At 73.6% G+C, this 57,671-nt stretch carries 45 protein-coding genes and 1 pseudogene (1 of these 46 running past the window's edge); 31 read left to right on the top strand and 15 right to left on the bottom strand.

The features are described 5' to 3' along the window. A protein-coding gene (locus IH54_RS0121845; protein WP_234343692.1) for a heparinase II/III domain-containing protein crosses the window boundary here: on the top strand, positions 1-14 show its 3' portion. Its footprint begins 1,963 nt before the window's first position; 14 of the gene's 1,977 nt are visible here — the last part of the coding sequence; its start codon lies off the left edge, out of view; it ends in the stop codon at positions 12-14. Between the two features lie 43 nt (positions 15-57). Here IH54_RS0121845 and IH54_RS0121840 read toward each other — a convergent pair whose 3' ends face one another. The 4 genes from IH54_RS0121840 to IH54_RS0121820 form a co-directional block, all read right to left on the bottom strand. Beyond that, a complete protein-coding gene (locus IH54_RS0121840; RefSeq protein WP_031519353.1) occupies positions 58-1,515 on the bottom strand; it encodes an RICIN domain-containing protein in 1,458 nt (485 codons plus the stop codon). 437 nt (positions 1,516-1,952) lie between these two features. Next, a complete protein-coding gene (locus IH54_RS0121830) occupies positions 1,953-2,477 on the bottom strand; it encodes an AAA family ATPase (RefSeq protein WP_031519351.1) in 525 nt (174 codons plus the stop codon). Between the two features lie 53 nt (positions 2,478-2,530). Then, positions 2,531-3,412: an IS5 family transposase gene (locus IH54_RS43490; protein WP_078862425.1), complete on the bottom strand. Its 882-nt coding sequence runs from the start codon at positions 3,410-3,412 to the stop codon at positions 2,531-2,533. A 346-nt stretch (positions 3,413-3,758) separates the two neighbouring features. Next, entirely contained in the window at positions 3,759-4,589 is an 831-nt protein-coding gene (locus IH54_RS0121820) for a DUF1963 domain-containing protein (protein ID WP_031519346.1), read from the bottom strand. A gap of 371 nt (positions 4,590-4,960) precedes the next feature. Between IH54_RS0121820 and IH54_RS0121815 the strand changes: the two genes are divergently transcribed. Both IH54_RS0121815 and IH54_RS0121805 read left to right on the top strand, forming a co-directional pair. Next, a complete protein-coding gene (locus tag IH54_RS0121815) occupies positions 4,961-7,378 on the top strand; it encodes a glycosyl hydrolase family 95 catalytic domain-containing protein (RefSeq protein WP_043181807.1) in 2,418 nt (805 codons plus the stop codon). A gap of 535 nt (positions 7,379-7,913) precedes the next feature. Beyond that, on the top strand, positions 7,914-9,407 hold the full coding sequence (locus tag IH54_RS0121805) for a S53 family peptidase (protein ID WP_159011989.1): 1,494 nt from the start codon (positions 7,914-7,916) through the stop codon (positions 9,405-9,407). Positions 9,408-9,562: 155 nt separating this feature from the next. Here IH54_RS0121805 and IH54_RS0121800 read toward each other — a convergent pair whose 3' ends face one another. Both IH54_RS0121800 and IH54_RS0121795 read right to left on the bottom strand, forming a co-directional pair. After that, positions 9,563-10,684, bottom strand: a complete 1,122-nt coding sequence (locus IH54_RS0121800) for an LLM class flavin-dependent oxidoreductase (protein ID WP_031519338.1) — start codon at positions 10,682-10,684, stop codon at positions 9,563-9,565. Positions 10,685-10,799: 115 nt separating this feature from the next. Further along, positions 10,800-12,098 carry an NtaA/DmoA family FMN-dependent monooxygenase gene (locus tag IH54_RS0121795; RefSeq protein ID WP_031519335.1) on the bottom strand — a complete coding sequence of 433 codons (1,299 nt, stop codon included), beginning with the start codon at positions 12,096-12,098 and terminating at the stop codon, positions 10,800-10,802. A gap of 1,031 nt (positions 12,099-13,129) precedes the next feature. Here IH54_RS0121795 and IH54_RS0121790 point away from each other — a divergent pair. The 5 genes from IH54_RS0121790 to IH54_RS0121770 all read left to right on the top strand — a co-directional run bounded on the left by IH54_RS0121790 (position 13,130) and on the right by IH54_RS0121770 (position 17,755). Continuing rightward, entirely contained in the window at positions 13,130-14,131 is a 1,002-nt protein-coding gene (locus IH54_RS0121790; protein ID WP_031519332.1) for an amino acid ABC transporter permease, read from the top strand. Beyond that, on the top strand, positions 14,128-14,922 hold the full coding sequence (locus tag IH54_RS0121785) for an amino acid ABC transporter ATP-binding protein (RefSeq protein WP_031519329.1): 795 nt from the start codon (positions 14,128-14,130) through the stop codon (positions 14,920-14,922). Before IH54_RS0121790 ends, IH54_RS0121785 begins: the two co-directional genes overlap by 4 nt. 32 nt (positions 14,923-14,954) lie before the next feature. After that, entirely contained in the window at positions 14,955-15,971 is a 1,017-nt protein-coding gene (locus tag IH54_RS0121780; RefSeq protein WP_031519327.1) for a transporter substrate-binding domain-containing protein, read from the top strand. A 103-nt stretch (positions 15,972-16,074) separates the two neighbouring features. Next, entirely contained in the window at positions 16,075-16,881 is an 807-nt protein-coding gene (locus IH54_RS0121775) for a GNAT family N-acetyltransferase (protein ID WP_107060228.1), read from the top strand. A gap of 262 nt (positions 16,882-17,143) precedes the next feature. Beyond that, positions 17,144-17,755: a hypothetical protein gene (locus tag IH54_RS0121770; RefSeq protein ID WP_234343690.1), complete on the top strand. Its 612-nt coding sequence runs from the start codon at positions 17,144-17,146 to the stop codon at positions 17,753-17,755. On the opposite strand, the pseudogene IH54_RS47020 reads toward IH54_RS0121770, so the two are convergent. Next, a pseudogene (locus IH54_RS47020) lies at positions 17,744-18,040 on the bottom strand (hypothetical protein); the annotation flags it as partial. The gene IH54_RS0121770 and the pseudogene IH54_RS47020 overlap by 12 nt on opposite strands. Before the next feature lie 76 nt (positions 18,041-18,116). Here IH54_RS47020 and IH54_RS0121765 point away from each other — a divergent pair. Both IH54_RS0121765 and IH54_RS0121760 read left to right on the top strand, forming a co-directional pair. Beyond that, positions 18,117-19,544: a serine/threonine-protein kinase gene (locus tag IH54_RS0121765; RefSeq protein WP_078862420.1), complete on the top strand. Its 1,428-nt coding sequence runs from the start codon at positions 18,117-18,119 to the stop codon at positions 19,542-19,544. A gap of 294 nt (positions 19,545-19,838) precedes the next feature. Next, entirely contained in the window at positions 19,839-20,600 is a 762-nt protein-coding gene (locus tag IH54_RS0121760; RefSeq protein WP_031519316.1) for a DUF72 domain-containing protein, read from the top strand. 72 nt (positions 20,601-20,672) lie between these two features. Here IH54_RS0121760 and IH54_RS0121755 read toward each other — a convergent pair whose 3' ends face one another. Then, positions 20,673-21,122 (bottom strand): SRPBCC family protein, encoded by a 450-nt coding sequence (locus IH54_RS0121755; RefSeq protein ID WP_031519313.1) that lies wholly within the window; start codon positions 21,120-21,122, stop codon positions 20,673-20,675. A 363-nt stretch (positions 21,123-21,485) separates the two neighbouring features. Here IH54_RS0121755 and IH54_RS0121750 point away from each other — a divergent pair, with 363 nt between their 5' ends. Then, a complete protein-coding gene (locus IH54_RS0121750) occupies positions 21,486-23,081 on the top strand; it encodes a CYTH and CHAD domain-containing protein (protein WP_031519310.1) in 1,596 nt (531 codons plus the stop codon). A 233-nt stretch (positions 23,082-23,314) separates the two neighbouring features. Here the strand turns inward: IH54_RS0121750 and IH54_RS0121745 are convergent, their stop codons facing one another. Beyond that, a complete protein-coding gene (locus IH54_RS0121745; RefSeq protein ID WP_031519308.1) occupies positions 23,315-24,208 on the bottom strand; it encodes an NADP-dependent oxidoreductase in 894 nt (297 codons plus the stop codon). A gap of 70 nt (positions 24,209-24,278) precedes the next feature. Between IH54_RS0121745 and IH54_RS0121740 the strand changes: the two genes are divergently transcribed. Then, positions 24,279-24,878, top strand: a complete 600-nt coding sequence (locus IH54_RS0121740) for a TetR/AcrR family transcriptional regulator (protein WP_031519305.1) — start codon at positions 24,279-24,281, stop codon at positions 24,876-24,878. A gap of 50 nt (positions 24,879-24,928) precedes the next feature. On the opposite strand, the gene IH54_RS0121735 is transcribed toward IH54_RS0121740, so the two are convergent. Next, a complete protein-coding gene (locus IH54_RS0121735; RefSeq protein ID WP_078862419.1) occupies positions 24,929-26,146 on the bottom strand; it encodes an ROK family transcriptional regulator in 1,218 nt (405 codons plus the stop codon). 337 nt (positions 26,147-26,483) lie between these two features. Between IH54_RS0121735 and IH54_RS0121730 the strand changes: the two genes are divergently transcribed. The 3 genes from IH54_RS0121730 to IH54_RS45625 all read left to right on the top strand — a co-directional run bounded on the left by IH54_RS0121730 (position 26,484) and on the right by IH54_RS45625 (position 32,136). Then, positions 26,484-27,617, top strand: coding sequence for a hypothetical protein (locus IH54_RS0121730; protein ID WP_199923437.1), 1,134 nt, complete (start codon positions 26,484-26,486; stop codon positions 27,615-27,617). Positions 27,618-28,100: 483 nt separating this feature from the next. After that, positions 28,101-31,439: a tetratricopeptide repeat protein gene (locus tag IH54_RS47745; RefSeq protein ID WP_063762346.1), complete on the top strand. Its 3,339-nt coding sequence runs from the start codon at positions 28,101-28,103 to the stop codon at positions 31,437-31,439. 313 nt (positions 31,440-31,752) lie between these two features. After that, complete coding sequence (locus tag IH54_RS45625; protein ID WP_159011987.1) at positions 31,753-32,136, top strand: hypothetical protein; 384 nt, start codon at positions 31,753-31,755, stop codon at positions 32,134-32,136. Between the two features lie 54 nt (positions 32,137-32,190). Here the strand turns inward: IH54_RS45625 and IH54_RS0121715 are convergent, their stop codons facing one another. Further along, complete coding sequence (locus tag IH54_RS0121715) at positions 32,191-33,117, bottom strand: NADP-dependent oxidoreductase (RefSeq protein ID WP_031519293.1); 927 nt, start codon at positions 33,115-33,117, stop codon at positions 32,191-32,193. A gap of 691 nt (positions 33,118-33,808) precedes the next feature. Here IH54_RS0121715 and IH54_RS0121705 point away from each other — a divergent pair. The 4 genes from IH54_RS0121705 (at position 33,809) to IH54_RS41860 (ending at position 37,170) form a co-directional block, all read left to right on the top strand. Continuing rightward, positions 33,809-34,513, top strand: a complete 705-nt coding sequence (locus IH54_RS0121705) for a TetR/AcrR family transcriptional regulator (protein WP_078862417.1) — start codon at positions 33,809-33,811, stop codon at positions 34,511-34,513. A gap of 199 nt (positions 34,514-34,712) precedes the next feature. After that, the gene (locus tag IH54_RS0121700) at positions 34,713-35,291 is read left to right on the top strand and encodes a helix-turn-helix domain-containing protein (protein ID WP_234343688.1); all 579 of its coding nucleotides are present in this window, start codon (positions 34,713-34,715) and stop codon (positions 35,289-35,291) included. Positions 35,292-35,398: 107 nt separating this feature from the next. Beyond that, positions 35,399-35,959, top strand: coding sequence for a hypothetical protein (locus IH54_RS40080; RefSeq protein ID WP_063762345.1), 561 nt, complete (start codon positions 35,399-35,401; stop codon positions 35,957-35,959). Next, positions 35,956-37,170, top strand: a complete 1,215-nt coding sequence (locus IH54_RS41860) for an MAB_1171c family putative transporter (protein ID WP_052397724.1) — start codon at positions 35,956-35,958, stop codon at positions 37,168-37,170. Before IH54_RS40080 ends, IH54_RS41860 begins: the two co-directional genes overlap by 4 nt. A 512-nt stretch (positions 37,171-37,682) precedes the next feature. Here IH54_RS41860 and IH54_RS0121685 read toward each other — a convergent pair. Beyond that, on the bottom strand, positions 37,683-40,748 hold the full coding sequence (locus IH54_RS0121685; protein ID WP_159011984.1) for a helix-turn-helix transcriptional regulator: 3,066 nt from the start codon (positions 40,746-40,748) through the stop codon (positions 37,683-37,685). Between the two features lie 585 nt (positions 40,749-41,333). Here IH54_RS0121685 and IH54_RS46270 point away from each other — a divergent pair. From IH54_RS46270 to IH54_RS0121650, 7 genes are all read left to right on the top strand, one after another. Continuing rightward, the gene (locus IH54_RS46270) at positions 41,334-41,444 is read left to right on the top strand and encodes a class III lanthipeptide (protein WP_199923436.1); all 111 of its coding nucleotides are present in this window, start codon (positions 41,334-41,336) and stop codon (positions 41,442-41,444) included. 93 nt (positions 41,445-41,537) lie between these two features. Beyond that, a complete protein-coding gene (locus tag IH54_RS46265; protein ID WP_199923435.1) occupies positions 41,538-41,660 on the top strand; it encodes a class III lanthipeptide in 123 nt (40 codons plus the stop codon). 34 nt (positions 41,661-41,694) lie between these two features. Further along, a complete protein-coding gene (locus IH54_RS46260) occupies positions 41,695-41,814 on the top strand; it encodes a class III lanthipeptide (protein WP_199923434.1) in 120 nt (39 codons plus the stop codon). Positions 41,815-41,904: 90 nt separating this feature from the next. Then, positions 41,905-42,024 carry a class III lanthipeptide gene (locus IH54_RS46255; RefSeq protein ID WP_199923433.1) on the top strand — a complete coding sequence of 40 codons (120 nt, stop codon included), beginning with the start codon at positions 41,905-41,907 and terminating at the stop codon, positions 42,022-42,024. Between the two features lie 65 nt (positions 42,025-42,089). Further along, positions 42,090-42,212 carry a class III lanthipeptide gene (locus IH54_RS46250; RefSeq protein WP_199923432.1) on the top strand — a complete coding sequence of 41 codons (123 nt, stop codon included), beginning with the start codon at positions 42,090-42,092 and terminating at the stop codon, positions 42,210-42,212. 151 nt (positions 42,213-42,363) lie between these two features. Next, positions 42,364-45,102, top strand: coding sequence for a class III lanthionine synthetase LanKC (lanKC, locus tag IH54_RS0121655; RefSeq protein ID WP_031519271.1), 2,739 nt, complete (start codon positions 42,364-42,366; stop codon positions 45,100-45,102). Beyond that, positions 45,099-46,646, top strand: coding sequence for an ATP-binding cassette domain-containing protein (locus IH54_RS0121650; protein ID WP_031519269.1), 1,548 nt, complete (start codon positions 45,099-45,101; stop codon positions 46,644-46,646). Before lanKC ends, IH54_RS0121650 begins: the two co-directional genes overlap by 4 nt. Positions 46,647-46,680: 34 nt before the next feature. Here IH54_RS0121650 and IH54_RS0121645 read toward each other — a convergent pair whose 3' ends face one another. Then, the gene (locus tag IH54_RS0121645) at positions 46,681-50,619 is read right to left on the bottom strand and encodes a hypothetical protein (protein WP_043181803.1); all 3,939 of its coding nucleotides are present in this window, start codon (positions 50,617-50,619) and stop codon (positions 46,681-46,683) included. Between the two features lie 328 nt (positions 50,620-50,947). Next, complete coding sequence (locus IH54_RS0121635; RefSeq protein WP_031519260.1) at positions 50,948-51,850, bottom strand: LysR family transcriptional regulator; 903 nt, start codon at positions 51,848-51,850, stop codon at positions 50,948-50,950. Between the two features lie 100 nt (positions 51,851-51,950). On the opposite strand from IH54_RS0121635, the gene IH54_RS0121630 reads away from it, so the two are divergent. Beyond that, on the top strand, positions 51,951-52,778 hold the full coding sequence (locus IH54_RS0121630; RefSeq protein WP_031519258.1) for an oxidoreductase: 828 nt from the start codon (positions 51,951-51,953) through the stop codon (positions 52,776-52,778). An 86-nt stretch (positions 52,779-52,864) separates the two neighbouring features. On the opposite strand, the gene IH54_RS0121625 is transcribed toward IH54_RS0121630, so the two are convergent. Then, a complete protein-coding gene (locus IH54_RS0121625) occupies positions 52,865-54,223 on the bottom strand; it encodes a glycoside hydrolase family 18 protein (RefSeq protein ID WP_031519255.1) in 1,359 nt (452 codons plus the stop codon). Positions 54,224-54,464: 241 nt separating this feature from the next. Here IH54_RS0121625 and IH54_RS0121620 point away from each other — a divergent pair, with 241 nt between their 5' ends. From IH54_RS0121620 to IH54_RS0121605, 4 genes are all read left to right on the top strand, one after another. Further along, on the top strand, positions 54,465-55,571 hold the full coding sequence (locus IH54_RS0121620) for a DUF4190 domain-containing protein (RefSeq protein WP_031519253.1): 1,107 nt from the start codon (positions 54,465-54,467) through the stop codon (positions 55,569-55,571). A gap of 171 nt (positions 55,572-55,742) precedes the next feature. Next, positions 55,743-56,495 carry a GntR family transcriptional regulator gene (locus tag IH54_RS0121615; protein WP_031519250.1) on the top strand — a complete coding sequence of 251 codons (753 nt, stop codon included), beginning with the start codon at positions 55,743-55,745 and terminating at the stop codon, positions 56,493-56,495. A 162-nt stretch (positions 56,496-56,657) separates the two neighbouring features. Next, positions 56,658-57,146, top strand: a complete 489-nt coding sequence (locus IH54_RS0121610) for an RpiB/LacA/LacB family sugar-phosphate isomerase (protein WP_052397722.1) — start codon at positions 56,658-56,660, stop codon at positions 57,144-57,146. A 5-nt stretch (positions 57,147-57,151) separates the two neighbouring features. Further along, positions 57,152-57,349, top strand: coding sequence for a hypothetical protein (locus tag IH54_RS0121605; protein ID WP_078862415.1), 198 nt, complete (start codon positions 57,152-57,154; stop codon positions 57,347-57,349). The last annotated feature ends 322 nt before the right edge of the window (positions 57,350-57,671 follow it).

Raw genomic sequence — 57,671 nt, 5'->3', positions numbered from 1 at the left:
AGCCGCCGCACTGACCCGGGACCGGGGCCCGCAGAACGGGTCCCGGCCCCCGGGGGGTCAGCTCGCCGCGGTGATCCGCCACTGCTGGCTCGTCGAGTTGCTGTCGCTGTACTGCCCGAGGTCCGCTCCCGAGGCGGTGCGCCCCATGCCGTCCACGAACAGCCCGGTGGCCCGGTTCTTGATGCGCACGTTGTTGCCGTCCGTCAGCACGCTCCACTGCTGGTTGGTGCTGTTGGAGTCGCCGTACTGGCCCACGGCCGCCCCGCTGGTACGGCCCATGCCGTCGAGGTAGAGCCCGGTGGCGCGGTTCCTGATCCGCACGTAGGTGCCGTCGTTCTCGACCGTCCACTGCTCCTCGGCGCGGGTGGTGCTGCTGCTCCACTGGTCGGCGGCCGAACCGTCGGACGTCCGGCCCGCGCCGTCGAGGTAGAGCCCGGTGGCCGCGTTGACGATCCTGACGTACGTGCCGCCGCCGCTGCCGACGCCCCACGCGTACTGGAGGCGGGCCAGCCCCGACGCGTTGACCAGGGACAGCCGGATTCCCGAACCGCTCCCGCTCCGGGTGGTGAGGCTGTACCAGTCGCCGTCCCGCAGGCCGGGCCAGTACACGCTGCCCACGCCGAGGGCGCGCAGCTCGCTGCTCACCCCGCGGACGTAGTCGGCGAAGAACGACCCGCTCGGGATGCTGTAGTCGATGGCGTCGTACTGCACCCCGTTCTTGCTGCCCGGCCCCATCGGCCCGCCCCACTCGGTGGCGACCGTCCGGCTCGCGTAGCTGCCGATGTAGCCGGCCAGGTGGTTCGCCCAGCTCGTCTCGTCCTCGTAGCCCGCGAAGAACGAGTAGTCGTGCACGGCCAGCAGCGTGCTGTTCAGGCGGCTGTCGCCGCCGACCGCGGCGACGTTCTGCGCGTCGCCGGCGCCGTCGAGGATCACCCGGCCGCGCGGCACGCCCGGATACCTGGTCAGCCAGGCGTTGTAGAAGTTGTCGAGGTCGGACGTGCTGTACGCGTAGGGCTCGTTGATCACCTCGAAGTAGGCGTTCGGGTTGCTGCCGTACTTCGCGACGATCGTGTCCCACATCCGGTAGAAGGCGGCGGTGTCCGTCGGCTTGCCGCCGGTGTACGCCCAGTAGGCGAGGATCACCTTGCCCTTGCCGAGCGCGGAGTCGATCGCGCCGGTGTACGTCCCCCAGTAGTTCGACACCGTCGGCTCGTTGACCGGCATCCGCACGGTGTTGGCGCCGGTGGCGGAGTACAGCTGCCCGACCACCTGGTCGGCCACCGCGCCCGCGGACGCGTACGTGTCCGACGCGCCGAGACCGGAGACGTAGAGGACACCGTTGACGAAGTTGTCGCGCTGGTCGGCCCAGTTCACGCCCTTGAACTGGGTGGTGGACGCGTGCGCCGGCGCGGACCCGACGCTCAGGGTCCCCGCTGCGGCGAGAGCGAGTACGGCGAAGACCTTGCACAAGGTCGACAGCACCCTGCGGTGCAGCGGTTGGTGCGAAAGCCCCATTGACGTCATCCCTTCGGCGGCTCGTCCGCGGGGGACCGGCCCACGCGGTCAAGCACTGGGATAGTGGGCGCGCCGCCGGCTCCGCTACGCCCCGATCCGACTAGCTCAGGAACGTTGCCATGCGTACAACCCCCGATGCCCGCTGCGGAGTTGTCGCCGGATGCCCCCGCCCGCCGTACGCCTCACGGCTCACAGGACCGTGAGGGGCTCCGTGCGGCGAACGGTGGAACTCGGTCGGATTGGAGTGACCCCCGAGATTCCGACACTCGTCTCGGCGACAGTCGCCTTGAGTGCGTTGTGGCAGAGCGAGTCCCTGTTCGACGGGCAGGGGCTTCTTCGTGTGCGGGCGTGAACGTGGAGGGTTAGGTCCTGTCCGGCGGATCATTTCGGGCGTGCAGGCGGGCCTCATACGGCTGAGTTGTCGTGGGCCGCAGCAGTCACGCGAACGACGGCCACCGGTCGGCGGCCCACTCCCGCCAGTCGACCCAGCCGGGCGGGGGGCCAGCGACCCTGCGGCCCTCCAGCTCCGCCGCGTCGGGCTCCTCAAAATGCGCCCGCCCGTGCAGGATGTCGGCCTCGGACATCGGCAACGTCTCCTGGGGGGTGGTAGCCCAGCGGTGGGCGATACGAGCGCGTTGGGTCTCGTCGTCCACCGGCAGGTAGACCATGTGGAAGCACGCCTCCTCGGCCTCCGCCAGCCAGCGGATCGCAGACCGTTCGTCCCGTGACCAGCAGCCGTAGTCCACGACGACATTGGTGCCCAGTCTGAGCGCCTCCAAGGCGAGCCAGAGCATGCGCCCCTCCAGCACGTCGCGCTTCCCGTCCGCCTCCCCCTCGCCGAACAGGGGAATCATCCAGTCGTCGGGCGTCAAACGCAGCGCGCCGTGCTCCGCGGCGAGCTGCCGAGCCCGCGTGGTCTTTCCGGCCCCTGGCAGGCCGACCATCAGGAACAACCTGGTCACACCCAGATCGTGGCAGGGAAGCCAATCAGGCGACCACCGTTTTATCTGCCCGGTCACAGGCTGAGCCACAGGCGGATGGAGGCCACGGTGACAGTGCCGTGGAAGACGTAGGCGCGCTTGTCGTAGCGCGTAGCCACGGCGCGGAAGTGCTTGAGCCGGTTGATCGTGCGCTCGACCTCGTTCCGGCGCTTGTATCTCTCCTTGTCGAAGCCCGCAGGCCGGCCTCCTCGACTTCCTCGGTGCCTGCGGTTGGCCCGCCGGTCCTTCGGTTCCGGGATGGTGTGTTTGATCTGGCGTCTGCGCAGGTAGCGGCGATTGCGGCGGGAACTGTATGCCTTATCGCCGCCCAAATGGTCGGGACGGGTCCGTGGATGCCCACCGCCGAGGCGCTTTACCCGGATGCGTTCGAGGACCGGGATCAGCTGCGGGCTGTCGCCCCACTGACCAGGAGTGATCAGCAGCGCCAGGGGGCGGAGGCCGCCTTCCCCGGCAAGGCGGATCTTGGAGATCAGACCGCCGCGCGAACGGCCGAGTCCTTCGTCGGAGCGGTGCTGCCGAGGTGTCGATCTCCGCTTCGGAACTAGCGGCGTCCTGCGCGGAGCTCCGGCAGCGTGCTGATGGGCTCGGCACGAGCTGGAGTCCACGCTCACCATGCTCCAGTCGATCCGGCCCCGGGCGTCGGCATCGGCCTGGATGGCTTGCAGGATCCGATCCCAGGTGCCGTCCGCCGACCACCGGCGATGACACTCATAGACCGTCTTCCAGCTCCCGAACCGGTTCGGCAGATCCCGCCACGGGACTCCCGTGCGGATCCGGAACAAGATCCCATTGATCACTGTTCGGCGTTCGTTCCAACGCCCGCCCCGGTCCCCGGACTTCGGCAGATGGGGCGTAAGTCGCGTCCACTCATCATTCGTCAGACCGCCCCGCCCCACGTACCGAACAATGGTCCCCACGCGAGGCGATCGTCACATGATCCGCCAGGACCTAGGGGCGGGCAGCGGACGGCTTGTTGTGGATCGAGGTGGAACCCGGGGGAGACGGCACAAGGACCTTGGGAGAGGAGTGGGTCGGAGGGGGAAGCGGGTGGGCAGCGCGCTCGGTGCGGAGCCACGAGTAGCCGTCGGCAACGGCCGGTGACCGAGTGATCGGCTGACCCTCTGCTCCCGCAAGGGGCGCCCGGCGACATGCCGTCGGGCGCCCGCCCTCGTCATGGAGCCGCCGAACCCCTCGGCGGCCCGTTCCGGAGGATCGGGGCGGTGGCGGTCGGGTGGCTCGCGGCTACTCGGTGAACGCCGTGAACGAGAGGGCCTTGTCAAAACGACGGGCGGCGAGGTCTTCGTCGCGGATCAGGAAACGCCCCTCGTAGATGTCGCGTTGCCTGCTGAACTGCGCGAGCGGCGTCCACTCGCGCCTGTTCACCCCCATCCTTTCCTCCGGGGTGCCGTACGGATGGCCGACGTCCTTGGTGTATCCGCCGATGGCCACGAAAGGGCCGCCCTTGGGCTTCGGCCAGAGCTCTTCGACCAGGGCGCAGAGCTCCTCCTCGTGCGGCAGGACGCAGTCCACGTACTCCTGGCTGTCCGACACGTGAGGCCAGTATGCGAACCAGGGCAGGACCGGTGTCACGGTGGCGAAGAACGTGGTCTCCTCCCCGACGAAGGGGTCCCCGGCGTCCTCGTAATCGCCGTACTCGGGTTCCTCCGCCGTCACGGTCCCGGTTCCGGCCGGCACGTACACGACCCGCGCGTACTGCTGCTCGCGGACGACGTTCTCGGCGTCTTCGGCGCACTCGTCGAGGTGCACCTCGTATGCGGCCGCGTGGTGCAGGAAGAAGAGCAGTGAACCGTCCGCGGGCAGGGCGAGGCCGTCAACCCGGGGCAGCGCCGCACAGTCGTACGAGGCGACGAACGGCAGCGGCCCCGACTCGGAGGACGGCCACTGCATGCCCACCGGCAGCCGGGGCAACCCGCCGCGCTGCCCGACCGGAACGCCGCCGTAGACCGGGTTCGTCCAGATCCCGAACCGCAACAGCCCGGCGAACTCGCCGACCTCGTCCTCCGGAACGCCCCGCTCGATCGCCGTGCGCCCGAACCGCTGTTGATAATCCATGGCGGGATACTGCCAGACCCCCGTGGCTGCTCCCCGCTCGTCGCCCAGGCTGCGGCACGTAGCAGTACATCCCATCATTGCGGAAGAGATCGGATAGCTCCACATGTCCGCGCATGCACCCCCTCCGCAAATGCGGAGTTGAGACGGGGTGATCCATGAACTTCCTCCCGGGGGATGGACAGTTGGGTCAGCCGGCTCTATAAATTCATCCTATGTCTAGCGTTTGCCATGGCAGCGAGGACATCTCCTTGACACACGACGACGGGTGGTCGCCATGGCGCGCCGAGACAGCCCTCCGGGGCGTCCTCACCCTCGTGAGGTGTCTCGCGTAGTGGATCGGCGCCCTCGACGATCGAAAGGCAGGCATTCCCATGGAACGAAGAGACTTTCTCGTTGCCTCCGCAGGCGCGTCCGCCGCACTCACCGTCGGCCTCCCGCCCGCCGTGGCGGCCGCGGCACCGCAGAGCGCCTCAGGAACGGAGGATGCCGTCACTCCTGAGGCATCCCGCCTCGCCCTCTGGTACGACAAGCCCGCCGGTGAGTGGCTGGAGGCGTTGCCGCTCGGCAACGGCCGCCTCGGCGCCATGGTGTTCGGCGGAGTGGACACCGAGCAGTTCCAGCTGAACGAAGACACCCTGTGGGCGGGAGGCCCCTACGAACCCGCCAACCCTCAGGGTCTGGCGAACCTCCCCGAGATCCGGCGCCGAGTCTTCGCCGGCGAGTGGGGATCCGCTCAGGACCTGATCAACTCCACCTTCCTGGGCAGCCCGGTCGCAGAGTTGATGTACCAGACGGTCGGCAACCTGCGCCTGACGATCCCGGGCACAGGTGCGGTCAGCTCCTACCGTCGTGAACTGGACCTGGACACCGCCGTAGCCACCACGGCGTACGTCCGCGACGGAGTGGCGTACCGTCGCGAGGCGTTCGCCAGCCATGTCGACCAGGTGATGGTGGTCCGGCTGACCGCGGACACCCCCGGTGCCCTGTCGTTCACCGCGACCTTCGACAGTCCGCAGCAGGCCCAGACGTCCTCCCCGGACCGGATCACCGCCGCTCTGGAGGGGACCGGGCAGACGCGTGAGGGGGTCACGGGCGGGGTCCGCTTCCGCGCCCTGGTCCGTGCCCGTTCCGAAGGGGGCGTCGTGCGCAGCGAGAACGGCACGCTTGCCGTGGACGGGGCCGACGCGGTGACCCTGCTGGTGTCCGTCGGCACCAGCTACAACGACTACCGGGACGTCTCGGGCGACCACCGTGCCCGCGCCGAGCGCCCGCTGAACGCCGCAGCCGACACCCCGTACGGGCAGTTGCGCTCCCGGCACGTGCGCGACCACCGCGCGCTCTTCCGCCGCGTCACGCTCGACCTCGGTACCACGGAGGCGGCGGCGGCGCCGACCGATCGGCGGGTGGCCGCGTTCTCCCAGACCGAGGACCCGCAACTGGTGGCCCTGCACCACCAGTTCGGCCGCTACCTGCTCATCTCTTCGTCCCGGCCCGGTACACAGCCCGCCAACCTGCAGGGCATCTGGAACGACCAGCTGTCCCCGCCCTGGAGCTCCAAGTACACGATCAACATCAACACGGAGATGAACTACTGGCCCGCGCCCACCACCAACCTCCTGGAGTGCTGGGAGCCGATCTTCGCCCTCCTCGACGACCTCGCCCAGGCCGGACAGAAGACCGCCAGGGTCCAGTACGGAGCCGACGGCTGGGTCGCCCACCACAACACCGACGTCTGGCGCGGCACCGCGCCCGTGGACGGAGCCTTCTGGGGGATGTGGCCCACCGGCGGCGCATGGCTGGCCACCTCCGTGTGGGAGCACTACCGCTTCACCGGCGACACCGCGGCCCTGCGCCGCCGGCTGCCCGTCGTGGAGGGAGCGGTCCGCTTCTTCCTCGACGCGCTGGTCCCGGACCCCACCACCGGGTACCTGGTGACCTGTCCGTCCGTCTCGCCCGAGAACGCCCACCACCCCGACGTGTCCGCATGTGCGGGCCCGACGATGGACAACCAGATCCTGCGCGACCTCTTCGACGGCTACCTCGCCGCCTGCGACGCGCTCGGCACCACCAGCCCGTACGCCGACCGGGTGCGCCAAGCCCGCGCCCAGCTGCCCCCCATGAAGATCGGCGCCCTGGGACAGCTGCAGGAGTGGCAGCAGGACTGGGACGCGGGTGCGCCCGAGCAGCAGCACCGCCACATCTCCCACCTGTACGGCCTGCACCCCAGCAACCAGATCACCAAGCGCGACACCCCGGAACTCTTCCAGGCCGCACTGAAGACTCTCGAGATGCGTGGCGACGACGGCACCGGCTGGTCCCTCGCCTGGAAGATCAATTTCTGGGCACGCGCGGAAGACGGCGCCCGCTCCTACAAGCTCCTCACCGACCTCCTCACCACCGACCACACGGCCCCGAACCTGTTCGACCTGCACCCGCCGTTCCAGATCGACGGCAACTTCGGCGCCGCCGCGGGCGTGGCCGAATGGCTGCTCCAGTCCCACACCGGTGACGTCCATCTGCTGCCCGCCCTGCCGCCGCAGCTCCCCGAGGGCCGGGTCACAGGCCTCCTCGCCCGCGGCGGCCTCACCGTCAGCCTCGACTGGCTCGACGGAGCGCTGACCCACGCCCACCTGGCGGCGCGCCAGGGCGGCACCGTCCGACTGCGCACCGCCGCCCCGGTCGCCGTGCACTCCACAGGCGGCGCCGGCCCAGAAGTGACGCGCCCCGAAAGCACTGTTGCCGTGTTCGAGACCGAGGCAGGCGGGGAGTATGTGATCACGCCTCTCTGACGTCTCTCTGACACCTCGCGGGGCCGTCTGCGCCGAGCGTCGCTGATCGGCTGACCTCGCGATTCGTCCGGGGTTGCGCCCGGACCGCCACCGGGAAGCGAAAGTGCCTTCTGAGCTGGAACGATGAGGCTTGTCCAAGGTCCAGTCGTACCAGCAGGAAGGCACTTTCCGCGGGCACAGGCGGGACCGTCCGCTTCCACGTGCAGGTGAGGCGGTGGTAGGCCGCCTGGCCTGCGGCGGAGGGGCGTGGGGCCTCAAGGCCCGCACCCGGTCCGCAACCGTGCTGACGCGTGGTCAGCGCGGGGTGCCGACCGGCGGGCACTGACGCCGGTACGCCCCGCTCCGTTTCCCCGCGCACCCGGGAAGGATCGCCACCACGCGGAGTGGTGCCAACTCTTGTCCGCGAGGTACGCGGACACTACGCTCTGCCCGTCCGCACCACCGGTTGTGTCACGCAATCCCCCCACCTCCCGACACGGCGGACACATGTTCTTCTCCGAAGCATTCCGGCTGTTCCCCGGGAGGACCGACAAGAATGGCACGAACTGTCAGACGTTGGCTCACGACAGGGGCGGGGATTTTCGCCCTTGCCGCGGCGGGCACCCTCGCGGTGCCGGCCACGGCCCAGGCCGCCTATCCACAAGTCAGGCCGACCGTCGCGGACTTCACCCAGCTCACGACCAGTGACACCCCGCCGACCCAGGCTCAGTGCGCATCGGTCAACCGCAGTTGCTTCTCGCCCCAGGCGATACGCGCGTCGTACAACGTGGGGCCGCTGCACGCGCAGGGGCTCGACGGCCGCGGTCAGACGATCGCGATCCTCGACGCGTACGGCAGCGACACGATGGCCCACGACCTGCACGTCTTCGACCAGGCGTTCGGTGTGGCACCCATGTGCGGCGAGGAAGGCGTGACGTGCGCGCCGGGCATGCCGACCTTCAGCGAACTGCACCTCCAGGGCAGCCCCGCCACCAAGGCGCCGCCGCCCACCAGCAAGGGCACCGGGCAGGAGGACAAGAGCGCCTGGGCCCTGGAGGTGGCGCTCGACGTCGAGACGGCCCACGCCATGGCACCCGGTGCGAACATCCTGCTGGTCGCCACGTCGACCGCTGAGACCCTCGGCGTGCAGGGCTTCCCGCAGCTGATGGCGGCCGAGGACTACGTGGTGAAGAACCACCTGGCCACGGTCATCTCGCAGTCCTTCGCCTCGACCGAGGAAGCCTTCCACAACGCGAACTCCCTGCAGTCCCTGCGGTACGCCTTCCAGGACGCGGCCGCGAACGGCGTCACCGTCCTCGGCTCTTCCGGTGACGGCGGCACCGCCAACTCCATGAAGACACCGGTCGGCAAGGGCGGAAGCGACATCCCGTATCCGACCGTCGACTGGCCGGCCTCCGATCCGCTGGTGACCGGCGTGGGCGGCACGAACCTGTGCACCGCCCCCCAGAACACCACCTCGCGCGTCGTCGACAGCACGTCCGCGGCCGCCTGCCGCACCACGCCCGGCCAGGCGGAGACCGCGTGGGTCGGCTCCGGCGGCGGCTACAGCCACGTCTTCGCCAAGCCGGACTTCCAGAGCGGCGCCCTCCCGGCCGGCAGCGCGGCCATCGGCACGATGCGCGGTGTCCCCGACATCGGCCTGCAGGCCGCTCCCGGCACGGGCGCCCTGGTGTTCCTCAGCCTGCCGCCGGACGGCCAAGGCGGCCTGAAGTGCGGTACCACCGCGTGCAGTACCGGCTGGTACGACATCGGTGGCACCTCGCTGGCCTGCCCGGAGTGGGCCGGCCTTGTCGCGATCGCCGACCAGATCCACGGCGGCGGCCTCGGCCCGATCAACGCCGCCCTGTACCAGCTCGGCGCCAACCCCACGACGTACGCGGCGGACTTCAACGACGTGACGGTGGGCAACAACCAGGCCGACCCGACCGTCCCCGGCTACTCCGCCGGTCCCGGCTGGGATCCGGTCACGGGCCTCGGCACCCCCGACGCGGCGAAGCTGCTGCCCGACCTGGCGGCCGCGATCGGCTGACCGCCCCCGGCCCCGCCGTCCCTCCTGTCTCCGCACGGGGTGGCGGCGGGGCCCTTTTGCGCTCCCGGCCTGTGTGCAGCACACGGGGAGGGAGGAGGGTGGACCGGCGTCCTGGAGCTCCCCGTGCCCGTATGCAGGTGGCGGGGCAGGCGCCCTCAGCGGCTTGCCGTCTCCGCCACCGGCTGTGCGGCCCGGCCCGCGTCGCGTCGGGCGACCTCGGCCCGCACCAGGGGAATGACGTACCGCCCGAAGTCGACGGCGTCACCCAGCAGGTCGTAGCCACGGGCCGAGATGATGTCGACGCCGAGGTCGATGTAGTCCAGCAGGGCCTGCGCGACGGTCTCCGGCGTGCCGACCAGGGCGTTGGAGTTGCCCGCGCCGCCGGTGACCGCCGCTGTGCGGGTCCACAGCGCGCGGTCGTAGCGCTCGCCCTGCTCGGCGATGCCGATCAGCCGCTGCGATCCGGTGTTCTGCGGGGCGTCGCCGCCGCGCCGCCGCCAGGTGCCCGCCGCCCGGCGCTGCTCGATGGCGGAAACCGTGCGGTGCGCCTTCTCCCAGGCCAGCTCCTCGGTCGGCGCGATGATCGGCCGGAAGGCGACCTGGATGCGCGGCGGAGTGCTGCGCCCCGCCGCCAGCGCGGCGGCCTTGACCGCTTCGATCTGCTGGGCGGTCTCGGCCAGCGGCTCGCCCCACAGCGCGTAGATGTCGGCGACGGCGCCGCCGGCCGCGTAGGCGGCCGGCGACGAGCCGCCGAACGAGACGTCCGGGTGCGGTTGCCGCACCGGGAAGACGTCGGAGACGTAGTCGTGGAAGCGGTAGTGCGCGCCCTCGTGGTCGAACGCCTCGTGCTCGGTCCACACGCGCTTGACGATCTCGATGTATTCCCGGGTGCGTGCGTAGCGCTCGTCCTTGCCCAGAACGTCGCCCTCGCGCTGCTGCTCGTGGTCGCTGCCGCCGGTGATGAAGTGCACGGCGAGCCGGCCGTCGCTGATCTGGTCGAGGGTCGCGAACTCCCGGGCGGCGAAGGTCGGGTAGGACACGTTGGGGCGGTGCGCGAGCAGGATCTGCAGGCGTTCGGTGCGCGCGGCGATGTACGCCGCGGCGGTACCCGGCTCCGGCGAGGCGGAGCTGTACGCGAACAGCACCCGGTCCCAGCCGTGGTCCTCGTGGGCGCGGGCGAGCCGCAGCGTGTAGTCCCTGTCGAAGGACGCGCCGCTGCGCGGGGTGGTTTCCGAGCCGTCGTTGGTGGCGGCGATACCGAGGAACTCGACGGGCATGGCAGGGGCCTTTCGTCGTGGAAGCGGTGGGTGCGGGAAGGGGGGCGTCGGAACGGGTGGCGGCGTCGGGGCCGGGGCCGGGCGCGTGGCACGCGGCCGGGACCTCCGCCGGCTGTCAGCCGCCCTGCGGGCGCAGTTCGAGGCCGAGGTTCTCGCGCAGCGTCGTCCCGGCGTAGTCGTCGGCGACGATCTTCCGCTTGCGCAGCTCGTGCAGCAGACCGTTGACGACGAAGTCGTGCTCGCGCGGGTCGGCGAGGCCGCCGAGGGTGATGACATCCAGCACCCCGGCCCGGAAGCGCTCCTCCACCGCGTCGGCCAGCTGCTCCGGGGTGCCCGCGGCCGCCCAGTGACCGGTGTCCTGCGCGGCGACGACGAGCTCCCGCAGGGTGTAGCCCTGCCGCGCGTACCCGGCGAAGATGTCCACGCGGCCCCGCCGCCGGTTCACCGACGTGACGTCAGGCAGCAGGCTCTCCGGGAGCTTCGCGTCCAGCGGCAGGTCCGACAGGTCGACGCCGCCGCCGAGCATGTCGGCCACCTGCGCCCGGCCGCGCTCGAAGTCGATCGCCTCGCGGCGCTCGCGCACCAGCCGCCGCGCCTCCTCCTCCGTCGCGCCGTAGGTGGCGTGGAAGGAGCTGAAGATCAGCGGCAGTCCGCCGGGCCGGCCGAACTCCGCGGCCTGGGCCCGGATCTTGCGGGTGAAGTCCAGCGCGACGTCCAGCGTGGGCAGCGAGGTGAACACCACTTCGGCGTACCGTGCGCCCAGCGTCCGGCCCGCGTCGGACTGCCCGGCCTGGAACTGCACCGGGCGGCGCTGCGGCAGCGGCGGGATGTTGAGCGGGCCCGCCACCGAGAAGTACCGGCCACGGTGGTCGATGGGCCGGACCCTGGCGGGGTCGAGCACCGCGGTGCCGTCCGGCCCGCGGGTCAGCGCACCCGGCTGCCAGCTGTCCCACAGCGCGTTGACGACCTCCATCGTCTCGGCGGCCCGCGCATAGCGCTCCTCAGGGTCCGGCAGCCCGCCCGGACCGAAGTTCTCCTCCCCGAGCGAGGAGGTCACCAGATTCCACGCGGCCCGCCCGTTGCTGACGTGGTCGAGCGTGCCGAACAGCCGCGCCAGGTTGTACGGGTGGTGGAAGGTGCTCGACACGGTCGCGATCAGGCCGATCCGCGAGGTCACGGCACTCAGCGCGGACACGAAGACGAGCGGCTCCTGCGAGCCGATCGCTCCTTGCGCTCCGAAGCTCAGCAGGTCGGCGGTGAACAGCGCGTCGATCCGCGCCGCCTCGGCGAGCGCCGCGACCCGCAGCGCGGTGTCCAGCGTGGACCGCTCCGGATCGACGGCCAGGTCGTAGGTCTCCGACACACCGCCGGCTCCGGTCACGGTCTTCAGCGTCCTGGGAGGTGTCGCGCTCACGGGGGCGTCCCTTCTCAACCGGCGGCGCCGTTGGCGTCATGGGGCCGGGGATCGTCGTCTTCTACGGCACTGACCGGCAGCGGGGAGCGCGCACACCGATGCGCGGGGATGCTGCTGCCGGGGGCGTGTGCGCGCGGCGGTGCACACGCGGAAGAGGGGAGAAAGGCGCCGCCGTGGGCGGCGGATCGTCAGCGACAGAGCGTGGTGTGGGTCCGGCACAGGTCGACGTGCCGACGCTTCGTCCAGCCGGGCCGCGTAACCGCGACTGCGACCGACACGACGCGCGATCCCTTCACGACGGCTCCGATCGGCCCGGGCCGCGAGGGCCGGGCACTGCTCCGCGGTCCCGGGTGCGCCCCGGCCGCGTGATGCGGGTGGATGGTGCGGAACGAACGTACGTGCAGGACGGCGGGCCTTGTCAAGGTCCCCTGGCCGCCGCGCCGGTGCGGTGCCGCCCCCGGATCGCCCCGGGGACGGGCCTTCCGCGACGGCGCCACCGCACGACGTGGCCGCCTGCCGCCAACGGCCGGGCCGCGGTTTTTGAACGGCGTGTGAAACCACGGCCCATGGCCGCGGGACATTGGGTACGGGGGCGGACATTCCCGGCGGTCCGTCGTTGACACTGCCTGCCACCGCTGCGAACGTTACGGCCCGAGCCGGAACACCGCCGGCCGCGGCAACGACGCGGCACCCGCACACGGACGATGGTGGCGATATGCGCGCAGGGAACGGGACGGCAGCGTGGCGACGACGTCGCCGTACGTCGGCTTTCCTGGCCTGGCACGTCGATGTGCTCCGCGTCAGCGCCGCTCTCTGTTGCCGCTGATCCGCGCCCCGTACCGCCGCTGATCACCGACCGCGGCTGACGCCCCGTCCGACCCGCGGCCGCCGCGCGATTCCCGCAGCGCCTCCGTCCCCTCCCGCCTGCCGGCGCACCTTCCGTGCACAGCCCTGGCCGTCACCGCACCGCCTCCCCGGCCGGCTCGCCGCCTCAGCCGTGCGGCGCCCCTGCTTCGCGCTGGAGTCACCCGATGAACGATTCGTCCCCGCCTGCCACGGCAGGACCGCCCCCACTCGACACCCCGAGACCGGAACCCCCGTCCGGCAAGCCGTCCGAGGTGCTGTCCGCCCAGCGGGTGATCCCGCTGCGGCACCCGGGGCGCTGGCTGCTGACCGCCGTGGTCCTGGTCCTGGTCGCCCAGGTCGCGCACGGACTGGCCACCAACCCCTTCTTCCAGTGGGACAGGTACCGCTACTGGTTCCTGCGCCCCGTGATCGTCGACGGACTGCTGATCACCCTCAAGGTCGCGGCGTGGAGCGCGCTGTTCGGGCTGCTCGGCGGGATCGTGCTCGCGACGGCGCGGCTGTCGCGCAGCCCGGTGCTGCGCACCGTCAGCTGGGTGTACGTCTGGCTGCTGCGCTCGATACCGCTGATCGTGCTGCTGCTCTTCCTCTACAACTTCGGTGCGCTGTACCGCACGTTGACGCTGGGTGTGCCCTTCGGCCCGGGCTTCGTGCACTTCGACGAGTCGAAGCTCGCCTCCGAGCAGGTGGTCGCGATCGTCGGCCTCAGCCTCAACGAGGCGGCCTTCGCCGCGGAGGTGGTCAGGGGCGGAGTGCTCTCGGTGGACCAGGGGCAGCACGAGGCGGCAGCCGCCCTCGGCATGCCGCGCGGCTACCAGTTCACCCGGATCGTCTTCCCGCAGGCCCTGCGGACCATCGTGCCCGGCTACGTCAACCAGCTGATCGGCCTGGTCAAGAGCACCTCCCTGGTGTTCTACGTCTCGCTGCTCGACCTGTTCGGCCAGGTCGAGTCGCTGGGCAGCACCTACCCGAGCGACGTCGTCCCGCTGCTGCTGGTCGCCACGACCTGGTACGTCGTCCTCACCAGCGTGGTGTCGCTGATCCAGTTCTACGTCGAGCGGTACTTCTCCCGTGGCGCGCTGCGCACCCTGCCACCCACACCGCTGCAGCAGCTCCGTACCCGGTTGCGGGACCTGCGGGCGCGGATCGCGATCGGAGCGGCCGGATGAGCGTCGTCGTCGAGGACAGCGCCGTACCGCGGCCTGCCGCGGTGACCGTCCACAACGCGCACAAGTGGTACGGCACCCACCAGGTGCTCTCCGGCGTCGACCTGAGCGTGCAGCCGGGACAGGTCACGGTGATCCTCGGGCCGTCGGGCTCGGGGAAGTCCACGCTGCTGCGGGCGGTCAACCACCTGGAGAAGCTGGACATCGGCCACGTCAGCGTGGACGGCGAGCTGATCGGGGTCCGGCAGCACGGGGATCGGCTCAAGGAACTCAGCGAGCGGGCCATCCTCGCCCAGCGGGGCCGCATCGGCTTCGTCTTCCAGAGCTTCAACCTCTTCCCGCACCTGACCGTGCTGGACAACGTGGCCGCCGCGCCGGTCGCCTCCCGCCGCAGGAACCGGGCGCAGGCGCAGGAACTGGCCCGCACCCTGCTGGCCAGGGTGGGGCTCGCGGACAAGGCCGACGCCTACCCGCGGCAACTGTCCGGCGGCCAGCAGCAGCGCGTCGCCATCGCCCGCGCGCTGGCCCTGGAGCCCGGCGTGATCCTCTTCGACGAGCCGACGTCCGCACTGGACCCCGAACTGGTCCGCGAGGTCCTCGACGTCATCAAGGACCTGGCCGACAGCGGCACCACGCTGATCGTCGTCACCCACGAGATCGGCTTCGCCCGCGAGGTCGCCGACACCGTGGTCTTCCTCGACGGCGGCCGGATCGTCGAGCAGGGACCGCCCGCCCAGGTGCTGGACCGTCCCGCGCATCAGCGCACCCGCGAATTCCTCAGCCGGGTCCTGTGACCCCGCTGCCCTCCCCACTCCCAAGGAACCCCATGTCCCGCATGCGTCACCGCGCCAGACCCGTCCCGACCGCCGCCGCCGTGGCCTCGCTGGCCCTGACCCTGGTGGCCTGCGGCAGCTCCGCCGGCTCCGGGGCGCCTGCCGCCGATGCGGGCAAGGGCACGGTGGTCGTCGGCGCCCTCTCCAACGGCGCCGCCAAGCAGACGTCCATCGCCGTGTCCGAGGTGGCGGCGATCCGCGCCGAACTGCCCAAGTCCGTCATCGACGGGGGCGAACTGTCCATCGGGCTGGGCTTCCTGCCCTCGGGCTCCCCGCCCATCGGCTACGTGGGCACCGACCAGAAGACCCTCACCGGCTCCGAGCCCGACCTGGGCAGGCTGGTCGCCGCGGTCCTCGGCCTCAAGCCGGTCTTCGGCAACGCGACCTGGGACAACCTCTTCGTCGGCCTGGACAGCGGGAAGTCGCAGGTCGGCTTCTCCAACATCACCGACACCGAGCAGCGCAAGGAGCACTACGACTTCGCCTGCTACCGCAAGGACAACCTCGGCTTCGCGGTCCGCAAGGACGACACCTGGAACTTCGACGGCGACTACCGCAACCTGGCGGGCAAGACCGTCGCGGTGGGCTCGGGCACCAACCAGGAGAAGATCCTGCTGAAGTGGCAGAGCCAGCTGAAGGCGGCGGGCAAGAAGCTCACCGTCAAGTACTTCCAGGACGGCAACAGCACCTACCTGGCGCTGTCCTCCGGCAAGATCGACGCCTACTTCGCGCCCAACCCGAGCGTGGCCTACCACGTCACCACGACCGCGGGCACACCGAACGCGACCCGCAGTGCGGGCACCTTCTCCGGAGCGGGGGCGAGCCTGCAGGGGCTGATCTGCGCGACGACGAAGAAGGACAGCGGGCTGGTCAAGCCGCTCGCCGACGCGATCAACTACCTGATCAAGGGCGGGCAGTACAGCGCCTGGCTGGCCGCCTGGAACCTCAGCGACGAGGGACTGCCCAGCTCGCAGATCAACCCGCCGGGACTGCCGGTGAGCAACTCCTGAACCCCTGCCCTGTCCGTGCGGGCCGGGACCGCCCCGGCTCCCCGACCAGGTCACCTTCCACGAGTGCCGACGAGCAGGCGCAGAACGGAGCACCGTCCCGGCCATGTCCACCAGTCTCCCGCCCCGGCCCCAGCCTTCCCGACCGCACACCGAGGACCCGCCCGCGTACACGGAGGGCACGACTGCGCCGACCGGCTCGCCCGCTCAAGCCGGCCCGCCCGCGCCGACGGGCCCGCACGTGCTGGACAACGCGGTCTGGGCCGCACTGAGCGGCCCGCACCGCCACCTTGCCGAGACCGTGGGCCAGGCTGCCCGCTACCGCACCGACGTGTCGCCCTTCGTGGCGGTGGCCGACTCCGCGGACCCCCGGTCCTGGGCGGATCTGGCCGCGCTGGTCGGGCCGGGGAATTCCTTCGCGATGGCCGGGGTGCCGGCGCCGCCCGACGGCTGGGCGACCGGACAGTCGGGGCAGGGCGTGCAACTGGTGGCCACCGCGCTGGAGACCCGCAGCGACCCCGAGGCGGAAGCGCTCGGCCCCGCCGACGTGCCGGAGATGCTGGAGCTGGTCGGGCGCGCCAAGCCGGGGCCTTTCCTGCCGCGTACCGTCGAGATGGGCGCGTACTACGGCATCCGCCGCGAGGGCAGGCTGGTGGCGATGGCGGGGGAGCGGCTGCGGCTGTCCGGCTGGACCGAGATCAGCGCGGTGTGCACCGACGAGCGGCACCGCGGCCAGGGCCTGGCCACCCGGCTGGTCCGCCACGTGGCGGACGGCATCACCGCACGCGGCGACACGCCGTTCCTGCACGCGGCCGCGGTGAACACCCGTGCCGTACGTCTCTACGAGTCGATCGGCTTCACCTTGCGCCGCACCACCGTCTTCCACCTCCTGAAGGTCCCCGGCGGCCGCTGACCCGCCCCCGGCCCGCCGCCGGCGCCGCAGCGGGCGGTGGGTTGCGGGAAGTCGGGCAGCGCCTCGACGCACGCGACTCTCCGCCGCACCAGGCGTTCGGAACGTGTGGGATCGTTGCCGATGCGCAGGGAGGAGTCGCTCGCCACGGCTTGACGTGGGGTGAGGGTGCGGGGAGGACGGCTGACGTGGCGGGGGCAGGGGACTTATGAGGAATTTCGCGGCCGAGCGGAAGCGGATACGGAAGTCGCCTCCGCCTGAACTCGTGGCCGAGGCCGCGGCCAATCCCGGCGGGGCGGTCGCCGCCATCGATCCCGATTACATCGGTCACCCCGACGGTTTCGTCCCCGGCGAGGCGGTTCATGGCTACTGGCTCGTAGGGGAGGACGGGAAGCTGACGGGGGAGTTCAGGGAGAACCCGGACTACGGGCCGCCCAAGGACGACTTCGCCAAGCTCACCGGCACGGACCACTGGCTCGGCTGGCTCGGTGACGACCCTGCCGGGGCGGTCCGCGGGGGGATCCTCGACTGCCTGCTGCCGCAGGTGCCGACGGCGGTCCTGGAGTGGGTCAAAATCCTCGACGAGCCCCGGTTCCTCACTTTCGCCCGGCGTCGCCCCGACGACGAGGAGAGCATCGTCGTCACGCGGGCCGGACTGACCGTGTCCTTCGCGCTGTCGGTGGTCGGAGGCGCGAAGCGGGAGGTCCTGACCGGCGCCTTCTCCTGGGCCGCGGTACGGCTGGACCGGCCCGGAGGGAGGAAGGACCGGTTCTGGCTGGACCTGTGGACCGATCTGGACCCGGCGGCGGAGCAGCTCCGCGAGCGGATCTACGCAGTCGGCTCGGGCGGCGGCACCGCGGGGCCGGGGGCCGGCTGAGGACGGTGGCACGTACAGCCCCGGGATGCCGAGCACGCCGGTGGCGCGGACCGTCCGGACCAGGGCGTTGAGCACGACGGCCGGCTCCTTGAGGTCCGGAAGCGCACCGTTGTGCGCGTGGGCCCGGCAGCCGACCGCGTCCACACCCTTGTCGGTGCCCTCGCCACCGGTCCGTCCGCGGATCCGCTCGGCCGGGTCGTAGGGCACGCGCGGCCGGACGGCCTGGCCGCCCCTTTACGGGCCCATGGCCACGCAGCCGTATGCGCCTCCGGTGGAGCCCGGGTTCGCCAGTCCTGCGGCTGGGGGCCGGGTGCTCCGCTGTTTGCCTGCGGCTTTCGGGGCAAGCCGACCCTGGGGGTCGGTGGTGAAGGAGGTGGTCCTGGTGATGCTGGGGAATCGGTATCGACTTGATCGGGTGGTGGGGCGGGGTGGTACGGGCGAGGTCTGGGCGGCCTGGGACCTGCGGCTGGCGCGTCCCGTGGCCGTGAAGCTGGTCTCGGCCCGGGCGTCGCAGGAGGCGGTGGCGCGTTTCCGGCACGAGGCCAGGACGGAGGCCCACCTTCACCACCGGCACATTGTCGAGATCTACGACTTCGGTACGCAGGACGGCCGTTCGTACCTGGTGATGGAGCTGGTCGAAGGCCCCACCCTCGCCGACGTGGTGAAGGGGCGCGAGCCGCGGCCGGCGTCGTGGGTGGCGGGTATCGGCGCGCAGATCGCCGACGGGCTGGCGGAGGCGCACCGGCGGGGGGTGGTGCACCGGGACATCAAGCCGTCGAACATCCTGCTGGACGGTGGCGCGAACGTGAAGATCGCGGACTTCGGGATCGCCCAGAGCGCCGGCCAGGAGACGACCACCCGGATCACCTGTGCGGGGACGGTCACCGGTACCAGCGCGTACATGTCGCCCGAGGCGGCGCGCGGGCAACCGCTCACCGCGGCGGCGGACGTCTACTCCCTGGGCTGCACCCTGTACCAGGTCCTGGCCGGTCGGCCTCCGTTCGTCGGTGAGCACCCGCTCGCGGTGCTCTGCCAGCAGGTGGAGTGCGATGCACCGCCGCTGCGGGAGTTCCGGCCAGGCCTGCCGCAGGAGGTGGAGGCGTTCGTCCTGCGCATGCTCGCCAAGGACCCGCGGGCCAGGCCGACAGCGCTGGAGGTACGGGACTGGTGCGCGGCCGCGGCCCGGCAGAGCGCCGCACCTGCCGTTCCCGCCTCCCCCGTGACCGTGCACGCCCCTGGCGTGCGGCCCGGACCGGGCCCCGGCGACCGCGGCGCCGCGCCGGTGACGGTCCCGGCGCCGGTCCGTGCCCACCGCAAGGGCCCGGTCGCCGCCGGGGCGACCGCGGCCGTGGCCGTGATCTCGGCGGCCGTCATGGCTCTCGCCTGGCCGGCGTCCGACGGTCACACCGCACCCCCGCAGTCGGGCAGCCACCCCACATCGCACGCCACCAGCGACGCCCACCACCGCGCCACACCGAACCCCGGCTCCCACCCCTCCTCCCGCACCTCCGCGCCGGGGGAGGAACCGCTGCCCGTGAGCGACCGGCAGCCGTCGCCACCCGGGGCGCCGAGCACCACGGGCCTTGTCGACACATCCGTGACCGCGCCCCGGCGAACGCCGGGCGGCAGCGAGCCGGCCGCCCCCGCCCCGTCGTCCACGCCCGATGCTCGTGATCCCTCTCCCACCACCGCTCCGCCGACGCCGACGACCCCGCCGTCCTCCGCCACCACGGAGCCCGGCCCCACGGCGACGACCACTCCGCCCACGAGCACGGACACCCTCGGCTGAAACAGCGCCCGGCACGGTCCCGGAGGGCGTTCGACGTGACCGAGTCGCCGGTGCGGCGGCGTGCCGTCCGCCGCGTACGGCCCCCGGCGTCGGCCCGGCCACCCTCCTGCACGAGGACGAGCCGTCGCGCGTGCGGGCCTTGCCGCAGGGGATGCCGGCTGCTTGGGCGGATTCGGGGCGTACGGGCTCGACGCGGCAGCCGGTGAGGAACTTGCCGAGCCGGACCTGGCGGCGGGGGCGGTGCCAGGGCGGCGGCCGGTTACGTGTCGGGGCGCAGCGGGCACGTATCGCCTCATGCCCCTGCTCGTCGGAACATCAGGGTGGCAGTACCGGGACTGGCGTGGCGTGGTCTACCCGCCGAAGGTGCCGCAGCGGTCGTGGCTGGAGGAGTACGCGAGCCGGTTCGCCACCGTGGAGAACAACAACGCCTTCTACCGGCTGCCGACCGCCGACACGTTCGCGCAGTGGCGGCGCCGCACGCCGGACGGCTTCGTCATGGCGGTCAAGGCCAGCCGCTACCTCACGCACATCAAGCGGCTGCGCGAGCCCGAGGAGCCGGTGCACCGGCTGATGGAGCGGGCTGCCGCCCTGGGGGACCGGCTCGGGCCCGTGCTGCTCCAGCTGCCGCCGAACCTGCGAGCCGACCCGGACGCGCTCGGCGCCTGCCTGCGCTGCTTCCCCCGCTCGGTCCGGGTCGCCGTCGAGCTGCGGCACCCCTCGTGGTGGCAGGCCGAGCGGGACCTGCGGGCGGTGCTGGAACGCCACGGCAGCGCCCTGTGCTGGGCGGACCGCGGCTCGCGCCCGGTGGCGCCGCTGTGGCGCACCGCCGACTGGGGCTACGTGCGCCTGCACGGTGGGCGGGCCGAGCCGGCTCCCCGCTACGGCCGTACGGCGCTGCGCTCCTGGGCCGAACGCGTACGGCAGGCGTGGCCCGATGACCGGGACGACGTCTACGCGTACTTCAACAACGACGCCGGGGGCGCGGCCGTCACCGACGCCCGACTGTTCGCCCGCTCCGCCGGGGCCGCCGGCCGGACCGTCAGCCGCGTCCTCTGACGAGCAGCGGGTGACGGGTGGCGGACCCGGACGCGTACTGCCCAGCCCCCGGGACCGCCGGGCGGGACGGGGTCAGACCCGTCCGCGCCACGCCCCGGATTCCAGGCCCCGGGACTCGATGTACTGCTTGAACCGGTTGAGATCGCCCTTGGCCTGCCGGCGGACGAAGCCGAGCTTGTCGCCGACCGTGTCGGTGATGCCGTGCGGGTCGTGCTCCAGCTGCAGCATCACCTTGGTGTGGGTGTCGTCGAGCCGGTGGAAGGTGACGACGCCGGCCTGACGGGCCTCGCCCGCGACGGTCGTCCAGGCGACCCGCTCGTCCGGTACCTGCTCGGTGATCTCCGCGTCGAACTCCCGCTTGGCCCCGCCGACCTCGGTCACCCAGTGGGTGAGAGTGGGCGTGCGCTGCTCGATGCGCTCGACGCCGTCCATGAAGTGCGGGAACTCCTCGAACTGGGTCCACTGGTTGTACGCGGTGCGGACCGGCACATCGACTTCCACCGATTCCTCGACCGTGGACATGGCCGAACTCCTCCCTGTCGTCGGATCGGTACCCCGGGGCGAGTGCCCGCTCAGCGCGAGTCGACACATACGCGTCGGCCGGTGGCCCGGCCGGGCAGCGGGCGCCGCCGCCCAACTGCCGCCCGCGGGCCGCCGCGTGGCCCCGCACGCGGCAGGAGGGAGCGCTCACCGCGCCATCGGGTGCGCCCGTTGACGCGCCGGCCCGGGCACCGGCCGAAAGGCAGGGGAGCCGGGCCCCGCCGGGCACCCGCCGCGGCAGAGGACGGGACGCACGCGCGGCCGCCGCGCCCGCCCCCGGGCGCCGCCGGAGCCTCGGAGGCGCCCACCGGGATTGCCCCCCACCGGAACGGGCAGCCGACCCTCATGTCCCGAAGCGAACGAGAGGCCACGTTCGAGGGAACCGGGCTCTTCGACCCGCAGGATCTGCGGCTGCCGGCCGTGGTCGACCGCGTGCGGGAGGAGCCGCCGGAGGAACTCGACGCCATCTACTACGACACGCCGGACCTGCGCCTGCTCACCCGCGGCATCACCTTGCGCCGCCGCAGCGGTGGACACGACGCGGGCTGGCACCTGAAACTCCCTACCGGCGGTCCCGCACGCCTTGAGGTGCACGCCCCGCTGAAGGCGGGCAAGGGCCGTGCGGTGCCCGGCGAACTGCTCAACCGGACCACGGCGTACGTGCGCGGCCGGCCGCTGGTGCCCGTCGCACACCTGCGCACCCACCGCCGACGGCATCTGCTGCTCGACAAGCGCGAGCGCTGCCTGGCCGAGGTCGCGCAGGACGCGGTGGCCGCACAGACCCTCGCCCCCGTGCCGGAGCGCGGGCAGGGCGAGCCCCCGTCCGGTGGCAGGGCCGGCGGCGGCAAGGGCGGCACCACCCGCATCACGCAGTGGTCGGAGATCGAGGTCGAGCTGGTCGACGGGGACGCCGGCCTGCTGGACGCCGCCGCCCAGCGCCTGGACGCCGCCGGTTGGCATCCCGCGGCCACGCCCCGCAAGCTGGACCGCGCGCTGGCCGACGAACTCGCGGCCGCACGCCCCGGTCCTGGCCGCGGGGCCCGGCGGGTGCGGGCGGGCTCGGTGGGGGAGGCGGTCATGGACCGGCTCGGCACGCAGGTCGACGCCCTCCTCCGGTCCGACGCGGGAACGCGCGCCGACGCGCCCGACGCGCTGCACCAGATGCGGTCGGCGGCCCGGCGCCTGCGCGATGTGCTGCGGGCCCACCGTCGTGTGCTGGACCGGTCGCGCACCGACCGCGTCGCCGGCGAGCTGCACTGGCTGGTCGGGGCGTTGGCCGACGCCCGCGACCACGAGGTGCTCGCCCGGCGGCTTCCCGCGCAGGCGACCCGGCTGAGGCAACTGGACCCGGACCCGGCCGTCCGCGCCGCCGCCGACGGGCTGGCCGCCCGGCTGCGGGAGCAGGAAGGTGCCCGGCACGCCGCGGCGTGGGGGAGGGCGGTCGCGGCCCTCGGCTCGGCCCGCTATTTCGCCCTGCTCGACGACCTCGACGGCCTGCTCGCGGATCCCCCGCTCCGCCGCAGGGCGCGCCGGCCCGCCGGGAAGCAGCTGCGCAAGGCGGCAGAAGCCGATCGCCGGCGTCTCCTGCGCCGGCTGGCCGCCGCGGAGCGGGGACGCGAACAGGCCCTGCACCAGGTGCGCAAGGCCGCCCGCCGCGCCCGGCACACGGCGGAGGTCGCGCTGCCCTACGGCGGCAAGAGGGCGCGGCGGCTGCGCAAGCGCACCAAGAAGCTCCAGCAGCTGCTCGGGGACCACCAGGACGCCGTCGTCGCCCGCCGCACGCTGGTCGCCCTGGCCGAGGAGGCACACGGTACGGGTACGGACACCTTCGGCTACGGCCTGCTGTACGCGATGCAGGCGGCCGACATGGCCGAAGCCGCGCGCGGCCTCCCCCGCCGCGCCGACCGCGCCACCGCCGCGGGCCTGTCCCGCTTCGCCTGACGGCGCCTCATACGGCGCCGGAGACAGCCCGCGGCACGAGGAGGGCGAGCCGGTGCCGCGGGCTGCGCGTGCGGCGGAGGGGCGGGTACGGCGGCAGCCGCCCCGGCCGGGCGCTGTGCGCAGGTGTGGGGAGGGTTGCCGATGCCCCCGCACCCCGGGAGCCGCTCCGGCGGCTCCGTCTCCGGGCCCCGGGAGCCGCTCCGGCGGATCCGTCTCCGGGCGCCCCTCCGGCGTCAGATGACGATGACGCGGCGTCCGCGCGTGTGGCCCGCCCGGCTGTCGGCGTGGGCCTTCGCCGCCTCGGTGAGCGGGTAGGCCTTCTCGACCGGGATGCGCAGCTTTCCGCGAGAGATGAGGTCGGCCGCGGTGGCGAGGGCGTCCGGCATGCTGCCGGCCACGCCGGAGAAGCGGACGCCGAACTCCGGCGCGCCGAGATCGGCGATGGAGACCACCTTCCGAGGGTCCCCCGTCAGATCGACGAGTTCCCGGATCACGCCCGATCCGGCCAGGTCGAGGGCCGCGTCGACGCGGCCGAGCTGCCGTACCCGCTCGGGCCAGCCCTTCTCGTAGGTCGTGGCGAGGGCGCCCAGGCCGCGCAGGTAGTCCTGGTTCGCCTCGCCCGCCGTGCCGATCACCGTGATGCCGCGGTCGCGGGCGATCTGCAGCACCGCCGAGCCGACTCCTCCCGAGGCGCCGCTGACCAGCAGCGTCTGGCCGGGCCGCACGCCCACCTCGCGGATGACGCGTAGCGCGGTCTCCACCACGGAGGGGTACCCGGCGGCCTCCTGGAACGTCACGCTCCCGGGCATCCGGGCCCATGCCGTCAGCACCGCGAACTCCGCGTAGGTGCTGGAGCCTTCGCCGAAGACGTGGTCGCCGACCTCGACGTCCCGCACGCCCTCGCCGAGCTCGTCCACCACCCCGGCGGCGTCCTGCCCGACCCCGCTGGGCAGCTCCACGGGGTGGGCGCCGAGTTTCTGGCCCTCTCGCAGCCTCCAGTCGACGGGGTTCACGCCTGCCGCCCGTACCGCGATGCGTATCCGGCCGGGGCCGGGGCCGGGCACCTCGGCGTCGGTGAGGCGCAGGACATCGGGACCGCCGAACTCGGCGAAGCTCACTCTCTTCATGCCCCGGACCCTAACACTAACCGTTTGCTTTTTGTAGTTGTTATGGTTTCCTACCTGCTAGGGTCGGGGCATGACCGTGCCGCCCACCCGCCGCGAGCGCAAGAAGGCCGCGACCCGCGAGAAGATCGCCGTCGCCGCTCTGCGGCTCTTCCTGGAGCGCGGGTACGACGCGGTGGGGATCCGTGAGGTGGCCGCGGAGGCCGACGTGGCCGTCACCACGCTCTTCTCCCACTTCGCCTCCAAGGAGGCGCTGGTCTTCGAGCGGGACGACGACTTCGAGCAGCGCCTCACGCGGGCGGTCACCGACCGGGCTCCCGGCGAACCGCTCATCCCCGCGCTGCGCCGCGAGGTCCGGGAACTCGTCCGCCACTGCACGGCGGACAGCGCCGCACCGGTCTGGCGGATGGTCGACGCGACTCCCGCGCTGCGCGCGTACGAGGAGTCGATGAGGCTGCGCCACGCGCAGTCGCTGGCGTCGGCCATCGCCGCCGATCGCGACCTGTCGCGGAGTGCGACGGCGAGCCGGACCATCGCGAGGTTCGTGATCGACGCCTATTCGCTGGCGCGCGAGGCGCACAGCCCGGACGCCGCGCTGGACGAGATCTTCCCGATGATCGAGGCGGCCTGGGCCGCCACCGGCCCCGTCGGCGGCGCCGCTTTCCGCGGGTAGCCGGCGCCCTGCCCTGCTGCCGGGCTGCCCGCGCGGTGCGGGCGCACCGGCTACGAGGGGGTGCGCACGCGTGCGGCGAGCGCCGCGGGGGAGCGGGCCAGGACAAGTGCCGCGGCGCCGAGGACTTCCGCGCGGTCGCCGAGGACTCCGGTCATGACCTTCGCTGTGGCGGCGGCGCCGGTCAGGCTGTGGCGGTGGATGGTGGCGCGGATCGGTTCCAGCAGCACCTCGCCCGCCGTGGCCAGTTCACCGCCGACGACCACGAGTTCGGGGTTGAGGACGTTCACGACCGCCGACAGGGCGAAGCCGACGGCCTCGCCGGCGTCGGCGACGGCCCGGAGTACCCGCCGGTCGCCGGCCGCGAGCAGGGTGGGCAGGCGGTCGGCGGCCGGCCGGTCGATGACGTGTTCGAGCTGGCGCGCCACCGCGACGGGACTCGCGACGGTCTCCAGGCAGCCCCGGTTGCCGCACGGGCAGATCACGCCGTCGGGCCGGACGCAGACGTGGCCGATCTCCCCGGCGGTGCCGCGGGCGCCGCGGTAGGGCCGGCCGGCGAGGATGAGCCCCGCGCCGACACCGGCGGAGAGCCGGACGTAGATCATGTCGTTGATGCCCTGGCCTGCGCCGAAGGCGTTCTCGCCGAGGGCTCCGACATCGGCGTCGTTGGCCAGCTGGACCGGAACGCCGAGCCGTTTGCGCATCTCGGTCGCCGGGAGGACTCCCTGCCAGCCCGGAAGGATGCCGTCCGCCCTGACCTCGTCGGTCACCGGGTCGATCGGCGCGGCCAGTCCGATGCCGGCGCCGAGCACCCGGTCCGGCGTGACCGCCGCGTCCCGCAGCGCCCGCCGCACCAGGTCGTGTGCGAGGTCGAGCGTCGCCGACGGCGCCTCGTCGACCCGTGCGGGGGACCAGTGTTCGGCGACCGGCTCGCCTGCGAGGTCGCAGATGATCACGCGGACGTGCTCGCGGCCGATGTCGATGCCGATCGCGAACGCCGCGCCCGGCACAAGTGACAGGAGCGTCGGCCGTCGCCCGGTGCCGCGGTTGCGCTGCTCCTCCTCGGGAGCTTCGTGCTCGCGGAGCAGTTCGGCGCGGTCGAGCTCCTCGGCCACGCTCGACACGGTGCCGCGCGACAACCCGGTGCGTCTGGCGATGTCGGTCCGGCTGCAGCCGGGGTGGAGGTAGATCGACTCGATCACCCGCAGCCGGTTGAGGTCGCGTACGCCGAGCGACGACGGTGGAGGCGGCACGGCTACTGGCTGGTTCACGGGAGCAGGGTAGTTCAGCGCGTACCGGTCGGGAGCGCCTGCGGTGGTTCACCGCCAGGGGGCGCCGCGGCACCGGCAACACGGCAAAGATCGGCGCAACCAAGGAATCTGACGCTTCCGTGCATGCCTCTTGTTTCAAATTTCGACCGAAGAAGCACGCGCGGAGTGCAGGACCGTTGACTCGACATCAAAGTTGCGCGTAACGTCCCGCCCGCCGATCTGACGAGAGCGAAGGTGAACCATGCGAAATGGTCGAGATTCGCGGTGGATCGCATCCACTGGTGGACAGCAGGCGGATGGCGAAACCGGGCAGGCGGGCCGCCTGACACGCAGGGCGTTGTTCGGGGCGGGCGGAGCCGCGGTCGCGGCGCTGTCCCTGGGAGGCACGGCGCAGGCGGTTGCGGCCCCGGCGGGTCCCGGCAGGCCGCCGGGGGAGGGCACGTTCGGACCGGTCACGGTCTCCGACCCGGCGTCGGGCGCGTCGTACGCGCGGGCCGTGCGGCTCGGCGAGGGCGGTCCGGGCGGATCGCAGACCCTGCTGGCGACCTTCCAGCAGTTCAGCTCACCGGGCGGGTTCCAGATCTTCCGCAGCGACGACGGCGGCCGTGCCTGGCGTCCGTGGAGCAACGTACCCGCCGACGGCGACTCCGGAAGGATCTGGCTGCAGCCGTTCCTGTACGAGTTGCCGCGCGCCTTCGCCGGCCTCCCGAAGGGCGCGGTGCTGTGTGCGGCCAACTCGCTGGATTCCACGAGCACACGGATCGTGCTGTACGCGAGCGTCGACCGCGGCCTGCACTGGACGTTCCTGAGCACGGTGGCGGTGGGCGGCCCGCCCAACCCGCAGAACGGCAACACCCCCGTGTGGGAGCCGTTCCTGCTGCTGCACCAGGACCGGCTCGTCTGCTACTACTCCGACCAGCGGGACCCGAGTTACGGGCAGAAGCTGGCGCACCAGACCAGCAGGGACCTGCGCCACTGGGGTCCGGTCGTCGACGACGCCGTGGGCGAGGAGTACAGCCGGCGACCGGGCATGACCACCGTCGCGCAGGTGCACCGGAGCCTGTGGATCATGACGTACGAGTACGGGGTCTCGGACACCTACTACCCCGTGCGCTACAAGCTCGCCCGGGATCCGGAGTCGTTCGGCCCGGCCCCGGCGCAGGAACTCCTCGACCAGGACGGCTACGCCCCGTCGGCTGCCCCCACCGTGTCGTGGTCCGACTCCGGCGGCCCCATGGGCACCATCGTCCTCAGCGCCAACAGCGACGCGGACTTCTTCGTCAACCGGGCCCTCGGCGACCCCGGCAAGTGGACGCGGGTGTCCTCGGCGATGCCCAGGGGATACAGCCGGTTCACCATCCCGCTGGCCGGCCCGGGGCCGTGGGACCGACCGGGCCTCGTCTTCGTCGTGACCGGCGCCCCCTACGCCGAGGAGGCTCCGATCCAGGCAGGCGTCGTACAGCTGGACTGACGGCGACCCGACGGGCCTGCGGGCGAGCCTTCGAGGGGCCGGCGGTCACGCGGATCCGGCTCGCGTCCGACGTTCGCGGACGACCGGCGCGCCGGTCCCCGCAGGTGCCCGCCGGGACCCGCAGCGGCAAAGGGACACGCTGGAAGGCGCCCCCTCCGCGCCTTCCAGCGCGTCTTGGACGGCTGGCTCACTCCGGCCACCAGTTGAACGGCGGCCGAGGGGGCAGCCGAAGCCACAAGGACTTCGCTCCGGACACGGACATGTGTGTTGCCCTGCCTCCTCGAGGACCGGTTCGTGTCCGGTCCGGTGGGACCGGTTCAGGTTCGGTCCGGTGGGACCGGCTCGTGTCCGGTCCGGTGGGGTCGGCTCGCGCGGCGATCACCGCAAGTCTGCGGTGAGCTGCTGTCCTTCGGCTGACGGGCCGCTGCCGGTAGCAGGCCGGTACCCTGATCTGCCGGTTGCCGACGACGTGGGGGAGGGGCGATGGCGGACGGACGGCCGGTGTCCTTCGGCGCGCGGTTGCGCGGGTACCGGCGGCGGGTCGGGCTCAGCCAGCGGGAGCTGGCCGAGAGGGCTGGACTCGGCGTGACCACGGTGCGCGACCTGGAGCAGGGCCGCACCCGGCAGCCCCAGCTGCCCTCGGTGCGGGCGTTGGCCACGGCGCTCGGGCTCGACGGGCACGAGGCGGCCGCGCTGCGTCATGCCGCCGTCGTGGAGGAACCGGCGGGGGAGCACGCGGCGGCCGCCGAGCAGCAGGGCACGGTCAGGGTCGGCCTGCTCGGACCGCTGACGCTGCGTCGCGGACCGGCCGAGGTCGCGCTGGGGCGCGGCGGGCGGCGCCTGGTCCTGGCCCGGTTGGCGTTGAGCGCCAACGCCACTGTGCCGGTGCACGAACTCGTCGACCTGCTGTGGGGAGGCCACCCGCAGCCGGCCGACACCCACCAGCTCCTCCAGACCTATGTGTCGCGGTTGCGCCCGTCCCTCGATCCGGCCAGGCCGGGGCGGACGGCCGACAGCGTGCTGAGGCTCGGCCCCGGCGGCTACCGGTTGGTGCTCTCCGAGCAGCAGCTGGATGTGACGGAGTTCCGCGAGCTGGTCCGTGCGGCGCGCCGGGCCGACCCGCAGGACGCCTTGGCGCTCCTGGAGAAGGCGTTGGGGCTGTGGCGGGGCTTTCCGCTGGCCGACGTGCCCGAGATGAGCGCGCACCCGCTGGTGACCGCGCTGGCGGACGAGCAGGTGGAGGCCGCGCTGCGGTACGCCGACCTCGCCGCGCTGTCGGGCGGGTACGGGCGGGCGCTGCCCGGGCTGCGGGTGCTGGCCGCCGCCCACCCGCTGCACGAACCGTTGCACGCCCGGCTGGTCCTGGCGCTGGCCGGCGCAGGCCTGCAGGCCGACGCCCTGGCGGCGTACGACAGCATCCGGCGGCGGCTGGCCGACGACCTGGGCATCGACCCCGGCGACGAACTGGCCGCGGCCCACGGGAAGGTGCTGCGGCAGGAGATCACCGCCGCCGGCGCCCGCCCGGCCCGCGGCCGGGCGGCGCCGGAACCGCCCGGCCCGTCGTACCCCGCGCCGAGGCAACTGCCCGCGCCTCCGAGGCTGCTCACCGGCCGGGTGGGGGAACTGGCCGACCTGGGCAGCCTGCACGACGCGTCCGCTGTGGTCATCACCGCTATCGACGGCATGGCAGGCGTGGGCAAGACCGCGCTGGCCGTGCAGGCGGCGCACCGGATGGCCCACCGGTATCCGGACGGGCAGTTGTTCATCGACCTGCACGGGTACACCGACGGGGTCGCGCCGGTCGAGCCGGGCGAGGCGCTGGGCCGGGTGCTCCGCTCGCTCGGGGTTCCGGGCGAGCGGATCCCGGCCGACGTCGACCAGCGCGCCGGGCTGTACCGCAGCCTGCTGGCCGACCAGAGCGTACTGATCGTGCTGGACAACGCCGCCACCGAGGCCCAGGTGACGCCGCTGCTGCCCGGCGCGTCCGGCTGCCTCGTACTGATCACCAGCCGGCGCCGGCTGTCCGGTCTCGACCACGCCCAGACCCTGTCGCTGGACGTCCTGCCGCCCTCCGACGCCGTCGCGCTGCTGCGCCAGGCCGCCGGTGAGCACCGGCTGACCGGCCAGCGACCGGGCCTGGTCGACGAACTGGCCGAGCTGTGCGGCCGCCTGCCGCTGGCGATCTGGATCGCCGCCGCCCGGCTGCGGTCACACCCCACCTGGGAGCTGGAGCACCTGGTGGGGCGGCTTCGCGACCGGCAGCACCGGCTCGTCGAGCTGACGGCCGGGCAGCGGAGCGTCACCGCCACCCTCGACCTGTCCTACCAGGACCTCAGCGCCGACCTGCAGCGCACCTACCGGCGGCTGGGCCTGCACCTCGGCGCGGACTTCGACCGGTACGCGGCGGCCGCGCTGCTGGACGCCGGCGAGCAGGAGACGGGCCGGATGCTGGAACAGCTGCTGGAGGCGCACCTGCTGCAGGAGCCCGTCCCGGGCCGTTACCGTTTCCACGACCTGACCCGTGCGCACGCGGTCCGCACCGCGACCGAGGGCGAGACCGAGGCCGACGCGCGCAGGGCGATGGACAGGCTGCTCGACTATTTCCGGCACACCGCGTCGGTGGCCATGGAAGCCGCTCACCCGCACGAGCGTGGACAGCGCCCGCAGGTCCCCGCCGCCCGCACCCCCTGCCCGCCCCTGCCTGACCAGGCGGCGGCGCTGCGCTGGCTGGACGACGAATGGCACACCCTGCTGGCCGCCGCGAGGTACGCCGAACACGACAGGCCGGAGTACCTGCTGCACCTGGCCACCACCGTGTCCCAGCACCTGTTCACCCGCGGCCGGTTCCACGACGTCGAGACGCTCCACGAGCGGGCGTTGGCCACCGCCCGCGCCACCGGCCATCGCGCAGCCGAACTGGGGGCCCTGGCGGGTCTCGGCCAGGTCTACTGGTTCCTGGGCCGGTACGACCGGGCCACCGACTGCCACCAGCAGGCCCTGCGGCTGGCCCGCGCCACCGGCAACCGGATCAGCGAGTCGTACGCGCTGGTCGGCCTCGGCCTCCTCCACCTCGCGCAGGGCCGGTTCGACCGGGCCACGGACCACTACGAGCAGGCCCTGCGACTCGCCCGCGCCACCGGCAACCGCACAGCCGAACTGGACGCCCTGGCAGGACTCGGCCACATCTGCCGCCTGCTGGGCCGGTACGACCGGGCCACCGAGTGCTACGAGGAGGCCCTGCCACTCGCCCGCGCCACCGGGTACGTCACCGGCGAGTCGAACGCGCTGGCCGGCCTGGGCCACGTCCATCTTGCGCTGGGCCGGTACGACCGCGCCACCGAGTGCTACGAGGAGGCCCTGCCACTCGCCTACGCCACCGGGTCCGTCACCGGCGAGTCGAACGCGCTGGCCGGCCTGGGCCACGTCCATCTCGCGCAGGGCCGGTACGGCCGGGCCGCCGACATGTACCGGAGGCTGCAGGACATCGCCCACGAAAGCGGCGTCCTCAACTGGCAGTTCGAAGCGTGGCAGGGCCAGGGCCGGCTGCAGCACGCCACCGGCCACCCGGACGTCGCCCTCACCCACCACGAGCGGGCTCTCGCACTGGCCACCGAACTGGACCACCCGGAGGACCGGGCCCGCGCCCACGACGGCCTCGCCCACGCCCACGCGGCCCTGCACCAGTACGACCAGGCCCGTACGCACTGGCAACGCGCCCTGGAGATCCTCGACCGCCTCGGTGTCGACCGGACCGACGGGGAGACCACCCCCGCCTCCATCCGCGCCCACCTGGCCGACTCGGCGTCACTGGGGGGTGCTTGAGGACGGCCCCGCCGCGGCTGCGCGGTACCGCGAGTCCACGGTCCGAGGGCAGGCCCCTGGCCGCTTGTCCCTGGCCGTCGGCGGCTCCGCCGGCACCGGATTCGACAACGCCGGATCCGCAGTCGAACGTCCTTGGCGAGTACGACGAGGTCGACCAGGTTCCTGCGGGGTTCGAAGAGCTGCCATCCGAACAATGCGGGTACGGTGCGGTACGCCCTGGCCTCGGAAGATGCCATGGCCGGGGCGGATTACACGTAGCCGGGGGGGAAGCGCAATGAAACAGGCCGCGCGCGGACGCGGGTGCCTCCTGGCCGTGGGGGTGGCCCCCCTGGCGGTTGTGCTGGCCGTGCTGGCCGTGGTGGCGGGCAGTTGCGCCGTCTCCTCCTCGCACGAACATGCCGCGCGCAGGCATCTCGACCAGCGGGCCCGCTCCTACGCGGACGCGCTGGCCGAGTCCTACGCACGGGGGCAGACCGGGGACGCGGTCTTCAAGGCACTCGCCCGGAGCACGGGGGGCGGCAGGCTGGTCCTGCTGGGATCCGCACCGGCGGACGGCGGGACCGTGGTGGATTTCGAGGGCGACGAGCGCTATTCCACGCCGGGCAACGGCTACGGATCCTCCGTCACCGTCTGCTATCGGGTGACGCTCGGCCCGTCCGCCCCCCGCCGGGCCCCGTTGGAGACCCGGGCCTGCTGACGGGACGCACGGGGCGAGATCCGGGAGGGGTCCCGCCCGTGAGCCCTCCGCGGGCTACCCGGCCTCCTCCGCGACGCGGATGACCGTCTTGCCCGGGGTGCGCGTGCCGGGGGCGAAGGCGGCGGCGGTGTCGGGGAGGGGGTGGACGGAGCCGATGAGCGGGGTGAGGCGGCCGGTGCGGACGCGGGTGGCGAGGGCGGTGAGCTGGGCGCGGTCGGGCTCGACGACGAAGAAGACCGCGCGGGCGCCGTCCGGGGGGACGGTGACGGGGCGGGAGATGGTGACGAGGGTGCCGCCGGGGCGGACCAGGGCGGCGGAGCGGTCGAGGATGTCGCCGCCGATGACGTCGAGGACCACGTCGACGGGTCCGGCGTCCTCCAACCGGTCGGCCTGGAGGTCGACGAAGGCGTGTGCGCCCAGGTCGAGGGCGGTCGTACGGTCGGCCGCGCGGCCGGTGCCGATCACCCGGGCTCCCGCCTCGCGGGCCAGCTGGACGGCGAGCGAGCCGACGCCGCCGGCGGCGCCGTGGATCAGCACCGTCCGGCCGGCGGTCAGCCGGCCGTGGTCGAACAGGCCCTGCCAGGCGGTGAGGCCGGAGACCGGCAGCGCGGCGGCGGTGACGTGGTCGATGTCGGCGGGCAGCGGGGCGAGGTTGCGGGCCTCCACCGCCACGTGGTCGGCGAGCGCGCCGTCCCGCGTCCAGTCGGCGAGGCCGAAGACACGCTGGCCGACGCTCAGTCCGGTGGTGCCGTAGCCGAGCTCGGTCACGACGCCGGACAGCTCGTGGCCGGGGACGCTGGGCGTACGGTCGCGGCCGGCCCGGTCCGTCCAGGTCGCGGGCCAGGACAGCTCTCCCGGGGTGAACCCGGCCGCGTGCACGCGCACGATCACGTCGTTCTCGGCGGCGTGCGGGTGCGGCAGGTCGGTCAGGGTCATCCCGCGGACACCGGCGTCCCGGTCGCGGACAGTGATGGCACGCATGGGGCTTCCTCACGGGTGGGGCGGGGCCTTGCCTCCCGTCGAGCCTTCCCGCCCGGGCGCCGGACGTCCCGGCGACTGGTCCACCTGGCGGCCAGGTGGGCGAGCCGTTCACCCGTCCCGGGCCTCGCCCACCCGGCGTCGCGGCACCTCCTCCCGCGGGGCGGGGAACGGCCCTGGGCCCCGCCCGGCGGGTCGCCGTCGTGGACGTCGGTGCGGGGGAGGGCCTGGGCGGTGCGGGTGGCGCGGGCGGTGCCGCGAGCCGTCTCAGCGCTTGCCGCCGCTGCGGGAGCGGAGGAAGAGGGCGGGGGTCGCCGCGGTCAGGAGGACGAGGGCGGTGTTCGCCGCCAGGCCCGCCAGGGCCGCCGTGACGCCGTGGTGGAGGGCGGCGGGTGAGCCGGTCGGGCGGCGGGACCGCGGGGGCGGGAGCGGGGGCTCGGGTCGTGGCGCCGCTGAGGGGGTGGGTGGAGGAGGACATGGCGGGGAGCCCCTTCGCGGGGGCGGGCCGGGAGCGTGGCGGGGGCGCGCGGGGGTACGCCGGTGTACCACCCGAAGACCTGTAACGGGTCTATCGTTCCGTTACGCCATGACGGTGGCACCGGTCGGGCCGTAAAGGAACTCCGGTTCCGATACGCTGGAGTCAGTCGTCCCGACCGGCACGCGGGCGGACGCACGCCGTACGAAGGAGGCCCCCATGTCCGGCACCCCACGCAGCGGCGCCCCAGGCGCCCCCGCCGCGGGCTCGGCTGCGGGCCGGGCGCCGGGTTCGGCTCCCGGCCCCGCGCGCGACCCGGCCCCGGACCCCGCCGCGCCCGGCACGCTGCGGCCCGGCGGCCGTACCGCCCGCGTCCGTACGGCCGTGCTGCGCACCGCGGGCGACGTCCTCGCCGCCGGCGGGTTCGAAGCGCTCGACCTCGGCGAGGTCGCCCGGCGTGCCGAGGTCGGCAAGACGACCGTCTACCGGCGCTGGGGCACTCCCGGCGCCCTCGCCGCCGACCTGCTCGGCGACATGGCCGAGCAGTCGTCGCCGCGCAGCGACACCGGCACGCTGGAGGGCGACCTGCTCGCCAACGCCCTGCTCGTCGTCAAAACGCTCGCCGACCCGCGCCAGGGCCCCCTCTTCCGCGCCCTCATCGCCGCCTCGCTCTGCAACGAGCAGGCCGCGGAGGCGCTGCACCGCTTCTACGCCGTGCGCATCGAGGAGTGGGCGGGCTGCGTGCGCGACGCCGCCGAGCGCGGCGAGGTGCCGGGCGGCACCGACCCGCACGCCGTCGTCGCCGCCGTGTCCGCGCCGCTCTACTACGCCCTGCTCAACTCCGGCCGCGCGCCCACGGACAGCGACGCCGAGCACGCGGCCCGCGCCGCGGCGACCGCCGCCCGCGCCGGGGTCTGGGCCTGATGCCCGCAGCCGTCCGCCGGGCTGCGCGGGGCGGGCCCGCGGGGGCGCACGGAGCGGGCGTCTTCACCATTCCGCCACCGGGCCGGACGGGGGCCGGCGGCTAGTATGACCCGCGCCGCGGGGCGGGGCACATGTGGCGTGCGCACATCTGGCTGTCGCGGGGCGCAAGGCGCAACCTGGTGTCGACGAAAGGTGCGACATGGCCGAATCGGAGCCGGCGGTCCCCGAGCCGCAGTCGCAGACGCACCCGCAGACGCACTCGGGGACACACCCGCAGACCGGACCGCAGTCGCAGACCGGGTCGCAGTCGCGCACGCAGACCGGGTCGCAGTCGCAGACCGGGTCGCAGCCGCAGCCGCACACCCAGACGCTCGCTGCGAAGATCGACGCCCTCTTCCGCGCCGTCCGCCGCCCCAACCGCGAGCAGTACAGCCACGAGGAGGTCGCCAAGGCCTGCCGCGAGGCCACCGGCGAGAGCTTCTCCGCGACCTACCTGTGGCAGTTGCGCACCGGGCGCCGGGACAACCCGACCAAGCGTCATCTGGAGGTACTGGCGCAGTTCTTCCAGGTTCCGGTTGCCTATTTTTTCGACGACGCCCAAGGCGCCGCCATCACCAAGGAGTTGGAGCTGCTGACGGCCCTTCGGGACGCCGGTGTGCGGAACATCGCGCTGCGCGCCGTCAACCTCTCGCCCGAAGCGGTGGGTACAATCAGTGACATTATCGACGTCCTTGCCCGTCGGGAGCAGGGGAGCGATCCGCCGAGCACTCCGGGCTGACCCGCCCGGGGCGGCTCGGGGACAGCGGGGCGATTCAAGAAGTGGGGTGCCTCCAGGTGGCGCGTGACCGGAGCCAGCGGGGCTTATGGCAGCGATGTCGGCGCCTCGTGGCGGCCCTCAGCCTGCCCGATCCGTTCGACATCGCGGACTTCGTCGACACCCTGGCCGACTGCCGCGGGCGGCCCATCGAACTGGTCCCCGTCACCGGCCGCCCCAGCCTCCCCTGCGGGCTGCTGCTCACCACCGCGGACGCCGACTACATCCTCTACGCGGCCGACACCTCGCCGCTGCACCAGCAGCACATCCTGCTGCACGAGGCCGCGCACCTGCTGTGCGGCCACCAGGACGACAGCGCGGGCACCACACTCGACTCCGCCGCCCGCACCCTCATGCCGGGCCTGTCGCCCGCGCTCGTCGAGCGGGTCCTGGGCCGCACGATCTACACCGAACCGCAGGAGCGCGAGGCCGAGATCGTCGCCTCGCTCATCCTCTCCCGGGTCTCGCACTGGTCGCCGCCGCCCTTCGCCGCAAGGGCACGCAGCCTGGAGGCGCTCTTCGACCGCCGCGAGCGGCCCGGGAGTCCGGCCGAACCCGGCGGCAACGGACCTCCGGAAGGCGGCGGCACGCAGCCCGGCCTCGGCAACGCGCCCGCGGGCGGCGGCGGATGACCGCCGTCACGGACATCGCCGCGTACGCTGCCGCCGCCGTCTTCATCGTCTTCGCCGCCTACCGCTTCTCCGCGGCCGGCGGGGACGCGACCCAGCGCTACATCTACGCGTTCTCGCTGTGCGTCGGCAGCGCCCTCGTCCTCAACGCCCCCAGCAGCATCGATACGTTGGGGCGGCTGATCGCGGCGCGCGCGCCCGTGGTCGAGGTCGTGCACGGGCTCAAGATGGGCGCGTTCACCTGCATCGCGCTCATCGCGCTCACGCTGCGCAACTCCACGGACGACCGCGGGCCCGTCCACCGGCACATCGTCGCGGGCGTGGCCGTGCAGGCCGCCTCCGCGTGGATGTTCGCCGAGTCGTTCGTGACCGTCAGCCCGGACGCGGTGACCGTCGGGGACGGCCGCCGGCTGCTCTTCGCCGGGTACGAGCTGCTGTTCGCCGTGTACGGCATCGGGTGCCTGGCCATGCTCGTCGGCGCGCTCGCCGGGCACATCCGGCGGGAGGCGAACGGGGTGCTGCGCACCGGGCTGCTCCTCATGGCCCTCTCCGCGGGCATGGGCATCGTCTGGACGGGCTGGTCCGCACACGACATCACGAAGGTGCTCACGTCGGGGCACCAGGGAGTCGGGGAGGACCTGCCCTCCACGCTGCTGTCGGTGGCCGTCGCCGTCCTCGCGGCGGGCGGCGCCTCCGCCACGCGCTGGCCGGTGCTGCTCGGGGGGCCGCTGCGGTGGTGGCGGGCGCAGCGCTCGTACCGGGCGCTGGAGCCGCTCTGGGCGGCGCTGTGCGCAGAGCTTCCGGAGATCGCGCTCGCGGGTGGGGGTGCCGCCCGGCGGCGGCGGGGGCGGCGTCCGCCCGTGCGGCGGGCGACCTTCGCGCTCTACCGCCGGGTGATCGAGATCCGTGACGGGCATCTTGCGCTGCGGCCGTACTTCGAGGTCGCGGGCGGGCCGGGCGGTGGGGCCGCGTCTTCGTCGTCCTCGCCGTCCTTGCCTTCCTCGCGGGGCGAGGACGACGGGGGGCCCGCGCGGGCTGCCGCCCGGGAGGCGGCGGCTGCGATCGCCGCGGCGCTGGCGAACCGCCGGGCGGGCCGCCGCACTGCTGCGGAGGCCGCGCTTCCCACCTGGCCGGTGGCGGGCACGTTGGACGCGGAGACCGCGTGGCTGCTGGAGGTCACCCGCGCGTTCGTGGCCCCGCCGGGTTCGCGGTGACCCCCGGGGCGGGGGTGGCCTTCTTTCGCGCCCGCGTGGCGTCGGCCGCACCTCAGGTGCAGGCTCGCGCCGCTGGGTGTTGACCGGCGGGGCATCGCGCTTCTGCTTCGGTGGGTGGGGTCGGGGGCCACTCCGGGGGTACCTCCTCGGAATGCGCGTTCGCCCTCATCCGGAGTTGGTGCCGCGCTGGGAAGCGCATTCCTGCGGGGGCACCCCCGGATCCTCCCCCTCCCGAGGTCTCGTGGGCGGCTGCCCGCCGGTGGGGGCGGGGGTGGGTGGGTGACGTGGGCCCTCCCGGTGTCTCGTGGGTGGCTGCCTGCCGGTGGGGGGTGATCCACGGGACCGCGGTTCGCCCCCGACGGCGGTGCACCCCCACAGGTAGACAGAAGTTGTCGCTTCTACCTGCACGGGTGGTGGGGGTGGGAAACACCCCGCGCCGCCAGGCGCGGGAAGCCCCCACCGGCGGGAAGCCGACCGGGTACGCAGGGCCTCCCGCGGGGTGGGGCGGGGGCCTACAGGGGGAAGTCGGCCGCGGAGGCGAAGGCGGCGCGGTCGGGGTGGCCGGTCTTGCGGAGGAGGCTCGCGACGTGCTTCTCGACGGTGCGGGGGGAGATGTGGAGCCGCCCCGCGATGTCCTTGTTGCCGATCCGCGCAGCGAGAAGGCGGGCGACCTCGAACTCGCGCACCGTCACCCCGTGGCGGCGCAGGGCCGCCGGGACGCCCTCGATGCCGGTGCGCCGCTGCCGCACCTGCGCCCCCATGCCGCGCAGCAGCCCGCGGCAGGCGGCGGCGACCGCGGGGATGCCGGCGGCGTGGAAGTGATCCTCGGCGTCGCGGAGCCAGCCGACCGGGTCGCCCCAGCCGTCGTCGTAGGCGGCGGGGGCGACGAGGCGGAGGGCGAGGTGGCGGGCCGGCGGATAGGGGGCGGCTGCGGCGAGGGCGGCGCGGGCGGCGGCGGAGGCCTCGGAGGTGCGGCCCTCGCGGCCGAGGAGGACGGCGCGGGCGAGGTCCGCGAAGGGGCGGTGCCAGCGGTCGCCCGCGGCTTCGGGCTGCGCGCAGTGCTGCGGGCCGACGCGTCCGGCGAGGGCGCCGAGCAGGAGGACGAGGCCGTGCCGCCCGATGTCGACGGCCGCCGGGTTCTCCGTGTCGTACGCGACGGCCTGCGCCAACTCCTGTTCGGCGGTGGCACGTTCCTCTTCCAGCAGGGAGCAGTGGGCGCGGGCGAGCCCGTACGACATGGCGCGTACGCCGGGGGCCTCGGCCATGAGCGGCGCGAGGCGTTCGAGGGCTTCGGTCATGGCGGCGCGCCGCCCCTGGTGGGCGTGCCGGACGGCGTCGGCGAGGTGCAGCAGCGGCAGGGCGCGGCCGAGGCGGTCGCGGGAGGCGGCGGGCAGGGCGGCGGCGATGCGGTCGCCCGCGGCGGTGAAGTCGCCGCGCCGGATCTCGTCGAGGACGAGGGCGAACCCGGCTTCGTACGCGGGCGGCAGCACGCCGATGTGCAGGGCCTCGCGCCGCGCCGCCTCCACCGCGGCCCAGTCGCCGTCGTGCCGGGCGGCGTCGAGGGCGAGGGCCAGTTCGGCGGTGACGCGCTCGGCGGGCAGCCGGTGCCGGCGGGCCAGCACGCAGGCGGTCAGCAGGTGCCCGGCGGCGGCCGGGTCGCCGGCGTGGGCGGTCAGCCGGCCGAGCTGGACCAGCGCGCGGCATTCGGCCTGGGGTGCCCCGGCGGTGCGGGCGGCCGCCAGGGCGCGGCGGGCGGCGTGCTCGGCGGTGCGCAGCCGGTCCGGGGCGAGCCGGTGCGGCTCCACGCGGGCGGCGGAGGCCTCGACGGCGGCGGCGTCGCGGGCGGCGGGGGCCTCGCCCAGCAGCCGTCGGGCGAGGTCGAGTTGGTGCAGGGCCTCGGAGGGGCGCCCGGCGAGGGCGGTCAGTTCGGCGAGGGCGGCCCACAGCGCGGCCCGACGCCCGGACGGCAGTCCCTGGCCGTCCAAGGCGGATATCCCGCGGGTGAGTTCGGGCAGCAGGTCGAAACGGGCCGCGCATCCGGCGGCGTAGACGAGCAGTTCGAGGACCGTCGCCCGTAAGGAGGTCGGCGTCCCGGCCTCCGCGGGCCGGTGCGCGGCGGACAGCAGAGCGACGGCCCGCTCCACCGTGCCCTCGGCGAGCGCCCGCCGCCCGGCCTCGCAGGACAGCCGCGCGGCCTCGGTGGTGTCCCCGGCGTAGGCGCACAACTCTGCTGCGCGGGCGCACCATTCGCCGGGCAGGCCCGGGTGCAGTTCGGCGAGGACGGCGGCGGCCTGCCGCGCGCGGCCGGTGCGCTCGGCGGGCGCGAGGGCGTCGCGTACGGCGCGGGCGGCGAGCGGGTGCCGGAAGGCGTACCAGTCCGGCTGATCCGGATCGGGTTCCAGCAGGTAGGAGGAGGTCGCCGCGCGTAGCACCGCGGCGACGTCGTGCCCGCCGCGGTCGGCGGTGCGGCGCAGCACCGGCAGCGGGAAGCGGCGGCCGAACAGCGCGGCCAGGCCCAGCACTTCGCGGCCGCCCGCGGGCAGCCGGTCGAGGCGGCGGGCCACGCTGCGGGCCACGGCGGGCGGCACCCCTCCCGTACATCGCCCGCGGCCCGGAGGGGAGACCGCCGCGCGGGTCAACTCCCGTATCAGGAAGGGGTTTCCGGAGCCTGCGGCCAGGACCTGGTCGAGCAGATCGGCCTCCACCTCCGCGGGCGCGACGCCCGACTCCGCGGCGACCAGCTGCCGTACGTCCCGGGCGCGCAGCGGCGCCAGGTCGACGCAGCCGGCGGTGCCGCGCTGGCAGGCGCGCGCGGTCAGGTCGGCGGCGGGTCCGGCGAGCAGCCCGGTCGTGAGGAGGACGGCGACGGGCTGGCCCGCGAGGTTGTCGAGGAGGTACTCGACGGCGGCGAGCGTGCGCAGGTCGGCGTCGTGCAGGTCGTCCAGGACGATCAGGCACCCGCGTCGGCGCCCGGCCTCGGTGAGCACCCTCAGCATCGCCTCCCCGACCAGCAACGGCCCACCGAGCCCGCCGAGTTCGACCGCTGCTACGTGGGACCGCGCAGTCGGCGCGGCGCCCGGCGTCCCACCCGGCCCGTCCGCGCGCACCCTCCGCACCGCGCCCGGCACCGCGCCCGGCACCCCGCGCGGTCCCGCGCCCGGGAGCGTGTCCCACTCCGTGGCCGGGTCCTCCCGGGGCGGGGCGGGCTCCTCCCGCAGGTCCAGGGAGGGCAGCAGGGCGGCCAGCACCCCGGTGTACGGGCCCAGGGCGGCGGGGCCGGGAAGCGGGGTGGTGCGGGTCAGGGAGAGGAGGGCCTCGATCAGCGGGCGGTAGGGGACCGGCGGGGATACCGCGCTGACACCGCCGCGGGCGGTGGCCAGGCCCGCGGCGGTTGCGGCGGTGAGAGCCTCGGCGGCGAGCCGGGTCTTCCCGGAGCCCGGTTCGCCCGTCACGACGAGGGCGCCGCCCTGCCCGGCCCGCGCGGCCGCGAGGACGGCGGACACCCGGTCCATCTCAGCCTGCCGGCCGACGAGTTCGGCGGACCGCAGCGCCGCTGTCTGCGGCGGTAACGGCCTCACCGCAGGCCCCTGGCGCGGCTGCTGCTGGCGTACGGCTTGCTCATCGGCTCTCCCGGGACGCGGCTGGCACGGCGGGCAGCGCGTCCGCGCGGCGGGCGGTGCGCTCGCGAGGCGGGCAGGACTGCGCGGCCGGCAGGCTGGCAGGACAGGCGGTACGGGCAGTGCGGGCGGAACAGGTGCGGCCCCCGCCGGCCCCCGTCGGCGCGGGGCGGTGCGCGCCGCCCGGGAGCGGGTGGTGCGGCCGGCGGGTCGCGCACGGCGGGAGCGGGCGAGCCGACGGCGGATGCGGGCCCGCGCAGTTGATGAGCTGAGGTGAATGACGCGGGGGACATCATCCGCCTCAGCTCGCGCACCACCATGACGCATCGCACGGGGGGCGTCAACCACGCCGGGTGCTCCGCGCGCCCTTTCGGCCGCCGCACCCGGCCCCTCAACTGGGGGATCGGGCAGGCGAATTATGGGGGCCGACTACGGATGTGCGGTCGGTCGGGGGCACGGTTGGCTGAATCCGCCGTTCGGCACATGCGCGTCCCACCACCCCGAGCGCGCCCGCGCGCTCCCGACCCACGCAGGGAGGTGACACGGATGAGCGTCCTCCGGCTGCAGAGCCTGGAGCCGACCGTGGCGAACAACGCGGTCGCCATCCTCAGCACCACCAGCAGCGGCAGCAACTGCTGCAAGAGCCAGAACGCCTGACCGAATCCGCCCGGCCGCCGGCCGCGGCACGGTCCGCGGTGGAAGGGCCGCTCGGGAGACACCGGAACCACGGGAATCAAAGGAGACAACGCCATGAGCATCCTCAACCTGCAGAAGATGGAGCCCGTCGCCGTCGAGAGCGCGGTCGCGGTCCTCAGCACCACCAGCTCCGGCAGCAGCTGCTGCTCCACCAACCCCAAGAAGCCGTCGCTCTGACGGCCCTCCGGTCCCGGTACCGGAAGGCGATGCCGTGAGCATCCTCAAGCTCCAGGAGCTGCGGCCGGTGGCACAGGAGAGCCTGGTGCCGGTCGTCAGCCACACCAGCAGCTGGGTGAACTGCTGTGTCGACCCGCCGGACGACGACGACTGAGCCAGGTCACGCGTACGGCACCCACCACGGCCGGGCGGACGACCCCGCCCGGTCAGCCCGCCGACCCACCCCATGGAAAGGACGGAAACCATGAGCATCCTCAAGCTCCAGACGATGGCGCCCATCGCCACCGAGAGCGCGGTCGCGGTCCTCAGCACGACCAGCTCCAGCAGCGACTGCTGCAAGTCCGTCAAGCCGGTCCTGAGCTGACCTCCGACCAGCCGTCCCGCCCGGGCGCCTGACGCGCCCGGCCAGCCGAGAGAGGAGATGACGCGATGAGCATCCTCAAGCTCCAGACGATGACGCCCGTGGCCACCGAGAGCGCGGTGGCGGTCATCAGCTCCACCAGCTCCAGCAGCGACTGCTGCAAGAAGCAGCAGCTGAAGCCGACCGCCTGACGGTCGCGCCGTGCGGGGGCGAACCCGCCCCCGCACGGCATCCGCGCGCCGGCGGCCGTACGCGCCCCGCACGTATCCGCCGCACCCGACCCGCGCCCGCACCGGACGCCGCCCCGCCGCGGCGGCCGGACGACCACACCAAGAGGCAGACATGCGCGACGAACGATGGGTCAACCGCTTCCTCTTCGCCTGGAACGACACGCTGTTCTTCGATCCGCTCGACGTCTACTACGAGCCCCGCGAGGACAACTTCATCGCGTCGGTCGCCCCCGAGGTGCGCGCCGGGTTCCAGCGCAGCGGCATCTGGTGGATGTACCGGCACGACGAGCAGCTGCCGGCGCAGGGCTGGAAGATCCACGTGTCGGCGAGCCTGCGGACGGTGCGCAAGGTCGCCGCGGACGTGATCGGCCATCTCGCCGCGCGCGGCGTCGACTTCAAGATCGCCCTGGACATGAACATCTTCGAGATGCTCAACTCCAAGGCCATGTCCCGCGGCGCCGCGGGCAAGCTCGTCACGGTCTACCCGGCCGACGAGGACACCTTCCGCTCCTGCCTGGCGGACCTGGCGGTGCTGCTGGAGGGCGTCGAGGGTGCGTACATCCTGTCCGACATGCGCTACAAGGACAGCAAGGCGCTCTACTTCCGCTACGGCCAGTTCCTGTCCACGCACACCGTGGACGTCATGGGGCGGCCCGTCCCGCACATCGTCGGCCCGGACGGGCCCGTGCCCGACGAGCGCGCCATCGGCTACGCCCAACCACCCTGGCAGCCCTGGCCGTTCACCGACTGGAAGCCGGGCGACTACGGCGCCGACGACGAGGGCGACGGGCTGCTCGGCGGGCGCTTCCGGGTCACCGAGGCCATCCAGTTCTCCAACACCGGCGGGGTCTACAAGGCCGAGGACACCGCCCGCGACGGCAGGACCGTGGTCGTCAAGGAGGCCCGGCCGCACACCAACATCAACCCGCGCCTGGACCACGACGCCCTCGACATCAGCGCCCGCGAGTGGACCTTCCTCACCAGGCTCGGCGACCTGGACTCCTTCCCGACCCCGATCACCACCTTCCGGCACTGGGAACACCACTTCATCGCCGAGGAGTTCATCGACGGCAAGGACATCCGCTCGGTGCTGCTGGAGCGCAACCCGCTCGCCCGGCCCGGCCGTTCGACCGAGCGCTCGCGGGACTTCCTGCGGATCTACCTCTCGGTCTTCCGCGGGCTGACCCGCGCGGTGCGCGACGCGCACAGCCGGCAGGTGATCCTGGGCGACCTCAGCGCCGCGAACCTGCTGGTGAACACCGACACGTTCACCGTCACCGTGATCGACATGGAGTCCTGCCGGCTGGCGGAGGCGGATCAGGCCGAAGCCCATCTCGCCTCCCCCGTCGAGCTGTTCACGCCCGGCTTCAGCCACTCCCGGCGCCGCTTCAACGCCTCGCAGTACGCCGACGACCTCTACGGCCTGGCGACGACCATGGCCTACTTCATCTTCCCGATCGCCGCGATGTCCTACCTCCGGGAGGACGTGCTCGGCCTCTACCGGGTCTTCACCGAGCGGCTGGGCTGGCCCGCGAGCATCCACGAGCTGCTGCTCGACATCGCCGAGGACCGGGCCACCCTCGACGACGTGCTGCGTTTCCTCGACGGCGAGGAGGAGCTGATCGCCTCCGTGGCCGACGCCCCGCCGCCGGTGCCGGACGAGCCGTCGCTCGGCCTCGCGGCGACCGAGGCGGGCGTCGCGGCCTTCGTCACCGCCGTCGCCGACCAGGAGCGCGACACGCTCTTCCCCGTCGACCCGTTCGCCCACATCACCAACCCGCTCAGCCTCGGCATGGGCGCGAGCGGCGTGCTGCGGGCGCTGAAGTCCTCCGGCGTCGCCGTACGCCCGGAGTGGACGCAGTGGCTGGACCGGCAGCTCGCCGCGATCGACGTCGTCGAATACGCCGACGGCCTCATGAACGGCCTGGCCGGCATCGCCTGGGCCGCCGACGAGCTGGGCCTGCACGCCCACGCCCGGCGGCTGCTCACGACCGCGAACGAGCGCGGCCTGGAGGTCGGCGACCACACGTTCTACTACGGCCTCGCCGGGCTCGGCATGACCAACCTGCGCTTCCACCTCGCGCACCGCGAGGAGCGCGACCTCGACGCCGCCCTCGCCTGCGCCCGGCGGCTCTCCGAGCTCGCCCACCACGAGGGCGAACACACCTACTGGCTCAACGACTTCTCCGCCAAGGGCCCGCTGACCGGCCTCGGCTTCGGGCAGGCGGGCGTCGCGCTCTTCCTGCTCCGCATGACCCAGGCCACCGGCGACCCGCAGTACGCCGACCTCGGACGGCGCGCGCTGGCCTGGGAGATGGCGCACACCGAGCCGCTGGAGGACGGGCTCGTCATGTTCCGCCACGAGGGCACGATGGAGCCCTACGTCGAGGTCGGCTCCGCGGGCGTGCTCCAGGTGCTGCTGCGCTTCGGCTGGACGGACGACGCCCGCGAGATCGCCCGCGCCATCGACGGCTGCCAGTCCGTACTGCCCGGCTACGCGTTCGGCCTCACCGGCGTCGCGGACGCGATGCTGGACGCGGCCGAGCGCACCGGCGACCCGGCCTACCGCGAACTTGCGTTGCGCCAGATCGACTTCGTCCGGCAGATCTTCGTCTTCGAGCCCGCCGAGAAATTCGGGCTGCCCCGCCGGGAGGGCGAGACGCTGCTCGCGGTCGCGGGCGAGGGGCTGCTGCGCTGCTCGTGCGACTACCTCACGGGCGCGGCCGGCGTGCTGCGCGTCCTGCACCGCTTCACCCACGGCGGCACCGTCGACTTCCTGCTCGACGAGCTGGAGCCGGGGGGCGACGCGGCGGGCGGTGCGCGGCAGGCGGCGGGCGAGGTGGCACCGTGACCGAGCTGTGGCGCACGCTCAGCGGCCACCGCCGCCGCTTCGCGACGATCCTGGCCCTGGAGGCCCTGGTCAGCGGCGTCGAGGCGCTCGTGCACCCCCTGCTGCTCAAGGCGCTCTTCGACCAGGCCATCCTCGCCGGGCACTTCGCGAAGTTCATCACGCTCGGCCTGTTCTACCTGCTGCTGGGCCTGACCCTGAACATCGGCGGCTACTGGATCTCCCGCTGGCGCAAGCGGTGCGAGAACACCTTCGTGCTCCAGCTGGAGATGGAGCTGCTGGACCGCACCCTCGACCAGGACGGGCGGCGGCTGTCGGAGGCCGGCAACGCCTCGTACGTCAGCCGGGTGCACAGCGACGTCAAGGACGGCGTGCTGCCCGCGATCGACGTGTGCGTGCGGATCGCCAAGCAGGCCCTCGCGTCCCTGGTGTTCATCGGGGTGCTGCTCTACCTGTCCTGGCAGGCCAGCCTCATCCTGCTGGTGATCGTGCCGCCGCTGGTGCTGGCCAGCAACCGCATCGCCAAACGCATCGAGGACAACACCGACCCGGAGCGGGAGGGCGAGGCCCGCTACATCAACACCCTCACCCGCACCCTTGAGGCCTTCCACGCGCTGCGCGGCATGCGCGCCCTGCGTCCCGGCACCCGCACCGCCAACCGCCGCGCGCTGGACGGCTACCTGGACATCACCTTCGTCAACTACCGCCTCACGCAGAAGCAGAACACGCTCAGCGACCTGGTGATGAACCTGTCCGACACCGCCTCGATGGTCGTCGGCGCGTACTTCGTGTTCGCCGGGCGGATGACCTTCGGCAGCTTCCTCGCCTTCGTCAACTCCCTGTGGCGGGCGGTCACCGGCATCTTCGACCTCATCAACATGATCCCGCAGGTGCGGCGCAACACGGCCGTCCTCAAGCGCATCGAAGCGCTGCGCTCGTCCACCCCCGGGCCCTACCACGACGAGGGCCCCATGGTCCTCGTGCACGGTGCGCGCGTCCGCTACGGGACGTCCGCGGCCGAGGGCGGCGAGGGCACCGGCACGACCGTCGCGATCGAGGACTTCGAGCTGCGGCCCGCAGAGCACGTGCTGCTGCGCGGCCCCAACGGCTGCGGCAAGACCACCCTGCTGCACATCATCTCCGGCACCCTCGCCCCCGACTCCGGCGTGGTCACCCTGCCGCCGCGCGTCGCGAGCCTGACCGCCCCCGTCAACCTCCCGCCGCTGCCGGTCCGCGAGCTGGTCCCCGACGCGGACCTGCGCGCCGCCCTGGAACTGACGGCGCTCGCCGACCAGCTCCCCACCGACCTGTCCTCCGGCCAGCGGCAGCGCACCGGCGTCGCCGCGCTGCTCTCCGAGGAGGCCGACGTCTACCTCGTCGACGAGCCCTTCGCCAACCTCGACCGCGACGGCCGCGACCTCGTCCTCGCCGCGATCGAGGCGCGCACCGACGGCCGCGGCCTGCTCGTCGTCCACCACGGCGACGACGACCTCGACACCCGCTTCGACCGCGTCGTCACCCTCTCCGCAGCCACCGCCCGCCCCTGATCCGGGGCCCCGCCGCCCCGCCCGCGCCGCGCACTCACCGTGCCCGGGGGACGCGGGCGAGGGCGGCGCGGATCGTCGCCGGCAGGTCGGGGACCTCGACGCCGAGGACGTCCAGCCACGCGACGATCTGGGGCAGCGGGGCGCCGAGGGAGTGGCTGAGCTTGGTGAGGCGGTGGAGGTATCCGACGCCGGGCGGGCAGGTCCTGCTCCTGTCCACCCCTTCCGTCTCGTCCAGCAGCGCGCCCGCCGTCCTGCGGTCGAGCCCGGGCGGGAGTTCCGTGCCGGCGCACACGAGACCGTACGACGTCAGCCGCTCGGCCACCTCCCGCACCTCGACGTGCAGCTTCTCCGCCGCGGTGAGCATGCGGTGGAGGGGAACGGTCTCGCCGGCGCGCGTGCCGTCCCAGTCGAACGCGCGGGACGGGTCGAGCAGATGCCGGTCGAGGAGGTCGGGGTCGCGCGGCTGCCGGAGGGGGACGGCGTAGCCGAACTGCTCCAGCCGGGCGACGACATCCGGCACCGGCACCCCGTGCTCGGCGGCGTGGCGGAGGACCGGCCCGTACGGCAGCGGCTCGGCGGGCGGCCCGAACGGCACCTTGCCCCGGAGCAGCGCGAGGTCCTGCGGGCCCGCGTCCGCGGGGAGGGCGGGCGGCGGGGCGAGGCCGACCGCGGTCAGGGCGGCCTGGACCTGCGCGACGGGGAGGCCGAGCTTGGCCGCGGCGGCCAGCAGATGGCCCGCGGCCAGCGGTTCGGTGTCGTCGAGCCAGGGAGGCGTCCCGGTCAGGTTCCGGCTGAGCAGGACGACGAGCGACCGGTCGGGGGAGTCGGGCAGGCCGCCGGGACGGGCGGTGAGGCCCTCGGCGGTGAGCTGTTCGCAGATCTCCCGCACCGGGACGTGCAGGTGCAGTGACGCGGCGGCGACGAACCCGAGCGGCATGCGCCCGTCCTCGGGCGTGGGGTCCGGGTACAGCAGGCGAAGGACGGAGCCCCACTTGCCGTGGCCGGCGGCGGGCCACTCCGCCGGGTGCAGGGGATCGAGTCCCAGCACGCGCAGTTCGGCCGCGGCCGCTTCCGCCGTCACTCCGCGGGCAAAGGCGTAGCGGCGCAAGTCCGCCGGGGAGAGCCGCCGGTGACCGGTGACCAGTCCCAGCTGGGTGGCGCGCGCCATGACGCCGTCCTTTCTGGTCGCGCGCCCGAACCAGCCGCCGTACCGCCAGATCTCCTGGTTCCCGGACCGGCCCGCGCCGGTCAGCAGTTGGTGGTCGGACGGCAGGGCGGGCAGCACCCCCGGCGCGTCGGCCAGTTCGGGGCAGTAGGCGGCGAGCGCGGTCAGGGCGGGGTTGGGGCGGTGGGCGAGCATCCGCCACAGGAAGTGCGCGTCGGGTGCCGGGCCATGAACGGGGTCCTGGCGCGAGCTGTAAGGCGTCCGCGGGCCCTCCGGGCCGGGAAGGCCGCTGACGTCCCTGAGCAGCCCGACGTCGGAGGGCAGGAAACCGCCTGCCCCGAGGTCGAAGGTCCATCCCCTGAAGTCCACGGTCCGCCGGTGCTGGACCAGGCTGGTGGTGAGCAGGTCGGCCAGGGCGGGGTTGTACCGGGCCACCTCGCACAGCCACTCGAAGGCGCCATCGGGGAGTTCGCCCGCCGCCAACGCGGCGGCGGCAGACCGCAGCAGCGTCGTGACCTGCGCGGAGATGTCCTCCAGCACCTCCGTGCGGTCAGCCGAGAGACGCCCGGGGGCGTACGGACCGGCCAGATCCACCACCACTCCGCGGACCCGTTCCGTGGTGCCGGTCAGGATGCTCGGGTGGATGCCGGGAGCAACCGCCAGACCGTCGACCAGCAGCGCCCCGCCGTTGCGGCACCAGAGGACATGGGTGCCCTCGGGCGCACCGGTCCACTCGGCCAGCACGTCGCCGGTGTCGAGGACGGGCCCGCGACCCCGGACGAGTTCCGCCGCCGAGCGCCTTTCCCACAGGGCGCGTGCCCTCTGCAGCCGTCCCGGCTCCCAGCGTACGGCGCCCGCCGTGTCCCGCGCCGTCGTCGCGAACTCCGCGATACCCAGGACACGCCCCAGCGCCGCCACGCACGACCACCCGCTCCCCTGCGTGAACTCCCCCTCCCGCAGGTACAACCGCACCGACGTGCCCGGCTCCGTTCCCCTTTCCGCAAGCTCCGTGATGCGGAAGAGGTGGCCCGGGCCGAAGATCGAGACCTCGAGGAGGGGGCCCAGCGCGCCCGTGCGGCTCATACGGCAGGTGGTCACGCGGATCTCGTCGGCGAGCATGAAGTAGCTCAGGACGCCGATGCCGAAGCGGCTGTTGGGGTGGAAGTCGATACCGTGCTCGCGCCAGGCGGCAAACTCCTGCCGGAAGTCGGCCTGTTCGGGGAAGCGCGCGCCCGCGTTGGAGAAGACGCCGCGCAGTTCGGCCTCGCCCATGCCCACCCCGTTGTCGCGGCAGTCGACGTACTCGCGGCCGTCCTCGTCGAGGCCCTGTGTGATCGTGATCGCGCCCTCGTACGGGTACGAGGCGGGCGTCGTCGCGTCGAGGTAGCGGCTGCGGGCGCGGCGGAAGCGGCAGGCGTCCAGGGCGTTCTGGTAGAGCTCGCGGACGGCGAGCCCGGGGTCCTTGTAGAGCTGGACGCCCATCAGCAGGCTGCGGATGCGGCGTTCGTCGAGCTGGAAGCGGGCCCAGCCGCTGAAGACGCCCCGGGCGGGGGCGAGTCCGTCCGCCGACAGGCGCGCGGGGAGCGCGGGCACGGGGAAGGTCACGCGCTCGCGGACGGTCCGGGCGACCGCGAGCAGCAGCTCGTCCGCGCGGGCCACGTATGCGCGCAGGCCCTCGATGACGGCCTCGTGGTGGCAGGCGGCCCGCAGGACGGGCAGCTCGGGCGTGCCGCCCCACTCCGCGCCCGCGAGGGTTTCGCGCAGTTCGGCCAGGTCCACCGGGTGCGGGATGCCGAGGTGCTCGACCACGATCTCCGGCAGCGCAGTGGGCTCGGCGGTGGCCGCGTACGCCAGCGCGAGCAGCAGGCACAGCCGCTGCTCGCGGACCTGCTGCGGGCCGGGGCCGCGGACCCGCTCGTCGGCCCGGAGGCGGCCGAGGTGGTCGGGGTTGCACACGTCGGGGCCGCGCCGCAGGCCGTGCACGAGCAGGCCGACGCGCTCGGGCGTGAGCACGCCCCCCAGCGTGGCCGCCGCCTCCCCGCCGGGGACGGCCTCGGCGAGGAGCCGGCCGATCGCGTCGGGCGCCGCGAAGCGGTCGGAGCGCAGGAGCCAGCGGTGGAAGAGCCACCAGCCGATCGGGCCCTCGGCCGCCGGCCGCCGCAGCGCCCGTGCGACCAGCACGCCGTAGCCGTCCGCGAACGACTCGAAGGACCGCCGGGCGGCGATCGGAGCGGCGGTGACACGCGGCGACGTGGGCCGTACGTCGGCGGGTTCGGCCGGGCGGGGGAGCGACTGCTGCTCCACGTGCGGGGGTTCAGTCGCGCGGCGCAGCGACTGCGGGCCGACCGCTGCGAGTTCGGCCGCCAGGTCCAGGGCGTGCGCCTGGTAGAGGAAGGGCGCGAGCGTGAACAGCGCGGCCTCCGCCGGGAAGAGGTCCAACCCGCCCCCACCCGCGGGCGGTTCGCCGAGGAGCCACTCCACGCGGCCGAGGAAGCGGACGGCCAGCTCCGGGTCGTACCACGGGTCGGGGCCGCGTACGGCGCAGGCCCGGTCGCGTACGGCGGCGAGCCGCGCGGCGACCGCGGCGCTGTGCAGCCGGACCACCCCGTCCGGGTCGCGGTCGGCGGGCACCTGCGCCCACACGGCGGAGTGGAAGACGGCGTGCGCCCAGCCCACGTCCGCGAGCTCGGCGGGCAGCGGGGCGCCCAGCGGAACGCCGCCACCGTGGAAGTGCATCGAATCCGCCTGGTAGACCGGGCCGTTGACGGTGCTGTCACGAACCGTGTTGCGGGTGTCCCGCTGCTCCATTGCCCGTCCTCCCCACCGCCCCGGCCGGTTCGTACGGCCCGTCAACGGCACCGTAGGACACCGCACCGCCCGCCGGGCGGTGAACGCGGCCGCCCGTACCGCCGCGGGTGGCGCGGCCCCGGCACCGCGCTCGACCTCCACCGCTGGTGCCGCCGTCCGCGCAGGCCCCCGGCGGAAGGCAGGGGGAGGGCCGACCGCCCGGGCACGTACCGGACGCGCGGAACGCCGCCACGGGTGGCGCGGGCGCCGGCGCAGGCCCCCGGCTCAAGGCAGAGGGGAAGGCCGACGGCACGCGGATCGGCCGCGTGCGGGACGCGCCGGCCCCGCCCTACGCCGGGCGTGCCGCCCGGCAGGCCGCCGCGTAGGCCAGGGTCAGCGGGGCCGCCGAGGTGCGGGGCCAGGCCAGGGCGAAGCGGCTCGGGCTCAGGCCGCGGACCGGGCGGGTGGTCACGCCGCCGAGGCTGATCAGCGGGGCGTTGCCGGCCGCGACCAGCACCACGCCGAGGCCCGCAACGAGCGCCTCGTACGTCTCCTCGGTGCTCGCGACCTCCGCGCCGATCCGCAATGGGCGGCCGCCGCGCTCGTCCGTCGCGAGCCAGTAGTCGCGCAGGGGACCCGCGGCCTGCGGGAGGGCGAGGAAGGGCTCGTCCAGCAGGTCCGCGAAGTCGACGGGGCCGGCGTCCGCCGCGAGCCGGTGTTCCTCGGGGAGGGCCACCAGGCGCGGCTCCTCGGCCACCACCAGGTGGTCGTAGCGGTGCTGGTCGGGCAGCGGCAGCCAGACGTACGCCACGTCGCTGCCGCCGTCCGCGAGCCCGGCGGTGGGGTCCTGCCAGCCGACCTGGCGCAGCCGCAGCTCGGCCTCGGGGTGGGCCGCGGTGAAGCGCGAGCGGACCGCGGGCAGCAGCCCGCCGCGGCCGGGACTGGTGCTCATGCCGACCACGAGCGTTGCGCGCTGCGCGGCCTTCGCCGCGTCCACGGCCGCCCGCGCCGCGTCCCACTCCGCCAGCAGCCGCCGCGCGTGCGGCAGCAGGGCCGTGCCGACCGGGGTGAGGGCGACGCCCTGCCGGTCGCGGTCGAACAGCGGAGCGCCCAACTGCCGCTCCAGGGCCCGTATCTGCTTGCTCAGCGCGGGCTGCGAGACGAACAGCCGCTCGGCGGCCCGCGTGAAGTGCAACTCGTCGGCGACCGCGGCGAAATAGCGCAGGTCCCGTCCGTGAACGTCCATAACCATCGGCTATCACGAGGGGTCTTGGACGGGCAAGGGGCGCCGCCCGCAGTCTTGGTCGCAGCGGGGGAGACACCACCGCACAGGAAACGGCAGGGAGTCCGCGATGAACAAGGTCTGGCTGGTCACGGGTGCGAACAGCGGCTTCGGCCGGGCGATCACCGAGGCCGCGGTGGCCGCCGGGGACGTCGTGGTGGCGGCGGCGCGGCGGGTCGGCACGCTGGAGGACCTGGTCGCGGCGCACCCCGACCAGGTGGAGCCGCTCGCGCTGGACGTCACGGACCTCGCGGCGATCGACGCGGCGGTCGCGGACGTCCTCGCCCGGCACGGCAGGATCGACGTGCTCGTCAACAACGCGGGCCGCAGCCACGTGGGCGCCTTCGAGGAGACCGGCGACGCCGAACTGCGCGAACTGTTCGAGGTGCACGTCTTCGGACCGGCCGCGCTGGTGCGGGCGGTGCTGCCGTCGATGCGCGAGCGCGGCTCGGGCGCGATCGTGCAGATGAGCAGCATGGGCGGGCAGATGTCCTTCGCGGGCTTCTCCGCCTACAGCGGCACGAAGTTCGCACTGGAGGGCATGACCGAGGCGCTCGCGGCCGAGGTCAACCCGCTGGGCATCAGGACGCTCATCGTCGAGCCCGGCGCCTTCCGCACCTCGCTCATGGCCAACCTCACCGCGAGCCCGGAGATCGCCGGTTACGAGGCCACCGCGGGTGCGACCCGGGCCATGGCCTCCGGCGGCGACGGTGCCCAGCCCGGCGACCCGGCGAAGGCCGCCGCGCTCATCCTTGCCGCGCTCGACGCCGACGTCACCCCGCTGCGGCTGCCGCTCGGCGAGGACGGCGTGGACGCGGTGCTCGGCCACCTCGACCAGGTCCGCGCCGACATCGAGGCCTGGGAGAAGCACTCCCGCGCGACCGCCTTCGACGCCTGAGCCGGCGGCGGACGCCGGAACGTACGGCCCAGGGCCCTGCCTCCCCCCGTGGAGGCAGGGCCCGGCCGTACGGGGCCGGAAACGGCTCAGTGGCGGGTGAGCCCGTGGTGGACCGCGGAGATCAGCTCACCGTCGGAGGTGTCGCCGTCGAGCGACCACACCATGGCGCCGCCCAGGTGCGCGCCGCGGATGTACGCGGTCTTGGCGGCGATCACCTGCGGGTCGTCGTAGGTCCAGAAGTTGGTGCCGTCGTAGAGCCAGGCGAAGCCGTTGCGGGTGTCCCGGTGGACGGTGTAAGTCCCGGACTGCGCAAGGACCTTGAGGGCGTGGTAGTCCTCGTTGCCGGCCTGCCAGGTGGCGGGCGCCGGGCCCGTGGAGGGCTGGAAGAGACCGGCGGTGCCGCCGTCGGGGACACCGGTCCAGCCCTGGCCGTAGAAGGGCACGCCGAGCACCAGCTGCCGCGCGGGGGCGCCCCGCTCGAGCCAGTCGCCGACCGCCTGGGTGTCGCTGAAGTCGTTCGGCACGGGCGAGGTGCGCGGCGCGCGCAGCGCCGACTGCTGGTTGGTGGTGGCCTCGTAGGGGCCGTGGAAGTCGTAGCCCTGGACGGTGCCGAAGTCGAGGTACTTGAAGATCTTCTTCGCCTCGAACCCGGCGTCGATCTTCGCGGGCGCGGCCGGCAGGAAGGCGCTCAGGTCGTAGTGCTTGTGCGTGGTGCGGCCGTACGCGTCGAGCTGCTTGCGGAACTCGGCGGCGAGCGCGGTGAAGTCCTTCTTGTCCTCGGGCCGGTAGACGGTGTCGGTGTCACCGGAGGAGCCGGGCCACTCCCAGTCGATGTCGACGCCGTCGAAGAGGCCGGCCGCCGAGCCCGGGCCGCCCTTGCCGTCCAGCAGCGGCAGGTTGCCCTTGACGAAGATGTCCAGGCACGAGGCGACAAGTGCCTTGCGGGAGGCGTCGGTACGGGCCGCGTCCGAGAAGTGGGTGGACCAGCCCCAGCCGCCGATCGAGATCAGCACCTTCAACGTGGGGTTCTTCGCCTTGAGTTCGCGCAGCTGGTTGAAGTTGCCGGCCAGTGGCTGGTCGGCGGTGTCGGCGGTGCCGTCGACGGAGGTCGCGGCGTCGACCGGGTGCTGGTAGTCGGCCCAGGCGTCGCCCTCGCCCGCGATGTTGGCCTCGAAGCACTTGCCGTCGGCGCCGATGTTGGCGAAGGCGTAGTTGAGGTGGGTGAGTTGGGCGGCGGCGCCGGAGGTCTGGACGTTCTTCACCTGGTAGTCGCGTCCGTAGATGCCCCACTGGGTGAAGTAACCGACGCTCTTGTAGGCGGAGTTGGTGGAGGGGTGCCCGTTGTGGGCCTGTGCGGTGCTGCCACCGGTGACGGCGGGCAGGACGGCGACCAGCGAGAGGGTGGCGGCCGTGGCGGCCATCCGGCCGAGAGTTCGTCGACGCATGGCGTGAAGTTATTGGTCTGGACCATTAGCGTCAAGGGGTAGGGGCGCCCCTTGACGCCTCAAGGCCCGGCGGGCGGGAGGCCTCCGGGGAGCGAACGGCGGCGCCGCGCGGGCGGAAGGGGTGCGCCCCGGTGGCGGCCCGCGGGCGGAACGGATGCCTCCCGGCGGCCTCCCGGGAACGGAACGTCTGCCTCCTGGCGGTACCCGCACCTGCGGCGGACGCGGCCCGTAAACTCCCCGCGTGGACATACCCCCGCCGCCTCCGCCCCCGCCGTCGCCCGACGACGCGCAGCCGTCCGGCACGCCGCCGTACCCGGGTGCCCCGGGCCGGCAGCCGCCGCAGAACCCGTACGCCGCACAGGCCCAGGAGCCCACGCAGGCCGCGATGCCGGGCCAGCAGTTCCCGCAGCCGCCTGTTTCCGGCCAGCCGCCGCAGAACCCGTACGCGGCCCCGGCCGGCAACCCGTACGCGCCGCCCGCCGATCCGTACGCCGCCCAGGGCGGCAACCCGTACGCGGCGCCGGCCGACCCGTACGGCACCTCCGCCGGCCAGCCGGGGTACGGCTACCCCGGCGCCCAGCCGCAGCCGGGCTACGGCTACCCCGGGCCCGCGATGCCGCCGCCCTACCCCGGCCAGCCCGGCTGGTACGGGCAGGAGCGGCGCACCAACGGGATATCCATCGCCGCCCTGGTGACCGGCATCATCCCCTGCACGTTCTTCCTCGGCATCATCTTCGGCCTGGTCGGCATGAAGCAGGTCAAGCAGCGCGCCGAGCGCGGCCGGGGCATGGCGATCGCGGGTGTCGTCCTCGGCGGCGTGTGGGCGGCACTGTGGGCCGTGCTCATCACGCTGGGCGCGATGGGGAAGCTCGACGACGGGAACACCAGCATCGGCGACCTCAAGGCCGGGCAGTGCTTCAACACCGTCAACGACGAGCTGTCCGGGACCGAGGGCCCGCCGACCCTGGACGACAAGAAGGTCACCCACACCGTCGACGTCGTCGACTGCTCCGACGAGCACGACGCCGAGGCCTACGACGTCTACCAGATCCAGGCGGACCGCGACGCCCCGTACCCGGGCGTCGACAAGGTGGGCGCCGACGCGCAGGACACGTGCGTGAAGAACGCCCGCAGCTACCTCGACGGCAAGACGCCGGCGTCCGGCATCCACGTCTACTTCTACATCCCGCCCCCCCAGGACTGGGCGGCGAACCACCGGCAGGTGATCTGCTTCTTCGGCTTCCCGGACGGCAAGGTCACCGGCACGATGAAGGAGCGCGTCGGCGGCGGCGGGTCGGGCGACGACGGCCAGGAGAACGGCGACGACAAGAGCGGCGTGGGCGTCTGATCCGGCCGGCCCTGTGTCCGCGGAACGAGCCGGGTGCGCGCGGGGCGCGCGCCCGGCTCGTTCGCGGTGCGTGACCGACGCGCGGAGAGTGAGGCTCAGGGCAGAGGTTGCGGACGGGCACCGAGGGTTGCCAAGCTGTCGCGGACAGTCAACCCCTTGGGAGGGGCAGCCGTGGCATTCGGTGAGCAGCCCGCATACCTGCGCGTCGCCGACGACCTGCGCCGCAAGATCCTCGACGGCACGCTTCCGCCGCACGCCCGGCTCCCCTCGCAGGCCAGAATCCGCACCGAGTACGGGGTCTCCGACACCGTCGCGCTCGAAGCGCGCAAGGTGCTGATGGCCGAGGGCTTCGTCGAGGGCCGCTCCGGGTCCGGCACGTACGTCCGCGAGCGGCCCCGGCCGCGGCGCATCATCCGCAGCGGCTACCGCCCGGCGGGGCCGTCCACGCCCTACCGGCAGGAGCAGGCGGACGAGGGCTGCAAGGGCAGCTGGGAGTCACGCAGCGTGCAGGAGAGTGCGAGCCTGGACGTCGCCGAGCGGTTGCGCATCGAGCCCGGCGAGCGCGTCATGCGCACGCAGTACGTCTTCCGCACCGAGGGTGAGCCGACCCTGCTGTCCACCTCCTGGGAGCCGCTCGCCCTCACCGGGCGCACGCCGGTGCTCCTCCCCGAGGAGGGCCCGCTGGGCGGGCAGGGCGTCGTGGCCCGCATGGCGGCGATCGACCTCGTCGTCGACCACATGGCCGAGGAGGTCGGCGCGCGGCCGGGCCTCGCCGCCGAGACCGCCGCGCTCGGCGGGGTGCCCGGGCACGTCGTGATCGAGATCCGCCGGACGTACTTCGCGTCCGGACGGCCCGTGGAGACCGCCGACGTGGTCATCCCCGCCGACAAATACCGGGCGGTCTACCACCTGCCCGTGCGCTGACCCGGGCCCCGCGCCGGCCCCCGGCGCCGGCCGCGACCTGCGGCCGGCCGCCGCGCGCCCGATGTCGCGGCCGTCGGTTCCCCGTCGAACTGCTGGCCGGATCGGTACCTCTTCGTGTCATTCCGTACCCGCGCTGTGAACCTCGGGCGTAGGGTCGGGCATATGCGCATCGCCGTTTCCTCGGACATGGACGAGCCGCCCGCCCGGCTGCTCGTCGACGAACTGCGCCGCCGCGGGCACGACGTCGAACTCCACGGCGCGCTGCGCGACGGCGACCGGGCCGACTGGGCCTGGAGCGCCGAGGCGGCGGCGCGCGCCGTCGCACGCGGCGCCGCCGACCAGGCGGTCGTCTGCTGCTGGACGGGTGCGGGTGCGTCCATCGCGGCGAACAAGGTCCCCGGCGTCCGCGCCGCCCTGTGTGCCGACGCGTACGCCGCGCACGGTGCGAGGGTCTGGAGCGACGCGAATGCGCTGGCGCTGGGCCTGCGCACGTTGTCCGGGGGGCTGCTCGTGGAGATCCTCGACGCGTGGTTCGCCGCGGATGCGGCCGGCGCCGCGGGTGAGCGGGATTCCGCGGACCGGGCGAATATCGCGCACCTCGGTGCGATCGAGTCGCCGGACGGCGACGAAGCCGGAGACGAAGGGGCTTGAGGGACATGACGTCCGATCTCGTGTGGGCGCTCATACGCCAGGACGACGGGACGAACCGCTACCGGGTGGGTCGTTACGCCACCCGTGCGGAGGCGGAGCGCATCGGCGACCTCCTGGACGGGTGCGGGCGCGAACACGGCGCGGGTGACCGCCGTCGGCGCTACGTGGTCGAACGCATCGCGCAGCGTGTGGTGCAGGTCTGACGCTGGGTTCTGCGACTGGCTGCGCTGGGCTCGCCGGGTACGCGCCGGGGTGCCTGTTGCGGTGGCCCGCGCGATCTTCCCTGCGTGGGGGTTGTTCGCGCCCGCGTGGCGTCGGCCGCACCTCAGGTGCAGGCTCGCGCCGCTGGGTGTTGCCCGGCGGGGCATCGCGCTGTCGGTGTGGTGTGGGGTCGGGGGCCACTCCGGGGGTACCTCCTCGGAATGTGCGTCTGACGTCATGACGTGTCCGGTGCCGGACGGGGTGCGCATTCCTGCGGGGGCACCCCCGGATCGTCCCCCTCCCGAGGTCTCGTCGGCGGCTGCC

Source organism: Streptomyces sp. NRRL F-5123, from assembly GCF_000721495.1.
Lineage (GTDB): Bacteria > Actinomycetota > Actinomycetes > Streptomycetales > Streptomycetaceae > Actinacidiphila.
This window is presented reverse-complemented; position numbering and strand designations above follow the sequence as displayed.

Excerpts from the sequence above, each read along its gene's own strand:
- IH54_RS0121840 (WP_031519353.1), bottom strand. The coding sequence starts at position 1,515 with ATGGGGCTTTCGCACCAACCGCTGCACCGCAGGGTGCTGTCGACCTTG.
- IH54_RS0121820 (WP_031519346.1), bottom strand. The coding sequence starts at position 4,589 with ATGGATTATCAACAGCGGTTCGGGCGCACGGCGATCGAGCGGGGCGTT.
- IH54_RS0121815 (WP_043181807.1), top strand. The coding sequence starts at position 4,961 with ATGGAACGAAGAGACTTTCTCGTTGCCTCCGCAGGCGCGTCCGCCGCA.
- IH54_RS0121805 (WP_159011989.1), top strand. The coding sequence starts at position 7,914 with ATGGCACGAACTGTCAGACGTTGGCTCACGACAGGGGCGGGGATTTTC.
- IH54_RS0121800 (WP_031519338.1), bottom strand. The coding sequence starts at position 10,684 with ATGCCCGTCGAGTTCCTCGGTATCGCCGCCACCAACGACGGCTCGGAA.
- IH54_RS0121790 (WP_031519332.1), top strand. The coding sequence starts at position 13,130 with ATGAACGATTCGTCCCCGCCTGCCACGGCAGGACCGCCCCCACTCGAC.
- IH54_RS0121785 (WP_031519329.1), top strand. The coding sequence starts at position 14,128 with ATGAGCGTCGTCGTCGAGGACAGCGCCGTACCGCGGCCTGCCGCGGTG.
- IH54_RS0121780 (WP_031519327.1), top strand. The coding sequence starts at position 14,955 with ATGTCCCGCATGCGTCACCGCGCCAGACCCGTCCCGACCGCCGCCGCC.
- IH54_RS0121775 (WP_107060228.1), top strand. The coding sequence starts at position 16,075 with ATGTCCACCAGTCTCCCGCCCCGGCCCCAGCCTTCCCGACCGCACACC.
- IH54_RS0121760 (WP_031519316.1), top strand. The coding sequence starts at position 19,839 with ATGCCCCTGCTCGTCGGAACATCAGGGTGGCAGTACCGGGACTGGCGT.
- IH54_RS0121755 (WP_031519313.1), bottom strand. The coding sequence starts at position 21,122 with ATGTCCACGGTCGAGGAATCGGTGGAAGTCGATGTGCCGGTCCGCACC.
- IH54_RS0121750 (WP_031519310.1), top strand. The coding sequence starts at position 21,486 with ATGTCCCGAAGCGAACGAGAGGCCACGTTCGAGGGAACCGGGCTCTTC.
- IH54_RS0121745 (WP_031519308.1), bottom strand. The coding sequence starts at position 24,208 with ATGAAGAGAGTGAGCTTCGCCGAGTTCGGCGGTCCCGATGTCCTGCGC.
- IH54_RS0121740 (WP_031519305.1), top strand. The coding sequence starts at position 24,279 with ATGACCGTGCCGCCCACCCGCCGCGAGCGCAAGAAGGCCGCGACCCGC.
- IH54_RS47745 (WP_063762346.1), top strand. The coding sequence starts at position 28,101 with ATGGCGGACGGACGGCCGGTGTCCTTCGGCGCGCGGTTGCGCGGGTAC.
- IH54_RS0121715 (WP_031519293.1), bottom strand. The coding sequence starts at position 33,117 with ATGCGTGCCATCACTGTCCGCGACCGGGACGCCGGTGTCCGCGGGATG.
- IH54_RS0121705 (WP_078862417.1), top strand. The coding sequence starts at position 33,809 with ATGTCCGGCACCCCACGCAGCGGCGCCCCAGGCGCCCCCGCCGCGGGC.
- IH54_RS0121700 (WP_234343688.1), top strand. The coding sequence starts at position 34,713 with ATGGCCGAATCGGAGCCGGCGGTCCCCGAGCCGCAGTCGCAGACGCAC.
- IH54_RS41860 (WP_052397724.1), top strand. The coding sequence starts at position 35,956 with ATGACCGCCGTCACGGACATCGCCGCGTACGCTGCCGCCGCCGTCTTC.
- IH54_RS46270 (WP_199923436.1), top strand. The coding sequence starts at position 41,334 with ATGAGCGTCCTCCGGCTGCAGAGCCTGGAGCCGACCGTGGCGAACAAC.
- IH54_RS46265 (WP_199923435.1), top strand. The coding sequence starts at position 41,538 with ATGAGCATCCTCAACCTGCAGAAGATGGAGCCCGTCGCCGTCGAGAGC.
- IH54_RS46255 (WP_199923433.1), top strand. The coding sequence starts at position 41,905 with ATGAGCATCCTCAAGCTCCAGACGATGGCGCCCATCGCCACCGAGAGC.
- IH54_RS46250 (WP_199923432.1), top strand. The coding sequence starts at position 42,090 with ATGAGCATCCTCAAGCTCCAGACGATGACGCCCGTGGCCACCGAGAGC.
- lanKC (WP_031519271.1), top strand. The coding sequence starts at position 42,364 with ATGCGCGACGAACGATGGGTCAACCGCTTCCTCTTCGCCTGGAACGAC.
- IH54_RS0121645 (WP_043181803.1), bottom strand. The coding sequence starts at position 50,619 with ATGGAGCAGCGGGACACCCGCAACACGGTTCGTGACAGCACCGTCAAC.
- IH54_RS0121635 (WP_031519260.1), bottom strand. The coding sequence starts at position 51,850 with ATGGTTATGGACGTTCACGGACGGGACCTGCGCTATTTCGCCGCGGTC.
- IH54_RS0121630 (WP_031519258.1), top strand. The coding sequence starts at position 51,951 with ATGAACAAGGTCTGGCTGGTCACGGGTGCGAACAGCGGCTTCGGCCGG.
- IH54_RS0121625 (WP_031519255.1), bottom strand. The coding sequence starts at position 54,223 with ATGCGTCGACGAACTCTCGGCCGGATGGCCGCCACGGCCGCCACCCTC.
- IH54_RS0121610 (WP_052397722.1), top strand. The coding sequence starts at position 56,658 with ATGCGCATCGCCGTTTCCTCGGACATGGACGAGCCGCCCGCCCGGCTG.
- IH54_RS0121605 (WP_078862415.1), top strand. The coding sequence starts at position 57,152 with ATGACGTCCGATCTCGTGTGGGCGCTCATACGCCAGGACGACGGGACG.